Here is a 41,962-nt window from a genome sequence, read left to right as displayed (position 1 = left end):
CTTGCCGGTCCGGCGGTCGATGCCGACGATCCGGCAGGCTTCCCCGCTGCTGTAGCCCTGATCCATGAGCTGGAAGTATGCAACCCGCTCCCGGGCCAGCTTCTTTCGGCCCTGCGGCCTCCGGTCCTTCCGAATCTCGAAGTCCATCGCGACCCCTCAGCAAGGGTGTTGCGACGACCACTAGAAGGGGAGCATGCCCCCTGGAGGAAAAGTGAGCACCACGAACGAGCCGCTGGGCGCCCCGAGCCGCATGCCGATCATCTTCACCGGCGCCGTCGCCAACGCCGGCGCCGAGCGGGACGCCTTCAACCGGCCCTACAAGGTCGGCTGGGCCATCGTGAATGTCGACCAGCCGCCCTATGTCGACGGCGACGACGGACGCACGGCCTGGACCCTGAAAGCGTTCGTCAACCTGACCAAGGAGGCAACCGACCAGGTCCGCGAACTGGGCGGGCTGCGCCCGAACGAACTGATCCACATGCGCGTCGTCCAGATCTTCGCCACCGACGGCAAGCCCTACAAGACCCGTTCCGGCGAAGACCGGGAAGGCAAGGCGTCGGTGAGGTTCATCGTCGACCGCATCCACCTCCCCGGCCGCCCCGACCAGAACACCGAAACCGACACCGAGTCCGATGCCGCCATCGCCCAGGAGCGCAGGACCCTGTCGGGGATCGGCAAGAAGGGCTGACCTGAGTCTGGGCCGCGGAGTCGTCACGAGCCGCGCCCGCATCCACATTCGCTGCGTGCCGGCGGGCTGGGCGTGACCGCCCCGCCGCCTGTCACACGTCGGGTGCGGCGCCTCCAAGAATCGCCCGGAGGCGCCGACCCGATCAGAGCTGCGGTGGTCCGTCAGAGCGGCGCTCACGGCCCGGGCCGCCAGAGCGCCCTACGGCATAGCAATGCAACGGGTCCCCGAGGCATACCAACGCGCATGGCCGGCAGGCACCGCCTCTCGAAAGAGGCGGCCGGAAACGCCCACCGGCCACATGTCCCCGGCCCCGGCACGGATCAGCGAAGCTCCGTTGTCAGCCAGGAACACCCCTCATGCTAGACCCACCAGCACCCCCGCTGCTGCATCGACAGGCACGTGTAAGAGCTGGTTGTACGGCATAAGGGTCGATCACCTCCTCCGAGCAAGCTTCTCGAGGGCAGGCGGAACGGACAGATCTCCTGCATTGCCAGTTCCGGCGTGGTGAATATCCGACCCCACCCAAGCCAGCGGGGAGCACCCCCCACCGCAATGGCATCACCATGCCTCACGAGCATCTAAACGATTACCCGGCAATACCGAACAGACCCAAGGTTCTCGCGTGCCGCAGGAAACGACTTCCGACCGAGTCTTTTTGGGGGGTAACCCGGGGCGTCGAGGCAGCCCCCTTGCGGCCCTCCCCTCCGCCTCCCCCGGGACGCCGACGGCGGCCCGAGATCGGAGCGGCCTTTGGCCGCATCGTCCGCCCAGGCGGCCTTCGGCCGCACGAGGTGCGGGACGGCACCAAATGAAGTTTGCGCTCAACTTTAGGTTAGAGCATGGCCGCGGCAAAGCCGCGCCTGTCACGCTTTGGGGGCCCGGCCCCCAAACCCCCACGTGACGTCGGCTGACCGAGCTCACATCTGGGGGGCTCCCGCCCCCCAGACCCCCTGGCCCCGCGGTGCCCATCCGCGCGCCATTGTCTGTCACAGATACAGACCGTTCGCGCGGATGGGCACCGCGGACTGTGCGCCTGCTCAGCTCGCGCCAACCGCGCGCCCCCCTGATGGTCTCCGTTAACCTAACTCAACGCGCAGGCTGATCGTCGGAAACTAAGGTCAGCTCACCATTAATATCTAATCTCTTGCGTCTTTCGCCTTTTAATGTCTCAAATTACTGAAGTTGCGTAAATGCAACCTGGAGATCAATGTAGGTTCTTACAAAAAGCGTCAGCAGGGAAAGGGGCTACAATCACTGTATACTCGCAATCGGTTCCCCTAAAGCCTTGCAATTGACAGGCAAAAACCGATACGATCATCTTGTAAGGCAAAGGGGCGCAGAGGGAACCGGAAACCCTCTCCCCTGACCGGCAGAACCACAGCGAAGGAAGTGCAATGGGAACCAGCGCGACCATCGAAGGCTTCATTGCCGCAATGGAACTAAAGGAATCCCCCAACAGCGGAAAGACCTACGGACTCATTACGGTAAAGGAGGACACCGGATACGCCAAGGGTGCCGGATGGGTCAAGACCGGCGTGAACACCTATAAGATCAGGGTTCGCGGAGAGTACCGTCTGAACCAGGCTTCCCACCTTGCCAAGGGTGACCGGATCCTCGCAACACTCAGCGCAATCGAGATCCAAGCATTCATCGGCAGCGACGGCGAGGCGCGCGCCGTCATGGTCGGGAACTCCGACACCATCGCAATGATCTCGCGCAAGGCCGACCGTCCCTCCAGCCCGCGCGAACAGGCCAAGGACGCCGCCAACCAGTCACGACAGAAGATGCGCACCGAGCGCGAACAAGGCGCCGAGCCCACCGAGAAGAGCGCAACCCCGCCCGCTGTCAAGGGCGGGAAGCGACAGACGTCGAAGGACTACCGCGCCGACCAGAGCACGCGCGGCAAGCAGGCCGAAACCTTGAACCAGGCCCAGAAGGCCCAGCAGGCCCGCAACACCGCCAAGCCCCAACCGACCGACGAGACCGCGTGCAAAAAATGCGCGCAGCCCTTCCAGCGCCGCGACCTCACCAAGGCCGGTTACTGCCCCTCCTGCAAGGGGACGCGCCGCCCGGCCACCAGCACCGCCCCCAAGCCCACCGCACCCACCGAGGTAGACCAGACAGTACTCGTCAGCGCGATCTACGCCGACAGCCGAGCCTGACCACACCCGACGGCGGCCGCCACCTCGGCGGCCGCCCCTCGGTCAGGCGGGAACGGTAAGACCGGGCATCGAGCCCGGCCTTACCGGCGGCCCTCAACCCCCGCACTCCCACCCGCAACGGGACGGCCTACGGCCGTGCCTCCTTCCCGGCCTTTGGCCGGTACCGGGCCTGAACGGCCCGGTACCGGCCTCGACGGGCGCCGCTGACGCGGCCCCGGCAGCCCGGCTCACGCCGGGCCCGGCCTCCGGCCGGTCCCGGGGCAGGTCCGACAGCGTCAAGAGCGCCCTTCGGGCGTCGCTACGCGACCGGGCTTCGCCCGGCTCTTGACCCTGTCGGACCTGCCCCGGAGGTGTATCTCGAAGACAGAAAGCAACCCTGAGAAGGAAATCACGCCTGCCCTCCAGTTTTGCGCCCCAAGCATCCGGAAGGATAATCAAGCATGAGCGCCTCAGATCTCACCGAACGAATCATCCGTGCCGAACGCGCCATCGCCGCATATGCCCCAGATTTCGACGCCGGCCCAGCCGCCGTCATCGGAGCCCTACTGGACTTCGCTGCGGTCACCAGCACGACTCCAGCTGTCCTCACCCGGGCTGTCGTTGAACATGTCGCCCACACCCCATTTACCAGAATCGAGACCAGTGGCATAGATCAAGTTGAGGAAACAGACGGGACTTTCGCGGCAGACCCTCCGGCGGATTCAGAACACGAATTCGCTTATGCCCGGCTGGCCGGGGCTATCATCGGATCACTGCTGGACGAAGCCCGCCATATGTCTCGCATCAGCCCGATGGATCTACTCGGCATCGCCCACCACGCTTACGACAGTTACACGCACCCTGAGGACTAGTTCCTCTCGCAAACAAGGGCATTGCATCACCGGTACCAGCCGGCCAGTTTCACCGCTCATAATCGATCAGATCCGCCCCGAGCCGTCAACTTACAACGGCATCAAGCAACGCCCGGCGTCAGCAGGTCTGAGCAACAGCCTCGCACGAACCTGGCGACCGTCCCACCCAACGTGGCGGCGGCCGGCGTAGGCGGCGGGGGCGAGCGCCGTCACGGGCGGCCCTGCGAAGGCGGTGAACGCACCAGCCTCAGGTGGGGCCTCAACGCCGATACAGCTGACTCCTACCCGACCACGAACGAGCACAAGTTGCGGGTAGCAAGATGTAGAAGTGGTAACCACTTCCCTGGACCAACCGGGGGTTTGAGGCGCAACCTAGGACGGTGGGGCCGGGCGCGGCCAGGGTGGGGGCAACAGGACGGGCAACGCCGATGACAGCAGGGCCACCGCACGGTGGCGTACCACGAGCGCGCCTTCGTCAGCGTCCACGAAGGCAGGGCACCAGACAAGCCAAGGGGAACCCGCCGGTGCCTCGAGAGCGAATCAACCTCACACTCAGCTCCACCGAGAAGGCCGAAGTAAGCGCGACAGCGCGGGCTCGCGGACAAGCACCGACCGCGTTTGCTCTGGAAGCCGTTCTCAGCGCCGCTCGGCATACCAACTCAGTGCCGGCCGCCCTTCGACTAGAATTGCAATTGCTAATGAACCTCGCAGGCCTCGTACGGCGCGCAGGATTGGTACTCCGCGAGGCAACCTCGAACCCAGAGCGGACGGTGGGCCAGCAGGCGACCGTCAGCGCCGCCGCCGAGGAGTGCATGCGGATCGTACGAAGGGTCGATGAGACCGCAGAGACGATCCGGCGAAGAATCCCGTGACCATCCTGCGAGAACTATCCCGCGGGGACCACATCGAGGGCCTCTTGTATTACCTTTATGGCCCAGGCCGAGCCGATACGCACACCAATCCTCACTTGGTGGCAGGTTTCCGTCACCCTGTCGAACTAGAACCGCCGCTCCTGGACTCTCGGCGTGACTTCCGGCACCTGACAGGGCTCATGCGCCAACCCGTGGACGCGCAAGAACCTTATGCACCAGATTTGCCTGTTTGGCACACCGTTGTGCGGAACGCTCCCGGTGACCGGATACTGTCCGACGACGACTGGGGAGACATCGCGGCGCGCGTCATGCAAGCCTGTGGCCTCGCTCCGTACGGGGAGGAGGATCAGGGTGTGCGCTGGCTCGCCGTTAGACACGCCCCCGACCACGTTCATATCGTCGCCACTCTAGCTCGCCAAGACGGGAGGACTTTTGACCTAAATAACAGTTGGTACAGAATGCAGCGGGCCCGCCGTGAGATCGAGAAGATCTATGGCCTTCAACAGGCAGGAGCCGCCGATGGCACGGCAGTTCCTCGACCGACCCGAGTAGAGGTAGAGAAGACTAAACGGCATGGGTGGCAGGAGGTGCCCAGGGTCGCCATCAAACGCGCGGTCTCGGAGGCAGCCGCCGCGACCGCCAGCGAGAATGACTTCTTCACGAGACTGGAAGAATTCACCTCAGCCGATCTGGGGCGCATAGTCGTAAGAAAGCGCTGCAGTGCCAAGCGCCCCGGGGAAGTGACAGGCTATGCAGTCGGGATGGAGAACCATCGTGATGCCGGCGGACCAATTTTCTACAGTGGTGGGTCCCTAGCCAGCGACCTGGCACTGCCAAGTCTGCGGCGCCGCTGGGCAACAGCAGGCAGTATTCAGCCAGGGGCGGGTTCGCCCGTGAGGTTCAACCGGCAGCGGCTTCTCCTTGACGACGCTGCCGCTGTTGCCTCGGCCGCTGCCGAGGCTGTAGCAGCGGAAGCGGCCATTGGGAGCAGCGCGATCTCCGACGTTCCCTGGGCAGCCGCCGACCTGCTCCACATGACCGCACAGATTCTGAGCAGCGCCGAGTGCCGCCGGGTAGCGCACATGTTCGACCGTGCCGTCCGCGAGCCCTACCGTCGGATGCCCCGGTCGACGCCCCTAGGCAACGGGATACGGACGACCGCTCGCACATTGGCAACGGTGGAAGCGTCGGATGAGCGGCCGGCGTCCTGGGCCAATTTCCTTGCGTGCGTGTCGAAGCTCGTCGAAGCTGTGGGGGAACTACGACAACAACAGCACCGACCGGTTCAAGCCGCGGCCGCGCGGCGAGCGGCTGCCCGCCTCGCAGTGATGGTGAACCGCATGGCTCCCCAAGGCCTGCCCAGTGACGCTGAAGAGAAGCTTCCTAGCTCGGTGCGCCGCGAGCTGATAAACCTAGAGCTCAGTGGCAGCTCGCTAGGGCGGAACACGTCCCCGAGCAGGGCGGCAAGGGGCGCAAGGTTCGGCACGAGAGCCAACGCCAGACGGCGCAGCAGGTGAGCCGCCGAGAGCTACCTACCGGAGGCGAGATGGAACAGTACGAGAGCCCTTTGGACGATGCCCGGCATCTTAGCGTGCAGCAGGTTACACACATGCTGTCTTTGGCTGCCGCCGCCGGCCAGATGGCCGTCCACTCTATCCGGGAACGTCGAAGGATCGCGGCGATAGCCGAGCGAAATCTCCGCAGAAAGGAGCAAGCGCTCAGAAAGGCTGCAATCAGGGAACGACGAGAACGATGGGCGCCAGCGCTGGACAAAACTTGGTTGGCGAACGCAGGCCTACTCCAAGTAGCAGAGATATGGGGTGATGCCATGCCTGTAGCCGACGATAGCCCACTCGCTCACGAAGTCGTCCTAAAATGCGAACAGCGGCTTCGCCGAATCCATCCGCATGCGATGCAGTTCTATGACCGCTTCAGAAGCGAAGGCCTGCACCGGGCCGACGCAATGGTTCGCACCGTACCGTTCTTCGCGAGGAACGCCAATGTCCATACCGGTTACCCGGCACCGCGACGTGCCGCCGTAGCAGGAGCGCAGACAAATTCGATGCAGTGGGCACTGCAACAGTCGGGCCCCACTGCGGAAACAATAAGGCATCTTCTAGTCGAACGGCGCGGGCAAAGAATCGCCGAACGTATACTCAGGGATCAACGATTGGACCCAGCAGGCCTGCGCACCGCTCTCGCCCTTCGCACCAATCTGTCACCCGAGGCAATCGAGACCCTCATTGATCGGAACGGGGAGAGCGCGCACGCAGATGGGTCAGGCAACGTCCACCCTCTCCGGCGAATTCGATCAGACTTCCCTCACGATGCTGCATACGCTCTAGAGCATCCGGGCAGGTATAATGTGAAGCGAAGAAAGAGCCCTAGATCAGCAGACCCCAGCAGACGCTTTTCCGGGCCGGCGGGAGACTCTTTCAGAATGCCCCCCCGATAGGAGCGCAAGGATGGAAGTGACCGTCACACTGGCCTTCTGGACCTCACTCATGCTGGTCGTGGTTGTGTTCTACATCCTCCCCACCGTCGTCGCTCTTATCCGGCAAGTGGATAAGTGGGCTCTTGTTCTAGTGTGCAATCTGCTCGGAGGGGCAACCGGAGTCGGTTGGCTCGCCGCGCTGATCCTCAGCGTATCCCTTAGCTCAAGACGTGTGACCTCGTGGACGGCTCCGATTATCGGATACATGCCCGGCCAGATGGCACCCCCTGATGACGCCTACCTGGCGGCCATTGTTAGAAAGGGCGATAATCCAGCGCACCACTGGCGCGACTAAAGAGTGGAACGGGAGGTATTGCGACGGTGATTGCATGGTGACCTCCTGCGATGAAGACCCAATTCGAGGCACGTGCTGCAGTAACGCGAATTAAGCCTTCGGCGATCACGCGGAGTGCCGTGACATGCACTAGGTCTCGCTGTCAATCGCGTATCTCGCGGCTAGGACGGCAATAAACGAATAGCTCTGCTTGCGATCCTTGGAGCGCAAGTACTAGCGAACCCGATTGAAATTGGAGGCGCAAGTATATGGATGAGGTCAGGGCAGAGCTGATCCGGGCCCATCTTGACCGAGAATACGAAGGGGAGATCCTGCTCGCTGATGGGTTTGACTCAGCGATTGTAGGCGTTGCGGAGGGGTGGTTCGCGGGTAATCTGCACCGCCAGGTCGCCCTGTACGACTATGCGCGCTGTACAGAAGTTCTGATCGCTGAGGGAATGACTGAGGAAGACGCCGACGAGTTTATGGCGATGAACGTATGCGGTGCCTACGTAGGAGAAGGTACCCCCGTATTCGCCGTCTTCTTCCGGATGCCGTCCATTCAGCCCTTGGAATGACAACGATGACAGCGCCGGCCGACCGGGAGGGGGGCCGCGGAACGACCGCCGTGCCGACGGATCCCGGGAGGCGCTCAACGCCACGTGCACCAGAGCCGAACGTCCAGCACCCCCCGGGGCTGTGGGCAGACGAACTCCTTGGCGCCACTTCCCCCATGGAACCCCGGCCCCGCGTAGAGCCGGGCACCCAGGAGCGCTGAGGTGCCTGGGGAGGGATGCCCCTCAGCATCGGCCCACTCCAGAAGAGTACGACCTCATAGGCTGTTTTGCACGCTTTGAAGCGGCTAAAGTCTGTTTGAGACGTTTTGAGACAGCCGGTGACGCTGTCGTCGCCCATCAGGCGACTCGGCGGCGATGCTGGTTCTCCCAGAAGGTGCCCACGACCGCCTCCGCTAGCCCGAGCCCCGACCGAACTCAACTCCAGCGCGACTTCAGGAAACGCGGTGCTTCAGGATGATCGACCACGTCCGTCGCATCCCGGCAGAGACACTTGACCACAGCGCCTACCATCAGGACTTCGCGCACCATCTCAGCCATCTGAGCGGAGTCGTCTGGAAGCTCGAACGCTCTCAGACCTTCCGCGAGGTGAACGATCCGAGCTGGCGCGCCCTCATGGCTGGGCGATGGCACCATTCGCTCACCCTCCTTGAAGCAGAGCGTGATCTCGTCCGGGCACAGGTCCGCCGCAACACCGACCAGAGGGTGACGATCCGGCGGATCCGCATCGTCGAGGCCTCGCTGTCCCCCTATCTGCAATGGGAACTGAACGCACTCCGAATCCTTGCCGAGGAGGGCTTCGAGGTACGCGCACTCCAAGCCGAGCACGTCGCGCATCTCGAACGCGCCGGCCAGCTCCCCGAGCTGGTGATCATCGGAGACCGCGTCCTCTACGACGTGCAGTACGAAGCCGACTGGACGCCGTGCGGTGCGCGCCGGATCATCGATCCGTCGGCGATCCGAAGTGCGCGAAGCCAGATCGCGCATCTGTTCGAACTCGGGGAACCGCTCCTCGAGTTCTTCGATCGGGAAGTCGCTCCGTTGCCTGCACCTGTGCCCCCGTCCGCCGACTCGCGGCCTTCCTGGACTCTGCCCCGCAGATCACCACCAGCCGCCGACCTGGCGGAAGACGACTTCCCTTCACTCACCCAGATGCCCGCACCACCCCGGGATGACCTGCCACCGACTACTCCTGCCCACCGCCCTCGACCGCTGGAGCCACCGCCCCATCCCCCCCGTCGACGATGACAGCCCGCACCACGGAGGAGACCAACGATGAACCACCACCCCAGCGTTCCGAACGCCTCCGCCCCGCTGTCCCGCCCCGCACTCCCCCCTCTCCTGGCGAGCGCTCAGCGCACGGTAGCGCAACAGGTGCGCGAGCGCCGCGCCGTCGCAGCTGAGCGCGACCCGCACCGCCAGGATGCCCATCGAGCGCGGCTGGACGCGACCATCGAAACCAACCGTCAGGCGTGGAGCGCCGCCGTCATCGGGAAGCGGCCTGCGCGGTTCGACCTCGGTGAAGCGCTGCGCGTCTGGAGCCAGACGGTGCCGTTCGTGGACGACAGCGCCGAGGCTCATGCGCTGACCGAGCTGTGCGAGGGCCGCCTGCGCGAACTTCACCCGACGGGGATGGGGCACTACGACCTCCTGTGCGAGGCTGGGCTCCACCCCGCCGACGCCATGGCCGGCGCAGCTCCCCTATTCGACCATTCGCCGGGCATCCGCCCTGATCCGGTGGCCGGCGTCGCCGAGGCCGACGCTTTGGCCTGGGCGTGGACCCAGGACGGACCGACCCGGGAAATGATCCTCGACCTCGTCGCCGAACAGCATGGCGCCACCATGGTCCACCGTATGCAGCAGGTCGCCACGGCAGCAGACCCCTCGCCCTTCGAGGCCGCAGAACTGCGAGCGGCTCTGCGCCGCAACACCGACCTGGCAGACGAAACGATCGACCGCATCCTGGCACGCCAGAGCGCAGAGCAGAAGTCGCCACCCCGCTGGCCCAACGCCACTGCCGCCCACGCCGCCGATCCGTCCGATACCTCCCCTACCACCAGGACCCGGGCCGCTGCGCGGGCCGCAAGCGGTCGAGCCATCCCACTCCTCAGTCCCGCACGAACGGTCGCAGCCGACTTCCCACACACCGCGCTCCACGCGGTCCGGCACGTGCGCAGGTACGGGCGACGCGGTCCCGCACCGGTCACCGGTCCCGCCATGAGGAGACCGCGTGGCGAACGCGGCGTGGCTTGAGGGTGATGGTTGATCTGCCCATGCCCCGCTGGCGCGGTATGCGCTCGCCTTTACCCTCCCTGCAGCCAGCCGACGCCGGGAGTCAGTCAGGCGGCCGACGCCGCGGACCCGGCCTAGGGCCAGAGCGAGGCGGGGCGGTGCGACGTGGTGGGGCGGCGCCGCCACGGTGTTGAGGGTGCCCAGTGCTGAAGTCCGCTGCGGCGGTTCGCTGAGCCGCAGTGGAGTCCCTCGAATATGAGGGCACGAATGCCTGGGGGAAGAGATGGCGGTCTAGGTCATAGTTGGGAGGGCCATCAGAGATGACCCGCAGGATCTGCTCGCTGGCCTGGGCGGCGGGAAATTCCAAAGATCGCGCAAGGGTGCCCGCTCCCGTGCCTGACCACTGTGCCAAGCGTCGAATGAGCATTCCGGTAGCACGTGCATCTGCCCCCCTTGTCTGCCGCCCGACTACCTCGCATGCGCGCGAGAAGGCGAGTAGATCAACGAGCCGACTTTCGGCTAGCAAAGGGTCGGTTACTCTAGAACCGTGCAGGGTGAAAGGAGCGAATGGAACCGAGACTGATGGCGACTGCGGGATCTGTTGACATGCTAGCGTTCCCGGGATCTTCACTATCATGCTGGGATAAGTGTAAGGCCCGATGACGGTGCCGGCCCGCACTCCGCCGTCATGGGCGAGTGCCACACCCTGGCCGGTGGGGACGCCCTCCCAACCCGGGAGGACGGACGCCCCAAGGGACCTAAACGCGCCTGCTGTGGAAAAGACAAGCATGTCATCGTGCTCGATGAAACGATTGAAAGCCTCCTCATGCATCAATGACATTACTTGCAACACTAGATCTCTATAAGTACCTCCGCGCGCGATGTCCTTGTCCGAGGGCGCGGCCGTGGCCCTTTCGGCCCTAGGGACCATCAGGTCCGCGAACCCTCGCAAGGCGTCACTGTCAAAAGCGCGAATCTGGTCCGCCGTGTGCGAAAGAGGGGCCGAGGAGGCGTACAGCTCCGCTATCTTGACTCCCCCCTTGTATGCCTCAGATGGGCCGGCATACCCGATCTTGTCGAAAATGGCATCCAGAGCGACGAGCCGGCCGGATGCCTTGGAGAGAAAGGCCTCTGCATCTTCAGGGGCCTCACCGGTTCGGTCGTAGGTCGCGATGACATCAAGGAGTTGGGTCGCCATGCGGTTGAGCAGGTCGGTCTGGCAACCGCGCACCGCGGCGATGGTGAGGGCGATCTCGGAAAAATCGACCTCACTGGACCTCCATTGGTCTGCATGACTGTGGTGACCCCACGGCTGTCGTTCGTAACGTCTGGCGAGGCGGCCAAGCGCAGCTGCGGGATCGAGGTGGTCATCCATGAGATACATCGGCAGTTCCTCTAACTCCTGCTGGAACGAGCGAGGACTCCGGTCACGTCGGCCGGAGGTGACCGGAGTGGCATGGGCTGGTGATAGCCCGCGCGGACCAAGCGCGGACCACGGTGCCGCGTGACGTTCTTCAGAGGTTCTGTGACCTCCGCTGCCCGACTTGGTTCGGCGGAGGGACGGGCCTGCATGAGAGCGAGCCCGTTGAGAGACAGGGAAGGAAGGTGTCAGGGAAGTCGCCGGCGATGGGCTCCAGCGAGTCCCGCGCTGCTGCGCTATGTCTCTGGTCGACTTTGAACCGGTCATCGACGTCGACCGCGGACGCCGGGCGGTGCATGGGCGGTGCGGATCGCGCAGGCCTGAGACCCCCAGGCTGAGCGAGCCGCGGCTCGGCTTCAATCAAACGCAGAAGTCGGTCACAGCGGTGTTCGATTTTGACTGCCAGGCTGTGATAGAGCTCGGCGGGATCGCGGCCGCACCAGTGCGCTAGGTGGAGGGTGAGATCGTGAAGTTCTTCTTGGGTCTCCGGACGGACTGCACCATGTACCGTCCGCTGCATCTGTGCGAGAGCTGCGGTCTCGACAAGGCGGCGTTCGGCTTCCAACGCGCAGGAAACCCCACCACTCCCCAGCTCGAGACGCGGGAACGCCATGGCCGTATGCACCGAGCCGAGTGTCGGGGGCCATCCTGGCACCTTGACCCAGTAGATGGAGCTATCCGGCCTGAGAGAGGCGATCACAGTGCCGACCTCGCCGTCCCCAGCACGATTCCCCAGATGGACGGCAGCGCCGACCGCGGCTTGGCCAGAGGGCGCGCTTTGGCCCAAGACGCCGATGTCGAGCCGGCCATAGCGGCCCAGAACAGTCGCGCTGCGCGCCTGGATCCCCCACAGATCCAGGTCACCGGTCCCGGTCCCCCTGTGGCCGAGGGACAGGTGCGAGCTGAGCACCGCCAGAGCAGGGCGTCCAAGCTGCATGTGGTGTGGATCGGTTTCGTGCTCTGTGGCCAGGACCTCCGCTGTGTAGAGCATCTTGTCCAGGAAACCCCGCCGCCGGGCTTCGCTGGGGGTGCTCCGTCCTCGACGTCGTTCGAGCCGCCTGCCTTGACCTGCTCGCCTCGCGATCGATGGATCGCTTCCGGCGGTCGTTGGCCGGGCGGAGGGTGAAGGTATGTGGCCGGGTGTGTATTGGCTGACCTCTGGTGGTAGGCCGTACGGCACCAGGTCCGTCACAGCGCTTGACCAGCCATCGCGGTAGTCGGGGTCAGGCCCGGGATACTGGTTGGCTTGCATGACGGCGTGGATCACCTGGCCGAGCGCGGCCAGATCGGTGCGTTCGAGGAGACGGTCGGTGCGGAAGGCGGTGTAGGAGGTCATGTTGTCCTGCACCGCCTCGGCCAGGAGCAGCGCGGCCCGATCGATATCGGGTGGGTTCGCAAGTGCTAGCTCGCCGATGTAGCGCCACAGGTCGGCGTCGCTCACGTCGGCGGCGTCCAACTCTGCTTCGAAGTGCTTGAATCCGTGGGGCCGGGCTTGGTAGGCGTCCAGAACCCGCCGAACAGCGGTTCCGGAGCTGACGTCGCTGGTCACGGTGGCTATCTCCTCGTCGAGGGTTGGGAGCGATTGGGCTCTGCAGGGTTCCGCGTGGAGCTGGACGGTTCACGCCTCGGCAGAGGCTGGCCACGGGGCTCGCTTGACGGCCCAGCGTGGGATGAGGAGGCGCGGTCGCGGCTGGCGGCGTGGTGAATGAGGCGGGCCGGTTGCAGCGATTGGGGGAAGTCGAGGACGCCGACGGGGCCAGGGGGCGATTGGCCGGTGCCGACCGACGGGCTCTGCCGCAGTTGCTCGGCCCGCTCCCAGATCTTCGGCTCCATCTCCTGGAGGATCTGAGCGCCGGTCAGGTCGTTTCCGGCGGCGAACCAGCGAGCCAGATGGGCGCTCAGCTTGTCCAGATCGAGCCGGAGGGATAGTTCGGCATCATGCGAGAGATGCTCGGGTAGCTGGTCAAGAGGGCACTGGGCCTCCAGCACGGCCGCCACCTCGATCAGGGCGTGCTCGGCTTCCCAACGAGAGCGATATGTCGCTGCGTGCACGACGACCGGCGGGAAGGGCCAGGGCGGGCCCAACCCGGTGATGGCGAACCGTTGCGTTGTGCCGGCGTCACCATTGCGTACCTCGCACACGGCCGGGCCGTCGTCGGTGTGCACAGCTGTGACCACTGCGTGTCGGGGCATCTGCCCTTGCCGATCCTCGAGTTGGACGTCGCCGCCGATTACGAACCCAAACTGCTCGGCGGACAAGCGGGCCGCCATAGCGTTAAGACGGCGCACCAAAAGGCCGGGGTAGATCATCGCCCACGACGCCAGCGACATAGCAATCTGGAGGAAGTCCTCCTGATCACTGGAGACATCAGGCAGCGAAAAGTTCGTGTATTGCCTGGTTTGGATGCGAGTAGCGAGGCCGATCGCGACCGCTTCCGCCTCGCGTGCGTTCCGGAGCGTCAACGGGCGGGCAAGATGCCCACGGTAGGGGAATGGCGGGAAAGGCGGGGCTGATTGGAGTAGGCGGGCAGGTATCGCGGCTGGAAAAGCGTCTCCCGTGAGCCGAACAGAGTACCAGGTGTTTTCCAAATTAGGGTCGCTGTGCATCACGTCCTCGACCTCGAACCTGTGAGGACCACGGGGAGCAAAATCGGATCCCTCTAGAAGTTCGATGGGCGAGCCGATCGGGAAGCTTCGAGTGCTGCGCTCGGGCCAAGATGGGCGGATGGTGTTTGGCTCCACGGCGCGGGCGTCGTACTTCATGCGGGCAGGATGCTCGACCAATCCTTTCAGCGCTCTGGCGAGTTCCGATGCTCGTTTCCTTACCCCGTCCATTAGCGCTGCCGTACGGCGGCTATAGTGGGTCCATGACCAGTAATGAGCTGAGCCGCCGCGCCACTGCGGTTTCTGTTGTACTGGCCGTGGAACGCCGTGGGGATCCGGTGACCCGGGCTGGGAAAGTCCTGCGCGGCTAGGGCAGCGGGCAGAGCCTGGCGAGTGCTTGGCTGCTTAATTTCGGTTGTGGCTCTGAGCAGATCGAACAATGTTGCGGAGTCGACTCCGTACAGCCTGCACAGCGCTGTGACTAGTTTCATGTGCTCAGGAGCTTCCCGGAGGGGGTGCTCAGCCGTGCCGGGCTCCTGACCAGTGTTGGCGATGGCCTTACGCAGATAATTCTGCGCTTGGAACGGCGTGATCATCTCTTGGCCGCCCACGACGTTCAGTGACCAGTTCATGAGTTCAGTCGTCTCATGCTTTATCGCGATTTCGCCACCAGCATTTTCCGCCCACTTCTGGATTGCATCGACAGAGGAACGAGACCACCGTGCCAGAAGCGTCTGCAGTTGGAGTGCCTCGGACCGGAGTCTGCTGGTATAACTGGTCGGTTGCTCAAGGAGCCCGCCCCGATCGAGCATTGCCAGCCTGCTGCTGTGCCCGACAAGCCGTCTTTCTATGTCTGCGGGATGATCGAAGTAAATGCCGCCGACATTGACTGGCTCAAAAGGGACGCGCTGGAGAGCCGCAGCCGGAAAACGCTCATTCTCACCAGGAAAGCGAACCACGCACTCGGGGGCGCCTTCGCTGCGCCCCACGATGGCGATTACATACCCGCATACAGGTTCGACTGGATTGGATGGCTGGCCGCCGTGGTGGTGGAAGGGGCGGCTGACGGTATCCCCCACGCGGTACGGAACAGGCACTCGGCTTGGGGACGTGCTCCTGGAGGGATGCGCCGGACTGGGCCGCTTCTTTCCAGGTGCTGCACGTCTTCGATGAGGAAGTAGTCTCACGGGAGCTCTCCTTCGCTTTAGGGGTCGGTGGAGGCGTGCCCTCCCTGATCGGCGGTGGGCTCGCGGCTGGCCCGCAACGCCAGGTCGGTTGCCACCGCTCGAGTGAGGAGCCGGATAACCACGTCCTCGAAAACGGCTGCGGTGCCGGGGTCGGATCTGCAACAGGCGGCATGGTCGGGGCCGAGCATCAAAGGCCCGAGCTCGGTCACCCAGAAGGCCACTTCGATGCCCTCAAGGCACAGCTCGGGAACGGAGAGCAGATTCAGTCGGCCCTGCCAGCGCGTAAGCATTCGCGGGCCAGGGCGTCGTCCAGCCCACTCTGGCCGGACCAGTCGATCGGGATGCGCGGCGAACTCATCGACGATGCGCGCCAGGGAGGCCAGAGCGGACTCGGCTGAGACGAAGGGCGGTTTCATCGTGGACGTCTCGGTCCCCTGTCGGGGTTGGTGAAGGGGCTCATGGGGCGAGGGTCTGGACCCGGTTGCCTCGCCGGGCGGCCTGGGGAGGGGGCAATCACCGGTCTGGGAAAGTCGGTGGCCGCTCGCGATTCGTTGTCCTCGCCACGCTCGATGCGGTTCTGGCGTTCTTGTCGGAGGGCTGCAGCGGTCACCCTGACCTGCGCCTGTACGCTCTGAACGAGTCGAGCCGAGGCGTCGGAATGGAGAAAAAGATCCTCGGCTGATGCGTTGAAGGCGTCGAAGCATCCGCGAAGAGTGTCGTCGTTGAAGCCTCGGCTCGCCCGGCGGAGTTCCGGAAGGTTCGGCGCCAGTTGGAATGTTGCTGCCCAGAGGTCTGTGCCTTCGTTCAGTCCCTGCAGGTAATCGGTGCTGGGGCCGTAGTACTTGTTGGCATCCCAGACCTCTTGGAGGGCCACGGCTCTCGTCGCGAGCCAGTCCCGTTCCTGACTGAATTGGCGATTTGGGTCGGAGTACATGTGGGTTATGTCGTGTACCAGTCTTAGCCCTTCTGCGTCGAACAACGCGGTCGACCCGGTGAAGGTGCTGGTGGAATCGAGGTCGAAGGGATACAGGATCGTCGGAACGACAAGGCAGGAGTCCCAGTGTGATTTGTCGTAACCGTAAGGTCCGTGCGCGTAGGCCCTCAGGATGTTGTGAACCGCCTCTCCGGGATGCGGCAGATCGTGTGGAGGAAGGTCCGGTGTGTCCATATTTGCAAGTCACTTTCATTGAGCTGAGACGAGATCGGCCTTTTCTGACGTGAGTTATCTGCGCCTTCTGGTTCCTGAATTGTTTTCTGTGGGAATGCGGCGTGAAGGGACGAGTGCCGGGTCGGTGGCAACGATCACAGGGCTGGGAAAGTCCGCCTGCGCCTGCCCGCGGCTCGGCTGCCCTGTGGTGCCGCGACGGGCGGATTCGTCGCGCAGGGCCCGGAGAAGTGGGGTGTAAGGGAACGCAGTCGTACTGATGGCCGAGGTCCCTGGTGTGATGGGCGGCGGGCCTGGGTCGCGCCCATCGAGATACATTTCCGCCCTGATCTCCACACAGTCGGCGCAGCCCCGAAGCTTGTCGGTGCTGAAACCGGCGATGGTTCGCCGGATGAATTCGTCCAGAGTCTTTATCCCGCGCTGTGGCATCAGGCTGGTCAGGTCCAGGCCTTCACGCACCCCCGCCACGTAACTGGAGCGGGGAGACCGAAATCCGCTCGTAGTCCACCGTGCCCGCAGGGCTACTGCGTGAGCGGCTATCTGCTCGCGGGCAAGCACGTCTTCCGGTACAGCGGTTTTCACCGATAGAAGAAGTTGGACACCTTGGCGGTCGAGTTCTGCAGGGCTGAGGCGTGAGAGGCGAAGTTCTTCCAGGAGAAGGTGATCGGCATCGGGCTTGATGCTGGCCCAGCGCGCCGAATTGAACTCGGGAGGCAGTTCTCCGAATGGTCCGAGCATCATCCGGATGGCGGCGGCGGGATCATGCGATCCGTGCAGATGGTGAACTGTCATGGAGGTGTCGCCTACCTTCGGTCACGCGCGTGATCGGAGTCGCTTTCGTCTTCTTGGTCGCGTTTGAAGACATCCCAGTAGCCTGCTGGTGCCGGAATGCACTGAGCGACGTGGGGTTCAATGTGCTCTTGTTCTGTGCATTGATAGAAGGGGCCGCGGGGCCCCATCAGGATTGGTAGGTGGTGGTCGACGTGCTGGTACCACTCGGCGATTCCCAGCGCCGGTTCAAGGCGCAGGGTCTCCCAGGCGCGCCATAGTGCTGTGAGGCGGGACACGGCCTCAGGATGGAGCCACCATTTTCCGCACCATCGGTATTCTCCGCCGAGGGTCCGCGTGAAGACTGGGCAGAACCGTTCAAGCACCCATTCCTCAACGTTGTCGAACACAGGCCGCAGTGGCTGTTGAGCGCTGCTTGGGCCCTGGCTGGAAGGCTGCGGGGTCGTCATCTGCAGCGCCCATCCCTCCGCTTAGGTCCCATCGGTCCCCCGGCCGCTGGAAGGGGTGGGCTTCAGCAGGCTTTGCCGGGTCGTCCGGTCGCGGAACCGGGCCTGCGCTTCGGCGGTGATCGCCGCCTCGGCGCGGCGGATGCAGGAAGTGATCTCCTGTGCTCGTGGGCCGAGATACCAGGGGCGCAGCTGCATCAGCGCAGGCTTGCTGCCCGTGGCCAGCAGGAGGCCCGTTCCGGGTGGAAGCGAGCGGATGGCGGCCGGGTCGAGGATCTCGCGCCGGCTCAGCGAGATCTGCTCGCTGGCCTGGCCCTGCCCGTAGGTGACCGAGCGGAGGGCGACGTCGTGCTGGCCGACCAGGGTGCTGATGTCGCGCGCCAGTCTCGGCGAGTCGACGCCAGCGCCGATGATCTTTCGTGTGGCCGCGCCCCAGAGCGCGGCCATGCCCTGCTCACCCCAGACGGTGATGCCTTGTTCGTAGGACTGCAGGATGGTTACGGGCACGATCCCCCGCGACCCCAGGTGGCTGTACAGGGGCGGGAGGTCGCCGATCTTGCAGATATTGGCGGCTTCGTCCAAGATCACCACCAGTGGCGGGTCCAGGCGGCCGCCCATGCGCTCGGCTCGGCGTTCGCCGGCGCGCATGCAGGAGTCGGTGAGTGCGGCGATAAGCGGGGCTGCGGGGCTGTTGGATTTCGAGCAGAGGAACAGCCCTTGGCGTGTGGTGACGAAGGTGTCGGGGGTGAACTCGGCCAGGGCCTGGTCGTATCCGGGGGGTGTGACCCAGCCGAGGATCTCCTCGTCCCTGAGGGCCTTGGCCGCGGTGCGTGCGGTCTGGTAGATGCCGTCACGCGTTTCGATGGCGCCGTTCTGCGCTCCGAGAAGGCTGGATGCCATCAGGCGAAATCCTGCCTTCTGGAGTATCTCGACGGGGGTGGGGACGCCCGGCTGGTCGAGCCAGACCGCGACATCGGCCAGCGAGCGCCCGGAGGAGGCGGCGGCCAGGAACAGGGCGGTGAGCAGGTCCTGGGCGGCGGGTCCCCACAGGTCCTTCTTGCTTCCGTCATCCACCGTCAGGACGAAGTGCCCCGCTAGGCGAGAGGCATCCTCCACGGTGTCCAGGTCTCTGAGCGGGTTCCACCACCAGCGTTGCGGCTGGTAGGTGATGTGCTGGGGATCGAACAGCCAGACCGGCTCGCCCGTCGTCTGCTCGCGAAGCTCGGCTGTGGCGGCCCATAGGTCGGCCTTGTTGCTGGTGGCGATGACGGCGCCAGGTGCGCTGAGGACGAAAGGGATCGACTGGGAAGTCGTCTTCCCGCTCCGGGGCGCCATGAAGGCCACGACCGTGTCTTCCCAGGAAGCGAACAGGGCCGGCCCGACCTTGTCGTTGGGGCGCTTGAGGTCTCCCAGGACTAGGCCGACGTCGTCGTAACTCAGATGCCGGGGGTCCTGGTTCTTGAGGGAGGAGCGCAAGGTCTGGGCGCGTTGGGCCGCCTGGCGGGGCTTCAGCGAATCCAGACGTGCGCCGGCGGCGAGTGCTGCAACGGGGTCGTCTGCGCTGGGCCGGGACAGAATGAACCTGTGCCAACTCCACGCTGCTGGTGCCCCTAGGAGAGTGGCAACGAACGCCGAGCAGACCACCACGAGCCACGTTGAGGTCTGCGGCCAGGCATCTCGATGACTCCCGGTGATGATCCTGGCCAGGAATGGATTGGGAAAGTGTACGACTCGACCGTCGGTGATCGTTGCGGCGAGTTTCGCGCCGAGCCAGACGATGAAGAAGCAGAGGAGGGCGCTCCACACGCCGAGCAGCACGGCCCACCCGCCGGTCGCGCCACCGGTGGTGAAGCCGACGCGCGGTCCAAGCGCCCGAGCCATAGAGATCTCTCCTTCTGTTGACCGAAACGATGTCGTCTCTTGCGTTCCTTCTGATTACCGCCTTTGCGGGCGCTGAGTTATTTGTAAGATTGTCGGATTACATCGATTTCGTGGGGGCGGTTTGAGTCCCGGCGTGCTGGACTGCCCAAGGAAGGGAGCGTGGGCCAGACGTGGTTCCAGGAACCAGCAGTTCCGGGAAATCTTGCTGAATTTTCGCTGCAGGCGAGGTCGGTTCGCTTTCGTCGTCCACGCCTAGTGATTCCGGTTCATCGCGCGGGAGACTGTCAGGAAGCCCTCGGTTGATGTACTCATCAATCAACGGAAGGACGGCGATTCTTAGCTTTGATCGAGGAATCCCGTACCATCGAGCCAAGTTGACTTCCATTGGCTGAAATGTGTCCAAGTATCTTTGCCCTGAGATGCGTCCAGGGTGCTGATGTTGGATCGTACGGACCTGTACGACCAGTTCCTGGAGCTGCTCGGGACTCGGGACGTCTCCCAGGGGAGTTTCTACGGGGAAAAGGGAGCGAAATGCTTCGGCCTCCCAGGCTGTCACCGCTCGGGCAACCTTTTCTCTCAACTTAATCTCGACTAGCGTCGAGTGCAGATCTGAGGAGAATGCGAGTTTCGCAAGGGCCCGATCGTGGTGACGTTGGTCTTCGTCTAGCACCGGTAGGCCGCCATGCTTGAATCTTGCGATCCGAGCCGCGGTGTCGATGTACCGCAGTTCGCTGTTTCGCTGCAGCGTGGCCTCTCCGTACCATTTTGATTTAGGTACGTGCTCGAGTTGCTCTTCGCTGAAGACGCGCGTGGTGTCTCCGATAAACTGGACCAGGTATTGTGCAGGCTGGCGTGACTCGTTGATCGCGACGACTTCGCCGCGGTGGGGGAGCCGGTGCGGATCTAGAACCGGCATCGGATGCATGTCGGAGACGAGCGTTCCCACGCGGATAGGTGTTTTCGTCACTGCTCGACCTCGGTGTTGCGGTGCCGAATGGCTTGGTCGGTGTCGTAGAGGCGGCGTTCGGGACCGACGAGGGAGAGTTCGACGGGGATGCCGAGGCGTTCGCCGGTTTTGATGAGGTATTTGCCGCGTCCGGGGTGGCGGGCGCCGGGTTGCCAGGAGTCGGGAGCGGACCAGGAGGCGACCATTTCGGCCTCGGGGGTGGTCAGCGGGGTGACTTGGGTGACGCGGGCGAGTTCGCGGGGCGGCAGGCCTGCCAGCACGGTGATGGCGGAACGTTCCATGAAGCCCCGTGCCTTGGCCCGGTCTTCCCCGGTGGGCAGTGCGTCCAGGTCGGCGAGGGAGTGGGTGATCATGACCGAGGCCATGCCTTTGGCTCGGTTGAGCCGGGTGAGGCTGTCGGCGTACTCGACGAGGCCGGGCGCGCCGCGCAGCGCCCGCCATAGTTCGTCCATGACTCCGATGTAGGTGCGTCGGGGGGCGATGCCGAGTTCTGTCAGTGCGGCGGCGGCGTCGACCATGCCGAAGCCGTAGGCCCAGGTCGCGAGCATCGCGGCGGTGAGGAGGGTGTCGCCGGCGGCGCCGACTCGGGAGATGTCGACGCTGACCGCGGGTGCGTCGAGGTCCAGCGGTGTGGTGGTCTGGCTGTCGAAGACGCCGGCCAGTGATCCGGAGATGAGCAGGTCGAGGGTGAAGACCAGGTCGCTGACGCGTTGCTGGTAGTGGCCGGGATCGTGGGCGCGTGCGGCGGCGCGGAGGTCTTCTGGTCCTTCTTCGATGACTTTGAGGACGTCGACGATGGTGGGCGCGCTGTGTCCGGCGAGGCGGTCGTCGAGGAGGTCGATGGCGCGGCCCAGGACGACTTCTTCGGCGTTGCTGATGGGGCCGGTGCGGACCAGGGTGGCCAGCGCCATCATCAGGGACAGGCGGCGGGAGCGTACTTCCCAGCGCATCCGTTCGGCTGCCGGGCCGCTCATTTTGCGCAGGGCCGTGCCCAGGGGGCCCAGGTCGAGGGGGTTGATCTTGTCCATGCCGCGGCCGATTCGGATGACCTGGCCGCCGAGGTGTTCGATGAGCATGGAGTAGTCGGGTTTGGTGTCGCCGAGGATGATGGCTTTGCTGCCTGCGGCCACTGCTCCGGTGACCAGGCGTTTGACGAGGGTGGACTTGCCGGTGCCGGGCTGGCCGAGGACGAAGGTGCCGGGGTTGGTGATCAGGCCTGCACGGAGCCAGGCCAGAGGGTCCAGGCAGACGACTTCGCCCCACAGTTGGTGGCGGCCTATGGGGGTGCCGATGACGGGGGTGCCGGCGCCGGCGACGAAGGGGAACAGGCCGCAGGCCTGCGTGGTGGTGGCCTGGTACTGCGGGGCGGCGCTGATGTGCGCGGCGCGGCCGCCGCCGGGGGTCTTCCAGCCCCAGGCGGGGGCGAGGGGGGCGGCCTGAGCGAGCGTGTCGACGTCGGCTCGCGTTGCCGGTCCCCTCGTGGAGGCTGGTGCCGGGGGGCGGCGGCTGGGTAGGTAGAGGCGCGGCATGGTGGCTCCTGGTCAGTGCGGCCAGCGGCGCGCGAGCTCCGCGGGGCAGATACCGCAGGGCAGGGTCGCGGCGAACGCGGCGGCTTGGCTGTTCCACATGCGGCGCAGGCGGATCCGGGACGCCTCGGCAGAGGCTTCGGTGTCTGATACCGCTCTGGGCAGGTCGCCGTCGCTGGTAACGGTGGTGGTCACGTACAGGGCGAGGAGGACCACGCCTGCGCCCATGGCTTCTTCGGCGGCGGCTTGCTGGGCGCGGGCCTGGTCGTGGGCGTCGCGGGCGGTTTCGTCGCGGCCGGTGCGGTTGCGGTAGTGGCGGCGGAAGGTGGCGGCGTTGACTTCCGATTCCAGGACCCGGGTGGCTTCCATGGCGGGCAGGGGCCGGTACTGCATGGTGACGCGCTTGGCGAACAGGCCGGGTGAGACCAGGCGAGCCAGGACGTCGGCGTGCACGTTGGAGCGGGGGGCCTCGTGCCAGGCCCAGGTGACGCTGACGCCGCCGTCGTGGACGTAGCGGTCGTAGTGGTCTTCGGCTCCGACGGGGCCTGCGTCCATGTAGCCGATCCCGTCTGCGCTTTCCGCGTCGCTGCCGGTGGGGCCGCCTCGGTGTCGTTCCAGGAGGCGGTTGATCTCGCCGCGGGCGTGGGGATCGAACGCGGTGCGCACGAATCCGGCGATCTCGTCGGCGGTGGCGCGGCCGACGACGGTGACGCCGCAGGTCCCCAGGGCCGATTCCAGGCCTTGCAGTGCGCGCCCGACCTCGGCGGCCGCGGCGGTCAGGTCCTTGGGGGCGGCGGGTGAGGCGCTGGGGTCGAAGGTGATCGAGACGCGGGTGTCGACGTCGGCGGCGGCGTTCGGGGCGGTGAGGACGAGCTGGTGCAGGATGTCGCGGGCCTGGGGCGGGGCGTCGGGGGCCAGGCTGGAGGCGACGGCGTTGGTGAGGGTGTAGCCGGGTTCGGGGGCGGTGTCGCAGGTGACGGTGACCCAGCGGATCATGGGCATGTGCCCGAGGCCGGCCAGCCAGGATCCCCAGTTGGCGACCCACTGGTCGGTGTCGGCCCGCTCGGCGAGCCAGGTGGAGGTGGGGACGACGCGCAAAGTGGCGGTGAGCAGCCCGGTGCGGCGGTCCCAGACCAGCCCGTACCGTCCGCCCAGGCCGTCCTCGGCCGACAGTAGCGTGGTGGGGGCCAGCACGCCGGGGAGCTGGAAGGCGCGTGGATGATCGATCACCACTCCGGCGGTGTATTTGGTGTAGCCGCGTTTGGCCGCGTACCACCAGCGCGAGTGCTGCAGTGCCAGCTGGCCCAGCGGGACCCCGTGGACGCGCACCACGGTGAGAGCGCCCACGACCAGCGCGCAGGGCCCGGCGACCAGCAGGGCGTGCAGGGACACCGCGCCGCTGACGATGACCAGAACGAGCGCGCCCATCAGGGCCAGAGTGCCGCCGGTGCCCAGGCCCAGCAGGCCGATGGCGCGGCGCCGCCGCCATCCTCCGTAGGTGCGGGGCTCGGTGCGGGAGGTTGTGGACATCATGCGCTTCCGTCGGGCTCGTCGGTCATCGAGTCGGCGCCCTTCTTGGCGCTGTCCATGCCTTTGCGGACAGCGCCCGCGGCGGCGCCCGCGGCCAGGCCCGCCGGGCCGAAGGCCGCCGCAGCTGAGGAGCCGCCGAAGGAGCCGGCGGCCATGGGCCCGGAGGGCGGCATCGCCGGTCCGGGCGAGGCCCCGGTGGGGATGGTGGCGCTGCCGGCCTTGCCGGTGAGCTTGTCCCCGAACTGGTGACCGCCCGGCGCCAGAGGCTGGCCGGATGAGGGCGGGGTGGTCGGTTTGACGGCGAGCGTCACAGGCGGCTGGGAGTCGTCGCCGTCCTGTCGGCCCGGCGGCCCAGACGGTCTTGGGGCGGGGGGTGCGGAGGGTGATTGATCAGGTCTTCGCTGCATGTGGCGGGCCTGGTCGGAGGCGGACATGCCGCCGGCGCCTCCGGAGGAGGCGCGGAAGGAGCCGACGGCGACCGCGCCGCCGAGCGCGGCCGACAGCAGGCCGCCCTGTCCGGAGCTCTGGGCGACCGATCCGGTGGCCCACGTGGTGAGCTTCATCAGGACCGGCAGGGCGATGAGGCTGAGCGCCATCATGGCGTACCCGACGAAGATCGTCCGGATGTCGCTGCCCTTGCCGACCATGGTGATCGCGATCGCGTAGATCGCGGCGGCCGCGGGTTTGTAGAAGACGAACGCCAGTCCCCAGCCGGTGATCTTGGTGAACCACACGCGGGTCTTGGGGGCCAGGGTTCCGGCGGAGGCCAGGGGCAGCATGCCGGCCAGGACGATGATGGATGCTTGGCGGAACACCATCAGCAGGGCCTGAACGATCGCCATGAGCAGCCCGAAGACGCCCAGGACGTTGATCAGGCCGACCGGCGCGCCGGCCATGGCGATGGTCTCCACGAGCCGCCTGACGAAGTCCCCGTCGGCGCTGGTGCTGATGACCCATGACGACCAGGCGTCTCCGGCCTGCAGGAGCAGGGTGGGCACGATGACGCCGATCGCTCCGGTCGCGGCGATGGTGACCAGGCCCTGCCCGACGTCGGTGAGTGAGTTGGCCTTGCCGGTGATCGCCATCTTCCCGCCGGCGACGATGACGGCCATGACGGCGACGGCGGTGGCGATCGGCATCATCCATCCCTGAATGGTGTAGACGGCCGCCTCGTCTTGCAGGTCGGGTGAGGGGACCTGCACCCACCAGGTGAAGGTCCCGGTGATGACCCACCCGATCGCCTCTTGGATGGAGTGCGCCAGGGCCTCCAGGGCGCCGTTCCCGACGGCGTTGGCGGTGCCGGTGATCGGGTTGGGCACGGTGCGTTTGACCGCGCAGACCGGTGAAAGGAGCGCGACACACTCGGCCATGGTCAACTCCCTGCGCTGGGGGTGGGGCCGCCTGGGGCGGTGAACAGGGTGAACTGGCGCGTCGTGGCCACGGGGGCGGCCGCGCGGCCCCAGTCCCCGGCGGCGGGGGCCAGCAGACGCCAGTCGTTGCCGCGCCACAGGACGCTGACGCTGGTGGCGGCTCTGATGGTGCTGCCCGGTGAAGTGCCGGGTCCTGCGGTCAGCAGGTCCAGGTCGGCTTGGTCGGGGGTGTAGCGGTGCCAGCGGAATCCCTCTTGGACCGCGTAGACGGGGCCGAGGGGTGCGCCGGCGGCTGTGCCGGTCTGGGTGCGCCGCTGCTCGTAGGATTCCCGGACGCCGGTTAGCAGGAGCCGTGCGTCGGCGCCGACGACCTGCCGGGTGATGGTGGGCTCGTAGATCCGCGGCCCCCATTGGGCGTTGGCTCTGATCGCGATGTGCAGGGCTGCCAGCAGCGCTCCGGTGGGGGTGCGAGCGAACCCGGCGGCGAGTCCGTCGTCGTGGCGGGAGGGGCCGTCGGTGGGCGAGGTGGGCAGCAGCAGGCCGTTGAACCGGATCCACTGCAGAGGCGCCAGCGGCACCGTCGGGATTCCCGCGGGTGTGGTGGGGGCGATGACGCGCGGATGTACTCGAGCCGGGGCCGGTGGGCGGGCCGGTGAACGGAGGCGAACGTGGGCGATGGCCGCCACGGTGAGGACGACCGCGGCCAGCGCGGCCGCGATGAGTGCCCGTCGTCGGCGCGGGCGGCTCAGCCAGCTGGTCCGCGCAGCCATCAGGTGGTCCCGTAGACGATGGTGATGAGGCCGGCGGCCACGCTGGCCAGGCTGAGCCCGCCCAGGACCCAGGGGATGCCCGAGGCGCCGTCGGCGGCGAGGTTGGCACGGTTGCGTTGTCCGATCGTCATCTTGCCCGCGCACATCAGCAGGCCGGCCATTCCGCACACCAGTACGCCCCACTTGCCCCAGCCGATGAGCATCTCGACGGGGGCCTGCAGGTTGGGCGGTGCCGCAGGAGGGGCGTCGGGGACGTCGACTCCCCCGCCGCCGCCGTTGGGCGGCGGGGCGGTGGGATCCCACAGTGCGGCGGTGATGCGGCGCGGCGCGAGCGGAAGGAGGTGGAGCACCGCTGCGTGCTCGACCAGGTATTGGAGGGGTGCCGACATCACCGGTGTCCTTGCTGAGGGGTGGGGGTTGGGGCGGACTGCGGGGTGGGCTGCGGGGCGGGTTGGGCGGGGGCGAGCTGGCGGAGGGCGGTGAGGGAGCGCGCGGCCGCGCGGGGCAGGTGGACCTTGGCGGGCTGGTCGACCAGGCGCAGCGCCGGGATGAACGGCATGCGCAGCAGCCCGCTGGCCAGGTGGGGTTCCAGGAGCCGGAACCGGGCGGTGGCTTCGGGGGGTTCGGGCCCGGCGCCGTCGGAGACCACGATCAGTGCTGTGACCGGGTAGCCCGAGTGCAGGAGCGTGCGGGTCGCTGCCGTGGCTAGTGCGGCGGAGGGGACGTTGCCGCGGGCGAGCAGGATCAGGGGACGTCCGGCTAGGCCCATGACGGTGCGGCCGGTGCGCAGATGTTGGCGCGGCAGCGCGCCGAAGTCCCAGACCTTGTGGTTTTCCAGGAGGGCGACCACGGTGCTCACCCCGGCTCCCCCGTGCGCGCCGAGCAGGACGAGTTCGTCGGCCGGCGGCCGGTACAGCGGTCCGGGCCGTTCCGGGGGCGGCGCCGGAGGCGAGTGCGGCGGCCCGGGGAGCTGTCTGGCCGCGGGGAGGAGTTGCACCGCACGGTTCTCCACTCATCCATGGCTGACGGGGGGAGATCACGGTAGACACACTTGCCGCAGATGCGCAAGATGGCTAAAACAAGCTTTAGCGCATTCTAAAATGTTAGAAACAGGCTCTGGAGGGTGAATGAGCGACGCAGCGCGACTGGTCGGGCGAGGCGGCGGCCACCCCTGTCCCGGGGGCCCGGGCCGGGGGCGAATCGTCCATGCCGACCTTGCGGAACCCGCACACCGGCGCTGGATGCACGTGCATCCGCATGCTCGGAGCTGCGCCACGACCGCACGCTCCCGGCCGCGGCGCCGTGAGGCGACGACGGCACCCTCGCCGGATCAGGCGTCCAGGGCGGTACCGGATCGAGCACCGGAGCCGGCCGCCGCCCGCACCGCGATGTGGACGGCGAGCCCGAGCCCGGTCGAGCCGCCGTCGGCAGCCGGGCCCCAGCGGCATCCGCTCCGCCCGGACCTGTCGCCCACACACACCGGATGAGCGCCGAATGAGCACCGGATGAGCGCCGCGCGCGCTCTGATGCTGGCGGGGGCGGGCTGCCTGGCGGTCGTGACGGCAGCGCAGTTGCTGGTGGCCGTGCTCGGCGGACCGGCCGAAGCCGGATGCGCCCCCGCAGCCACGGGAACCAAGAGCGCACCGAGCAGCCCGGGCGCCTCCAGAGCGGCCGCCGCCATCCCCACCAACTACCTGCGGTTGTACCAGAGCACCGGCCCGCGCTACGGCATCGCCTGGCCGGTGCTGGCGGGGATCGGCAAGGTGGAGACCGACCACGGACACTCCACCCTGCCGGGGGTGCACTCGGGCCAGAACTTCGCGGGCGCAGGCGGCCCCATGCAGTTCCTCCAAGCCACCTGGGACTCCTTCGGCGTCGACGGTGACGGCGACGGCGTCAAGGACCGCTACAACCCCGCCGACGCCATCCCGGGGGCGGCCAACTACCTCAAGCACAACCACGCCGACCAGGGCGGCGACCGGCTGCGCTCGGCGATCTACCAGTACAACCACTCCTGGGACTACGTCGAGCTGGTCCTGAGCTGGGCCAAGCGCTACGCCTCCGGCGCCTTCACCTTCGGCGACGGCAACACCACCGGCCAGTGCGCCCCCGGCGGCCAGGCCTCCGGTCCCCTCGGGCGCCGCATCGTCACCTACGCCACCAGACAGATCGGCCTGCCCTACCAATGGGCCGGCGGCGACCGCAGCGGCCCCACCGTCGGCACCAACTCCCGCGGCGACGGCAAATCGGGATTCGACTGCTCCGGCCTGGCCCTGTACGCGGTCTACCAGGCCACCGGCGGCCGCCTGGAAATCCCGCACAACACCACCGCGCAGTGGAACCTCCCCAAACTCGCGCCCGTCGCCGACAAGAAGGACCTGAGGCCCGGCGACCTGATCTACTTCGGGTCCGACCTGCACCACATGGCCATCTACATCGGCGACGGCAAGTTCGTGCACGCGCCCCAGACCGGCGACTACGTCAAGATCAGCCCCATGAGCAGCCGCTCGGACTACGCCGGGGCCCGGCGCGTGCCCGCTCGCTACGACCAACCTCAGCGGACGGCCCAGGATGAACCCAGCACGCCTTCTCGGTAAGGCCATGACCGCCATCACAGTCCTCACCCTGTCGGCGTGCGCTTGGACGGCCTCACCCACGACGGGCTCCGCACCGCCAGGAAGCCCCCCGTCCGGGGAGCCGTCTCCCGCGGCCTCTCCGGGCCAGGCCCCCACCGCGCCCACCATGCCTCCCGCGCAGGAAATGGACGAGATGGACGCCACCGCGGTCTCCGTCATCGTCGTTCGCACCATCTGGGCCGTGGACGCCATGCGCGACACCGGGCAGCGCGACGCCTACCTTCGGGCCCGGCCCTACCTCACCCAGCCCTGCCTCGCGCGCCTGCAGACTGAACCCGTCGCAGGGATCCCCACGCTTTGGCGTGATCACCGGGCCTACGCCCAGGTGCGCCTCACCCGCCAGGCCCCAGAACTCGGCGCCGGTCCCGACAGCCCTGTGCTGGCCCATCGCCAGTTCCACGTCACGGTCACCCCGACCGGGCGGGACGGATGGAAGGGCATTCCCATCCGAGCGATCACCTTCACCACCCTCACCCGTCCGACCTCCGCAGCCCCGTGGCGGATCGCTACCATCGCCACGGCCTGACAGCGCCGCACCCGTAAGGCGCCTCAGCCTTTCGGAGCCCATCTGCCCCCACGCGCCGCGCCCCACCGCCGCGCCCGTGCCCATCACATCGTGCCCATCACGCCATGTCCGTTTCGCCGGGCCCTGGTCACCGTCCCCCGCACCGCACCGCCCGGGCGACCCGCCGACCAGCCCCCGCTCGCCCTGCGCGCGAAGCACCCGATCGTCCTGTCAGGGCATCCGCCACGGCCGCGATGCCCCGCGCATCAGCACGGCCCAGGTTCCTGCCGCTGCTTGATACGAAAACGAACACGCCCTCCGCGCCCGCGACCCCGATGACTTCTCCGCCCGCGACCAGCTTCCCGGGCCGTTTCCCGTCCCCCGACCCGAGATCAAGCCTGCCGCCGACCAGTTCAACTCCGCGTTCCTCGAGCGCAAGCGCGAGTCCGAGCAGCAGGCGTCGCCGGCACCGCTCATCACCGATGCAAAACCTTCGGGCCTCGGCCCGCCGCTGGATACGTCGGAGCACGTACCGTCCGATCCCCGAGACGGTGAACTCGATGAAGCCGATAGCGCTGTCTGGCGAACTCATGAATATCCCCCTGGGGTGGACCTGGCTCTCGGTCTTTCGTGAGGGTTGCGGCCGCGACTCATTCGTGGACTTCAAGTCGGCTCCAGGCTGCAGGGCCTTCGCCGCACACCGCAGTTCGCGGCGCCGCGAACTTCCCCGACTAGTTTCCCGGCATGACTGATCGCCGAGGCGTCACCGGCCCGCAGCTGCTCGCCACCGACCGGGCGCGTTGGCGGCAGGCGCCCTAGGCGCTGAAAGAATCCCGCGTCTGGCAGGCTCCGGTGCACATCACCTCAGCCGCTGCCACCTGCCCTGTGCCCGATTGTGAGAATTCCACTCCTGCATCCCATCGTTTTTCAGATTGAACTGAGCGAACATCGAAGATGTTAAAGGAACGCATGTCATCGGCTGTGTCATCTATGGGATCCGGCCAAGGCGAAGAAGGCGACATGTGTAGCTCCGAAGATGAGCGCCGCCTATGCGATCGAATTTTCTCGCGAAGACTGTTCGGCTGACATGCCCTGGGACAAGCCTCTCTTTTATAGTGTCCCCGGCAATCCCCGCGTGGTCCACGTGGGCAGGTGGCTGTAGAGGTTCTCGACTCACCGACCTTTTCCTCCACCCGCCGCCACTGGGCCACGACAGGCCGGAAATATGGAGACAGCAATGGCCGCACCGACACTGACCGTCGGCGACAGACAGCAGACAGGGCTCACCGGCAGGACCGCGTTCGACCTCGGCACGCCCGACCATGCCATCGACGCCTCGACCTCGCCGGACCAGGAACGAGCCGGCTCGGTGTGCGCTCTCAGATCCAGCACGACGGCGGCGACGTGGCCGCCGGTCGACGCCCGACTGCGGGTGGTCCCCAACGTGGCGACAGCGCGGCTGCGAGAGACCGTCAGCGAGCCGACCGACTACCTACCGGACCTCGCCGGGTGATCGCCGCGGTCCACAGCGCGGCGGCCACAGCCGCCAGCAGCGCCTTGGTGGTGCTCGGCGACAGCTTCGCCCACGGAGAAGGAGACCCTGCTCCTGACGGCGGTTGGTTCGGATGGGCCGGGCGCCTGGCCGCCTTCTTGGACATCCGGCGCGCTGACCTGCACAACATCAGCGCGCGGGGCGCGACACCGCGGGACGTCGTCCTCCATCAACTCCCCCGCATCAGGGACCTAAAGCCCAGCATCGTGGCAGTCGGGTGCGGGATCGACGCCGCCCTAACGGGGTTTCGGCTGGAGGATATCGCGTGCGATCTGGCATCGGTGTTCCAGTGGGCGCAGAACGCAGTAGCGGTGACGGTGGCCGTTCCCGTCCCCCTACCGCCGTTACTCCAGAGCCCGCAGACGCCGCACCTGCCAAGGAGCGAGATCCCCAAGCGCGTCGACGCGGTGAACCTGGTACTGCAGCACCAGGCCAGCGGGTGCCAGGCGATAACCCCCACCAGGACACGGGCCAGAACGTCGACGACCCCGACCTTTGGTGCTCCGACGGCCTCCAGCTGAACCCAGAGGTCACACGGTCATCGCCGAGATCCTCGCGGACCTCATCAGCGCCCACCTCAGCGCAGCCGATCACCCTCCCGACGACGAGCAGGTGCCTTGATGACACCTCCCCGCGCCTTCCGAGCGGCGGTGCAGGTCAAGGACCCCGCCACCACCGGTGGTGCGCTGAACCCCGGCATCAAGGTCCGCCGCGCGGTGATGGTGAACCCTGTTCGATGGCGCGCCGCCGCCCCACGCTCCGCCCTCCGCTGGGACTGCCTGTGGTCCTTACTGCCCGCGGACATCGAAGCCACCCCACCCGATCCGCCGTTTCGGCACGTCACCGAAAACCAACTCAAGGGCACAGACCACGTCATGAGTCGGCCAGGCGCTCGCCCGCGCCATCTACGACGTACTTCCCGGCCACGTCCCCACATCATCGACGAACGGACAACGTCATGAGCGAATCGCCCCTCGGCAGAGCCGATTTCCGAGCCGCGGTGGAATCAGCCGACCTGCCAGCGATCACCCACACCCTGCAGCGTGACGTCAGGTTCGACAGCACCGTCACGCGCCGCCCGTATCACGGGCTGGCCCAAGTCACGCCTGTGCTGCAGATCCTGATGGACGGCCTGGAGGATTTCCGCTACACCGACGAGCTTCAGGCCGACGCCGCCGTTCAGGCGCTGGTCTTCACCTCGTGGGTGGGGGGCGCCATGGTGCAGGGGGTGGATTTGATCCGGTTCGGTGAATCCGGGCTCGTGTCGGGGCTGACGGTGCTGCTCCAGCCGCTGGAGGCCGTGATGGCGCTGGCGCAGACCATCGAGCGGGACACCGGCCACACTCTCGCCCCGCCCTTCCCTGCCGAAGCCTCCCCGCGGACGGCGTCGTGAACGAGCTCAGCCTGCGTCACGCGCGGTTCCTGCGCGACCGCAACCCGGCGACGCCGTGCCTGACGATCGACCTGGACGTCGTCGCAGCCCGTTACCACGCTCTGCGTGCCGTCCTGCCGCAGGCAGCGCAGATCCACTACGCGGTGAAGGCCAACCCCCATCCTGCGATCATCGCGACGCTGGTCGCGCTCGGCGCGCACTTCGACGCCGCGAGTCCCGCGGAGATCGCCTTGTGCCTGGACCAGGGCGCTCCCCCAGAGACGGTCTCCTACGGCAACACCGTCAAACGCACCGGCGACATCACCTACGCCCACGAGCGCGGAATCGATCTGTACGCGTTCGATGCCGAGGCCGAGCTCCGCAAGATCGCCGCCGCCGCTCCCGGCGCCGGCGTCTACTGCCGCCTGCTCGTCGACGGCGACGATTCCGCCCTGTGGCCGCTGAGTAACAAGTTCGGCTGCACCGACGCGATGGCGATCGAGTTGCTCACCCTGGCCGCCGATCTCGGCCTGCGCCCGCTGGGAGTGTCGTGGCACGTGGGTTCGCAGCAGCAGGATCCCTCCCGCTGGGAGAACCCCATCAGCCGCGCCGCCGCGGTGTTCGAGGAACTCAGCGCCCGCGGTCTCTCCCCGTCGCTGATCAACCTGGGCGGCGGGTTCCCCGCGGACTACAGCCGCCACGTCCCCGGCATCCACCAGTACGGCAAGGTGATCAACACCGCCTTGGCCGAAGCGTTCGGTGGCCGGAACCAGCACCAGATCATGGCCGAGCCCGGCCGGTACCTCGTCGCCGACGCGGGCGTGCTGCGGTCCCGGGTGGTGCTGGTGTCCACCAAGGGCACCGCCGACGGCCGCCGCTGGATCTATCTCGACGTCGGCCGGTTCAGCGGCCTGGCCGAGACCGAGGGGGAGGCGATCGTGTATCCGCTCGCCACCGCCTACGACGACACCGAGCACATCGGTCCCGCAGTCCTGGCCGGCCCTACGTGCGACAGCGTGGACGTCCTGTACGAGCGCACCCGCCGCCACCTGCCCATGCAACTGAGCGAAGGCGATTATGTCGACTTCTTGTGCGCCGGCGCCTACACCGCCCCCTACACCAGCCAGTTCAACGGGTTCGCGCCGCTGAGGTGCCACAGCTTTAAGGACGCCGAATGAGCAGCCCGTCCGCCCCCTCTTCCCGCCCCTCCCTCGGAGAAGCCATGCCCCTCACCCGGTACGGTGTCCGCCACCCCGATCTGCCGCATGTCATCGAACTGGCCCGAGCCGACGGTGAGGCCGTGGCGACCCACTGGCCGGACGCCGAGCTGGTGGCCCGCTCGGCAACTCGTCGGCGGGGCATCACCGGGACCCGGACCGTGTGGGGGCCCTGGACGTCGGTCGCCGACCGCCGCCCAGGTCTCGCTGCGGCCGCCGCGTTGCGGTCCGCGCGCCCGGCGCCCTCGTCCGGATCACTGGCGCCCCTGCTCGACTGACCTCGCGACGGAGGCGCGCAGATTATGCGTGATAACTGTTCGGCGGTGAGCGATGTCCAGCTCGCCCGCGTTTATCAGGCCCGAGCTCGTGGCACCTACTGGCGGACGCAAGCCCATTGTCGTCTGCCGATCTCGGTGGGCCAGGCCTACCATGAGGCCGACAAACTGGACGCGACGATCGACTGGGTCAATCGCCACGCAGGCCAGCCCTTCCAGCGCTGCACGGTCGTGGTGGCCGACACGCTGCATCGGCACAATCACCGCGGCGCAGACGCCCGGGGCCGGGCGCGCGAGGCCGGGGATTCCTGGCTGGCCCGCAACCGGCATTTGCTGGCGGGCCTGGTCATCCCCTATCGCATCGTGCGCTGGGACGCGCTGCTGCAGCATTCGAGCTTCCCGGCCCTGCACGCCCAGATACAACACCTCGCAGAAGCGGGCGGCGACTTCGCGAAGGCCCTGCGCAGGGCGACTGACGCATGGCTGGCCCGCCAACACAACCCACCCGGACCCGACGAGCAGATGTTTGTACGCCGGTATCTGCTGGAGGAGATCGCCGCGATCGCGGTCATGGAGCAAATAGGCCCTGCAGCGCTCTGTTACCCCGGCGGAATCAAACTCTTTGAAACCGCCCGCACTGCCGCGTTCAAACACCTCACACAATCGATGTCCTGGGTGACGCCGACACTTGCCGACTTCGAGATGACCGAACTGCACATCAGGCGACGAAGCTGAGCACGCTCCCCTAGTTCGCCACACCTGCGGCACCACGGCGGTCTCACCGTCGGCAGCATGAATCGCATGTCCCGTCGCATTCACTCGCCCGATGAAACCGCGAAAGGTTGTCCCGTGTCCGGAATCAATCTCGCATATGTCGAGCTGAACGTCGCCGACTCTTGGACCGTGGTGGGCTACTACACTCGCGGCTTGCAATTCGACCAGATCGCGGTCGCCGACGGTCCCAACCGGCGATCGACGCTCCTGCGCAGCAACGCCGCCCAGATCGTCATCACCACCCCCACCGCCGCCCACGGCGAGGTCGCCGACTACCTCGCCCGGCACGGCGACGGCGTCGCCGACATCGCCCTCACGGTCGCCGACCTCGACGACGCAGTGACCCGCGCCGAGGCGGCCGGGCTGGAGCAGCTGGAGCCCATCCACCAGGCCCCCGACGGCAGCTGGATCGCCCGGGTCTCGGGGGTGGGATCGGTCCGGCACACGCTCATCCGCGCGGCCTCCGACCTCCCCCGGCGCCTGCCGCCGCGGGCCCGCTGGACCTACGAGCACACCGACGGTCAGACCGCCATCCCCCTGCCCGCTTCCCACCACGTCGAGCTGGCCCGGCCGCAGGCCATCGACCACCTGGCGTGGTGCCTGCCGCAAGGCGAACTGGAGACCGCGGTGGCCCGATACCGAGACGCGTTCGGCCTGAAGATCGCCAGCAGTGACCAGATCGTGACGGGAACCAGCGTGGCCAACACCTACGTGCTGACCAGCGGCGGGACGCGGGAGGTCACCTGGGTGATGGCCGAACGCGACGGCACCGCCCAGCCCGGCCCCGGCGGCCACATCGACGAGTTCGTCGCCGCACACGGCGCCGCCGGCGTGCAGCACATCGCGCTGCGCACCAACGACATCCTCACCGCGCTCCGCGAGGACTCCCGCGGCGGCGTGGACTTCCTCCCCGCACCCCCCGCCGACTACACCCGCCTCCCCGAGCGGGTTAAGCGCCTGCCGCAGATGCGCGCCCGGATGCAGGACCTCCTCGCCGCCGGCATCCTGGTCGACCACGACAACGAGGGCGGCGACGGGCTGCTGGCCCAGGTCTTCACCCACTCCCCCCACCAGCGCGGAGCGCTCTTCTACGCACTCATCCAGCGCGAAGGGGCCGTAGGGTTCAGCACCCGAATCGCCCGCGCCCTGTTCGAAGTGCACAAGAGCGCGGGCCATGCGCCGGCACGTCGACCGGCAACTGAACAACCAACACGACGCGATCCCATGGACCTGTAGCCCTTGGCCGACTTGTGAGACTCCTCGCGCACACGGCAGTAGCCCGCCGGAGCGTGGAACTTCGGCTCCAGCGGGCGCAGTAGGCGAACCGCCCCGATCGTCGACCAGGCGGTGTGCCACCGCTGACGGCTGAGGCCCTTCAAGCTCATGGGTGTTCTCACCGCGGCCCCGGAAATCGCACACCGCGACGTGGGCAGCGTCGTCATGCCCACGACACCCGCCGGCTAGTACGCCCCCCTCATCCCGATCGTCATCCACACCGCCAGTGCCCACCTCGCGCTGCAGCAGCTACTGGGCGACGGCCCGTCCCCGGCCATCAAAGCCCCGGCGGCCGCGAACGCGGGAGACAGAATCACCTCAAGGTGAGCGCGCACGCCATCAGGGGGCGGGGCTCCTCTCGAACGATCTCCACTGCCCTCGACGCCGGAGACGCCCCCCGCTGGTGTCCATCCCCAACGGCCGAGTGGCGCCCGACAGCGGTGGCCTTCGGCGTCTGCGACGATCGGCTGAGCATGTCGCTGAGCACGATTATCAGCACCCTGACTGACCGATCACAGCGGTACGCGATGCCGCACGAACCTGGGCGGCCGGGTCGGTGCCCGCGCCAGCTCATGCCTATCCCGCCGCCCCTGTTGTTCACGCCGCTCGAGTCTCCGGTGACGCTGCCTGTCGTGCTAGTGCACTAGTCGTCCTCGGGAGGGATCTCGGCCTGGTCACGGTCCCAATCGGGCAAACGCGGGCGCGGCGAGCTGGCTCGGGGCGCGGTGGTCCCGGGTGAGGTGGTGCGTGGTGACGGAGACGGGCTGCCGGATGGGGGTGCCTTGCCCGGCTCGTCGGCCCCGCAGGCGCCGACGAGGGTGAGCGCGACCATCAGGACGGCGGCCGCGGCCGCCGAACGAGCTTTCACACGTGATCCTTCCGAGAGGCGGTCCAGCAGGGGTGCGAAGACCGGTAGGTGCGGGGAAGCCGCGCCGGTGGGTGCGCGGTCTGGTGTCAGCGGGCGTACTTGCTGAGCCCCGCCGGAAGACCCGATTCGCTGCCTGCGGCGGGGACGGCGGGGCAGGCGATGATGGCCGACATGTCCAGCGGCAGCGGCCGTTCGCCAGCGACGAGGAACCCGGCCTCTTCCAGCAGGTGCCGGTACTGGCCGCGGGTACGTTCCCTCCCACCGAGGTTGTTGACCAGCATGTGCAGGTCCCACCACGCGGCGAGCGAGGGGTCGGTGGGGTCTTCGGCGAGCGGGCGCTCGATGATCAGCAGAGAGCTGTCGTCGGCGGCGGCCTGGCGGACGGCGCGCAGGATGGCGGCGCAGGTTCGGTCGTCCCAGTCGTGCAAGACTCGGCTGAGGATGTACACATCAGCGCTGGCGGGCAGGTCGCCGCTGGCGGTGAAGTCGCCGGGGAACATTTGGACCCGGTCCAGGTGCCCGCGGCCGCCCAGGTTGACGCGTGCGGCCGCGATGACCGCCGGCTGCTCCAGCAGCATCCCCCGGGCGTGTGGATAGGCGTCCAGGAGGTGGGCGAGCAGTTCGCCGTTGCCGCCGCCGATGTCGGCGATGGTGCGGGCGGCGGACAGGTCGACGGCGCGGGCCACGTCGCGGACGCAGCCCGCGCCCTCGGCCATGGCGCGGTTGAAGATGTCGCGGTCGCGCGGGTGGGTCCGCAGGTAGTCCCACGGCGCCTGTCCGTACGCGGCCTCGAAGGCGTTCTCTCCGCTCTGGATGGACTCGGCCAGTGCCCCGAAACTTGCGTAAAACGGGCCTCCGTAGAGCATGGCGATGTGGCGCATGGATCCCGGGGCAGTGCGCGACAGGCGGCGGCCGAGGTCGGTCAGCCGCCAGGTCCGCCCCCTCGGCGCGATCACGCTGACCCGCGGGTGACTCAGCACGCGCAGCAGCCTGTGCAGCTCATCGGGCGCGGCGCCGGTCCGCTCGGCCAGTTGGTCACTGGTGAGGGGCACGATGCGCAAGTGGTCGGGGAGGTCCAGCACGACCATGGCGCGCAACGCCTGGGTCACCCACGCGCCGGTGAGCAACTGCAGGAGCCGCCTCCCTTCTGCGTCGTCTCCGGCGCCGTCTGGAGTGCTGGGCCCCGCGGTGCCGACGGCCCCGGGACCTTCGGCGGAGTCGGAGGACTGGCCGTGGCGCTCGGGATTTGCTGCGGCAGGCGGCTCGGCGATGCCCAGGTCCGGGCTGTCCTCCGCGCCGCTGCTGCCGGCGCCGCGCCGCGCTGCGACCGAGCCGAGCAGGTGACGCCGAAGTGTTTCGGCGTGCTGCCCTGCGGTGATGATCTCCAGCCGGCGGGGCCAGCCCATCGGGGTGCGGCCCGGCGCGCGGAAGTACAGCACGGTGACGCCATCGGGTCCGTGGGCGGGGTTGTAGCCTCCCCCGTCCGGCTGCGGTCCGCCTGGGCGGCCGAGGGCGCGGCGGAGATCTTCCAGCCGATGGCCGCTCGGCCGGGTGAGTCGCACGGCGGTGTGGTACTCGTGCTGGCCCAGGCGCTCCTGGCGGACGGCGGCCGCGCCGAGCGCGTCATCGGGTACGCAGAACACCTCGATGCCGGCCTCCCCGCCGAGCGTGTCATCGCGATCGGAGCGCGCGTGGATGATCCGCACGTCTAGGTGCCCACCCGCCACCTGCTCGGGGGGGATGCTGTAGCGGTCCGCGAGCCGGTCGCGCACCACGCGGCTGGGGATCGGCTCCTGCGGATGGAGCCCCTGCTGCCGCAGGAGACCGGTCACGGCGTCCAGATCAGTGCAGAAGACCAGTACAGCGGCGTGATCGAGCGCGCAGCTTCCGGTGATGGCCTCGATCATCTCGCGGGGAGCGTTCGGGGGGAGCGCATCGGCGACGGCGCGGGCGATACCGCAGGACCGCGCGTACTCACCGACCCTGCGGAGCTCCCGCTCGTCCTCCACCGCGATCCGCGCCCGGCGGGCTGAAGTCTCGCTGATGCCGGTCTCCATGCTTCACCCCATGTTCAATGAATGGCGGGGCCAACCATAAATCACCGCATGTCACACGCAGTGTCAGCAGACATGTCCTCATTCAGAAAGATCGGGTCCATTGAGATTGATGCACAATCAAAAGCGAGCCGCCGAACTCTGCAGCGCCCGCGGGATATCTCCGCGAATCAATGACGAGGCCCTGCGGAGAGAGCAGACGAGTGTTCGCCATGAAATGGCGCGCAGCATGCCGTGCTGGTCCTGTGGCTTGAACGGGCCGCCAGTAAGAGGTAGCCGCGCCGAGCTGGCTGCTCCTCGGATCACCCCTCGAAGCGCCCGTGACCGGACCCGCCTGGGCCGTGGTAGCCGCCCGGCGGCTTCGACCATGACCCCGCCTCTGGCCTGGACATTGGCCCGGTGTCATCCGACTGATCTACGCCGGGTGGCGGGGCCGCGGCCTGGCTCACTTGCCGGGCCCGGTGACGTCCCGCCGGGCACGTCGTCGCCCCTTGCCTGACCCCGTACACACACATCTACGGTGGGCTTCGCCGGCTCGCCAGAGATCAACGAGCTGGACACGTTCCTCGATCTCGTAGGCACAAAGGGCGCATGTTCATCGTCCGGTGATGACCGATCGCTGGCGAGACGGGAGTCGTGCCGGTGTGCCGGCGGAGACAGAGCCGGGCAGGAGCGGTCAGCTCACGTTGCGCAGGGGTCGCCCTGCTTGTTGGGGCATGCAGCGAGCCGCTCGGCATACTCGGCGACCTTCGTCTCGAACACGTCCTCCGTGGGAATGACCGTCCAGGCGTACCCGTTCACACCGAAGGTCTGGTCGAAGTTCAGGATGGGACGCTGGGTCGAGAGGGTGCCGGTAATCGGGCCGTGATCGCCCAGGCCGTCGAGCTGGATCGTTCTACCCGAGCCGCGTCCGCCGACGGCGATCTTGGATCGGACCTGGTTGCCGGCGCTGTCGAAATGCACCAGCGTGAGGGTCCCGGTCACCTGCCCGGTCACGGGACGGAACGTGACGTGCAGCAGGGCGTGCTGCTCATCATGTGTGAGCATGGCGACGACCTCGCGATCGGGAACGGGCGCCTGTTCCCCTGCGCCGCGACGGTCGTCGCCGCTACCCTCCCCCGCTGCCAGGGCGATGCCGACCAACAACGCGACGGCGAGCACCGCCACCGCGGCGCCCCAGACAGCCAGCACGACTCGCTGGCGGTTCACGTTCGCGCTGTTCATTGCAAGACCCTCCCAGTTGAGGTGCGAGGAGCCCCGGCGTCGGCTACCACGATCCCGGGTGAGCGCAGGCGCCGGCTCCAGGCAGCGAGGTTGAGGTGTTCAGTCGCCGACGAATTCGCAGGCGCTGTAGCCGAACTCTTTGCGGCAGAAGTCGTACTTGTGGTCGTACTTCGCCACCTCGGCCTTGAACTCCGCTGGAGACTGGATGACCGTTCACTCCGTCTTCGGCACGCCGGTGAGTTCGTTGTCGAGGGTGAGGCGGGCGCCGTCCTCGGAGAGGGTGGCCGTGATGTCGCCCCCGGAGGTGCGCCGCAGGCCGCTGAGGGTGAACGTGGAGTTCGGGACCTGGACCGAGCCGTTGAAGGGCTGGGGCAGCTCCGGGAGCTTGGTGCCGTCGTCGGCCCAGGTGACCTGGGTGTAGTGCCCGGTCAGCTGGTTTCCCTGGCCGGGGTAGACCCGGAAGTCCAGCATGCCGAACTTGCCGGGCTGCCAGGCCCACGCGTAGTAGTCCTTGTACTGCGGCTTGGCCGGGGCCGTCGGGCGGGGCCCACCGGTATCGCGCTCACTGCCAGTGCACGCTGTCAGGACGGTGCTGGCCAACATCGCGCCAAAGAGCGCTGTGACTGCGGCGGGTCGGCAACGCCGGACGAGCCCGCGCTTCGACTTCGTGTCACCCATGGGCGATTCCTTTATCGTCGGGCGGTGAATCGGGTTGGCTGGGCCAGCCGCGACCAACACTCGCCTTCCTCACCATAAATTAGGCGATGTCATATAACTTGTCACGCGGCGTGTCCTCTAGAAGAAACTTTTTCTGAGGCAAGTCGTGCGGGGAGTTATAAGTGTGGCAGATGGTCGGAGTTACATCATCTGCGCACTGCGGCCCAGCATCACCGGACGGCCGCGGCAGCCGCGCTGCGTAAGGAAGGTTGCAGCCACCGACGCTCGCGCATTTACCGAACTCTCGAGCCGCCCCTTTCAAAACGTACGGAAGCGCTCACATGCAAGGAACGCCCGAAATCACAGTCGCGCCCGAGCGGTTTCCGTGTTCGAGATGAAGTCTCGAAAGACCGGGAGGGGACAACCTGGGTGACATGTCGCGTGACAATTATATCTCTAGGGTGAGAGGTGGTTTAAAGTCCGACGCCACTCGCGAAGAGAGGGCGTTCTCATTCGGGAGGATCGCACCGTGTCCAGGGGGCCTGGCTTGGCATATGTGGAGCTTAATGTTGCCAACGACGAGACCGTTGTCGACTACTTCACGCGCCGCCTCATGTTCGACCAGGTTGCGGTCGCCCATAAACGGGCGACTCGATCAACTCTGCTGCGCAGCAACAGCGCCCAGGTCATCGTCACCACGCCAACCAGTGGAGACGGCCCAGTCGTCGACTTCCTCGCCCGCCACGGCGACGGGGTCGCGGACATCGCCCTGCACCACACCGATGTTCACGCACTGGTGGCCCGAGCACACCGTTCCGGGCTGAAGGTGCTCGCACCGGTTCGGATCCTGGCACCAGAGCGGGTCATAACCGCGCGGATCGCAGGAGCCGGATCGGTGACTCACACCCTCATCGACTCTTCCACGCACCTCCTGCGGCGACTGCCACCGGGGTTCCCGTGGCAGGCCGACCAACTCACCCTTCCGGGTCCGGCCACTCCGCGTGCAGCGCTGGCCCGGCCGCAGTCGATCGATCATCTGACCTGGTACCTGCCCGCCGACGCCCTCGAACGGGCCACCGCGCACTACAAAGAAGCCTTCGAGATGAGCATCACCACCAGCTGCATCACCGCCGGCGCAGGCGTAGCTCACAGCAACGCCCTGTCGTCCTCAGGCCTGGTCTTCGTGCTGACTGCTCCTGACGCACGACACCCCGACCACGTGGGGCAGATCAACGAGTTCCTGACCACGCACAACTCGGCCGGGGTGCACCACGTCGCCCTGCGGACCGGCGACATCGTCACGGCTGCCCGGCTGCTCAAGCACACCGGAGCCACGCTCCTGCATGCCCCCATCGACTACTACGAGCACATTCCCGCGTCAGTGTCCGCTTGCCGCTCCGTTCGGGCCCGGGTGCCCGAACTTCTCGCCCTCGGGATTCTCGTGGACTATGACGAGCACGGCCTGCTTTACCAGATCCTTGGATCCTCGCCTCTTCAGCGCGGCGCGCTGCACTATGAACTCATTCAGCGTGAGGGGGCCGCAGGATTCGGACGACGCAGCGCACGTGCGCTGCTCCAGATGTGACCGACACCCCGCTCCGCAGCGGTCTGGGAAAGGATCCGGCCAACACGAATTCAGCTCCCCCTTCGGATCGCGTGAAGCCCCCCGGCTTCACGCGGTCAGCTGGGGGCGGTAGCGCCAAAGATGACAAGTGGCCCCAATAGACGCCCCCCCGGGGAACCAGAAGTT

General features: G+C 67.0%; 37 protein-coding genes. 17 read left to right on the top strand and 20 right to left on the bottom strand.

Annotated features, from left to right (window positions below; all coding sequences use genetic code 11):
- The first annotated feature begins 211 nt into the window (after nt 1–211).
- The 7 genes from AB0C84_RS40485 (at nt 212) to AB0C84_RS40455 (ending at nt 10,169) form a co-directional block, all read left to right on the top strand.
- Nucleotides 212–688: a hypothetical protein gene (locus tag AB0C84_RS40485; RefSeq protein ID WP_361076749.1), complete on the top strand. Its 477-nt coding sequence runs from the start codon at nt 212–214 to the stop codon at nt 686–688.
- A gap of 1,394 nt (nt 689–2,082) precedes the next feature.
- Nucleotides 2,083–2,850 carry a hypothetical protein gene (locus tag AB0C84_RS40480; protein ID WP_361076746.1) on the top strand — a complete coding sequence of 256 codons (768 nt, stop codon included), beginning with the start codon at nt 2,083–2,085 and terminating at the stop codon, nt 2,848–2,850.
- Nucleotides 2,851–3,290: 440 nt separating this feature from the next.
- Nucleotides 3,291–3,701: a hypothetical protein gene (locus tag AB0C84_RS40475; RefSeq protein WP_361076743.1), complete on the top strand. Its 411-nt coding sequence runs from the start codon at nt 3,291–3,293 to the stop codon at nt 3,699–3,701.
- Between the two features lie 3,337 nt (nt 3,702–7,038).
- Complete coding sequence (locus tag AB0C84_RS40470; protein ID WP_361076740.1) at nt 7,039–7,362, top strand: superinfection immunity protein; 324 nt, start codon at nt 7,039–7,041, stop codon at nt 7,360–7,362.
- A 248-nt stretch (nt 7,363–7,610) separates the two neighbouring features.
- Complete coding sequence (locus AB0C84_RS40465; protein ID WP_361076737.1) at nt 7,611–7,919, top strand: hypothetical protein; 309 nt, start codon at nt 7,611–7,613, stop codon at nt 7,917–7,919.
- 453 nt (nt 7,920–8,372) lie between these two features.
- A complete protein-coding gene (locus tag AB0C84_RS40460) occupies nt 8,373–9,164 on the top strand; it encodes a DUF6879 family protein (RefSeq protein WP_361076734.1) in 792 nt (263 codons plus the stop codon).
- A 27-nt stretch (nt 9,165–9,191) separates the two neighbouring features.
- Nucleotides 9,192–10,169: a hypothetical protein gene (locus tag AB0C84_RS40455; protein WP_361076731.1), complete on the top strand. Its 978-nt coding sequence runs from the start codon at nt 9,192–9,194 to the stop codon at nt 10,167–10,169.
- 1,493 nt (nt 10,170–11,662) lie between these two features.
- On the opposite strand, the gene AB0C84_RS40450 is transcribed toward AB0C84_RS40455, so the two are convergent.
- From AB0C84_RS40450 to AB0C84_RS40375, 16 genes are all read right to left on the bottom strand, one after another.
- Nucleotides 11,663–13,117 (bottom strand): hypothetical protein, encoded by a 1,455-nt coding sequence (locus AB0C84_RS40450; RefSeq protein ID WP_361076728.1) that lies wholly within the window; start codon nt 13,115–13,117, stop codon nt 11,663–11,665.
- A gap of 5 nt (nt 13,118–13,122) precedes the next feature.
- Nucleotides 13,123–14,331 carry a hypothetical protein gene (locus AB0C84_RS40445; protein ID WP_361076726.1) on the bottom strand — a complete coding sequence of 403 codons (1,209 nt, stop codon included), beginning with the start codon at nt 14,329–14,331 and terminating at the stop codon, nt 13,123–13,125.
- A 71-nt stretch (nt 14,332–14,402) separates the two neighbouring features.
- Nucleotides 14,403–15,161 (bottom strand): hypothetical protein, encoded by a 759-nt coding sequence (locus tag AB0C84_RS40440; RefSeq protein WP_361076723.1) that lies wholly within the window; start codon nt 15,159–15,161, stop codon nt 14,403–14,405.
- 215 nt (nt 15,162–15,376) lie between these two features.
- Complete coding sequence (locus tag AB0C84_RS40435) at nt 15,377–15,775, bottom strand: hypothetical protein (protein WP_361076720.1); 399 nt, start codon at nt 15,773–15,775, stop codon at nt 15,377–15,379.
- On the bottom strand, nt 15,772–16,527 hold the full coding sequence (locus AB0C84_RS40430; RefSeq protein WP_361076717.1) for a hypothetical protein: 756 nt from the start codon (nt 16,525–16,527) through the stop codon (nt 15,772–15,774). The genes AB0C84_RS40435 and AB0C84_RS40430 overlap by 4 nt, the downstream gene beginning before the upstream one ends.
- 54 nt (nt 16,528–16,581) lie before the next feature.
- Nucleotides 16,582–17,316 carry a hypothetical protein gene (locus AB0C84_RS40425; RefSeq protein ID WP_361076714.1) on the bottom strand — a complete coding sequence of 245 codons (735 nt, stop codon included), beginning with the start codon at nt 17,314–17,316 and terminating at the stop codon, nt 16,582–16,584.
- Nucleotides 17,317–17,327: 11 nt separating this feature from the next.
- Nucleotides 17,328–17,762, bottom strand: a complete 435-nt coding sequence (locus AB0C84_RS40420) for a DUF4913 domain-containing protein (RefSeq protein WP_361076711.1) — start codon at nt 17,760–17,762, stop codon at nt 17,328–17,330.
- A gap of 21 nt (nt 17,763–17,783) precedes the next feature.
- On the bottom strand, nt 17,784–19,640 hold the full coding sequence (locus AB0C84_RS40415; protein ID WP_361076708.1) for a TraM recognition domain-containing protein: 1,857 nt from the start codon (nt 19,638–19,640) through the stop codon (nt 17,784–17,786).
- A 97-nt stretch (nt 19,641–19,737) separates the two neighbouring features.
- A complete protein-coding gene (locus tag AB0C84_RS40410) occupies nt 19,738–20,607 on the bottom strand; it encodes a hypothetical protein (RefSeq protein ID WP_361076705.1) in 870 nt (289 codons plus the stop codon).
- Nucleotides 20,604–22,136: a hypothetical protein gene (locus AB0C84_RS40405; RefSeq protein ID WP_361076701.1), complete on the bottom strand. Its 1,533-nt coding sequence runs from the start codon at nt 22,134–22,136 to the stop codon at nt 20,604–20,606. The genes AB0C84_RS40410 and AB0C84_RS40405 overlap by 4 nt, the downstream gene beginning before the upstream one ends.
- Nucleotides 22,137–22,148: 12 nt before the next feature.
- Nucleotides 22,149–23,666: an SCO6880 family protein gene (locus tag AB0C84_RS40400; RefSeq protein WP_361076698.1), complete on the bottom strand. Its 1,518-nt coding sequence runs from the start codon at nt 23,664–23,666 to the stop codon at nt 22,149–22,151.
- Entirely contained in the window at nt 23,663–25,033 is a 1,371-nt protein-coding gene (locus AB0C84_RS40395) for a hypothetical protein (protein WP_361076695.1), read from the bottom strand. The genes AB0C84_RS40400 and AB0C84_RS40395 overlap by 4 nt, the downstream gene beginning before the upstream one ends.
- Before the next feature lie 2 nt (nt 25,034–25,035).
- Nucleotides 25,036–25,803, bottom strand: a complete 768-nt coding sequence (locus AB0C84_RS40390) for a hypothetical protein (protein ID WP_361076692.1) — start codon at nt 25,801–25,803, stop codon at nt 25,036–25,038.
- Nucleotides 25,803–26,192, bottom strand: a complete 390-nt coding sequence (locus tag AB0C84_RS40385; protein WP_361076689.1) for a hypothetical protein — start codon at nt 26,190–26,192, stop codon at nt 25,803–25,805. The genes AB0C84_RS40390 and AB0C84_RS40385 overlap by 1 nt, the downstream gene beginning before the upstream one ends.
- Nucleotides 26,192–26,800 carry a hypothetical protein gene (locus AB0C84_RS40380; protein ID WP_361076686.1) on the bottom strand — a complete coding sequence of 203 codons (609 nt, stop codon included), beginning with the start codon at nt 26,798–26,800 and terminating at the stop codon, nt 26,192–26,194. The genes AB0C84_RS40385 and AB0C84_RS40380 overlap by 1 nt, the downstream gene beginning before the upstream one ends.
- Nucleotides 26,801–27,133: 333 nt before the next feature.
- Nucleotides 27,134–27,277 (bottom strand): hypothetical protein, encoded by a 144-nt coding sequence (locus tag AB0C84_RS40375; protein WP_361076684.1) that lies wholly within the window; start codon nt 27,275–27,277, stop codon nt 27,134–27,136.
- 31 nt (nt 27,278–27,308) lie between these two features.
- On the opposite strand from AB0C84_RS40375, the gene AB0C84_RS40370 reads away from it, so the two are divergent.
- The 9 genes from AB0C84_RS40370 (at nt 27,309) to AB0C84_RS40330 (ending at nt 35,370) form a co-directional block, all read left to right on the top strand.
- Nucleotides 27,309–28,400 (top strand): NlpC/P60 family protein, encoded by a 1,092-nt coding sequence (locus tag AB0C84_RS40370; protein WP_361076681.1) that lies wholly within the window; start codon nt 27,309–27,311, stop codon nt 28,398–28,400.
- A 163-nt stretch (nt 28,401–28,563) separates the two neighbouring features.
- The gene (locus AB0C84_RS40365; RefSeq protein WP_361076678.1) at nt 28,564–28,965 is read left to right on the top strand and encodes a hypothetical protein; all 402 of its coding nucleotides are present in this window, start codon (nt 28,564–28,566) and stop codon (nt 28,963–28,965) included.
- Between the two features lie 1,216 nt (nt 28,966–30,181).
- Nucleotides 30,182–30,457 (top strand): hypothetical protein, encoded by a 276-nt coding sequence (locus tag AB0C84_RS40360; RefSeq protein ID WP_361076754.1) that lies wholly within the window; start codon nt 30,182–30,184, stop codon nt 30,455–30,457.
- Nucleotides 30,349–31,017 (top strand): GDSL-type esterase/lipase family protein, encoded by a 669-nt coding sequence (locus tag AB0C84_RS40355; protein WP_361076752.1) that lies wholly within the window; start codon nt 30,349–30,351, stop codon nt 31,015–31,017. The genes AB0C84_RS40360 and AB0C84_RS40355 overlap by 109 nt, the downstream gene beginning before the upstream one ends.
- A 437-nt stretch (nt 31,018–31,454) precedes the next feature.
- The gene (locus tag AB0C84_RS40350; protein ID WP_361076675.1) at nt 31,455–31,889 is read left to right on the top strand and encodes a nuclear transport factor 2 family protein; all 435 of its coding nucleotides are present in this window, start codon (nt 31,455–31,457) and stop codon (nt 31,887–31,889) included.
- Nucleotides 31,886–33,046: a type III PLP-dependent enzyme gene (locus AB0C84_RS40345; protein ID WP_361076672.1), complete on the top strand. Its 1,161-nt coding sequence runs from the start codon at nt 31,886–31,888 to the stop codon at nt 33,044–33,046. Before AB0C84_RS40350 ends, AB0C84_RS40345 begins: the two co-directional genes overlap by 4 nt.
- Nucleotides 33,043–33,363, top strand: a complete 321-nt coding sequence (locus tag AB0C84_RS40340; protein WP_361076669.1) for a hypothetical protein — start codon at nt 33,043–33,045, stop codon at nt 33,361–33,363. Before AB0C84_RS40345 ends, AB0C84_RS40340 begins: the two co-directional genes overlap by 4 nt.
- Nucleotides 33,364–33,408: 45 nt before the next feature.
- The gene (locus tag AB0C84_RS40335) at nt 33,409–34,095 is read left to right on the top strand and encodes a tRNA-dependent cyclodipeptide synthase (RefSeq protein ID WP_361076666.1); all 687 of its coding nucleotides are present in this window, start codon (nt 33,409–33,411) and stop codon (nt 34,093–34,095) included.
- Between the two features lie 114 nt (nt 34,096–34,209).
- Nucleotides 34,210–35,370: a VOC family protein gene (locus AB0C84_RS40330; RefSeq protein WP_361076663.1), complete on the top strand. Its 1,161-nt coding sequence runs from the start codon at nt 34,210–34,212 to the stop codon at nt 35,368–35,370.
- A 682-nt stretch (nt 35,371–36,052) separates the two neighbouring features.
- Here the strand turns inward: AB0C84_RS40330 and AB0C84_RS40325 are convergent.
- From AB0C84_RS40325 to AB0C84_RS40310, 4 genes are all read right to left on the bottom strand, one after another.
- A complete protein-coding gene (locus AB0C84_RS40325) occupies nt 36,053–36,277 on the bottom strand; it encodes a hypothetical protein (RefSeq protein ID WP_361076661.1) in 225 nt (74 codons plus the stop codon).
- 86 nt (nt 36,278–36,363) lie between these two features.
- Nucleotides 36,364–38,334, bottom strand: coding sequence for a methyltransferase (locus AB0C84_RS40320; RefSeq protein ID WP_361076658.1), 1,971 nt, complete (start codon nt 38,332–38,334; stop codon nt 36,364–36,366).
- A 678-nt stretch (nt 38,335–39,012) separates the two neighbouring features.
- On the bottom strand, nt 39,013–39,555 hold the full coding sequence (locus AB0C84_RS40315) for a hypothetical protein (RefSeq protein WP_361076656.1): 543 nt from the start codon (nt 39,553–39,555) through the stop codon (nt 39,013–39,015).
- 213 nt (nt 39,556–39,768) lie between these two features.
- The gene (locus AB0C84_RS40310; RefSeq protein WP_361076653.1) at nt 39,769–40,158 is read right to left on the bottom strand and encodes a hypothetical protein; all 390 of its coding nucleotides are present in this window, start codon (nt 40,156–40,158) and stop codon (nt 39,769–39,771) included.
- Between the two features lie 601 nt (nt 40,159–40,759).
- On the opposite strand from AB0C84_RS40310, the gene AB0C84_RS40305 reads away from it, so the two are divergent.
- Nucleotides 40,760–41,797, top strand: a complete 1,038-nt coding sequence (locus tag AB0C84_RS40305; protein ID WP_361076650.1) for a VOC family protein — start codon at nt 40,760–40,762, stop codon at nt 41,795–41,797.
- Nucleotides 41,798–41,962 lie beyond the last annotated feature (165 nt).

Source organism: Actinomadura sp. NPDC048955, assembly GCF_040649435.1.
GTDB classification, from domain to species: domain Bacteria; phylum Actinomycetota; class Actinomycetes; order Streptosporangiales; family Streptosporangiaceae; genus Spirillospora; species Spirillospora luteofluorescens.
The sequence above is the reverse complement of the archived record's forward strand: the minus strand, read 5'-3'. Positions and strand labels throughout refer to the sequence as shown.

Coding starts and splice junctions, on each gene's coding strand:
- AB0C84_RS40315 (WP_361076656.1), bottom strand. CDS start 39,555: ATGAACAGCGCGAACGTGAACCGCCAGCGAGTCGTGCTGGCTGTCTGG.
- AB0C84_RS40310 (WP_361076653.1), bottom strand. CDS start 40,158: ATGTTGGCCAGCACCGTCCTGACAGCGTGCACTGGCAGTGAGCGCGAT.
- AB0C84_RS40435 (WP_361076720.1), bottom strand. CDS start 15,775: ATGAAACCGCCCTTCGTCTCAGCCGAGTCCGCTCTGGCCTCCCTGGCG.
- AB0C84_RS40430 (WP_361076717.1), bottom strand. CDS start 16,527: ATGGACACACCGGACCTTCCTCCACACGATCTGCCGCATCCCGGAGAG.
- AB0C84_RS40465 (WP_361076737.1), top strand. CDS start 7,611: ATGGATGAGGTCAGGGCAGAGCTGATCCGGGCCCATCTTGACCGAGAA.
- AB0C84_RS40455 (WP_361076731.1), top strand. CDS start 9,192: ATGAACCACCACCCCAGCGTTCCGAACGCCTCCGCCCCGCTGTCCCGC.
- AB0C84_RS40445 (WP_361076726.1), bottom strand. CDS start 14,331: ATGAAGTACGACGCCCGCGCCGTGGAGCCAAACACCATCCGCCCATCT.
- AB0C84_RS40320 (WP_361076658.1), bottom strand. CDS start 38,334: ATGGAGACCGGCATCAGCGAGACTTCAGCCCGCCGGGCGCGGATCGCG.
- AB0C84_RS40370 (WP_361076681.1), top strand. CDS start 27,309: ATGAGCGCCGCGCGCGCTCTGATGCTGGCGGGGGCGGGCTGCCTGGCG.
- AB0C84_RS40405 (WP_361076701.1), bottom strand. CDS start 22,136: ATGCCGCGCCTCTACCTACCCAGCCGCCGCCCCCCGGCACCAGCCTCC.
- AB0C84_RS40360 (WP_361076754.1), top strand. CDS start 30,182: ATGGCCGCACCGACACTGACCGTCGGCGACAGACAGCAGACAGGGCTC.
- AB0C84_RS40340 (WP_361076669.1), top strand. CDS start 33,043: ATGAGCAGCCCGTCCGCCCCCTCTTCCCGCCCCTCCCTCGGAGAAGCC.
- AB0C84_RS40415 (WP_361076708.1), bottom strand. CDS start 19,640: ATGGCTCGGGCGCTTGGACCGCGCGTCGGCTTCACCACCGGTGGCGCG.
- AB0C84_RS40350 (WP_361076675.1), top strand. CDS start 31,455: ATGAGCGAATCGCCCCTCGGCAGAGCCGATTTCCGAGCCGCGGTGGAA.
- AB0C84_RS40420 (WP_361076711.1), bottom strand. CDS start 17,762: ATGACGACCCCGCAGCCTTCCAGCCAGGGCCCAAGCAGCGCTCAACAG.
- AB0C84_RS40385 (WP_361076689.1), bottom strand. CDS start 26,192: ATGTCGGCACCCCTCCAATACCTGGTCGAGCACGCAGCGGTGCTCCAC.
- AB0C84_RS40475 (WP_361076743.1), top strand. CDS start 3,291: ATGAGCGCCTCAGATCTCACCGAACGAATCATCCGTGCCGAACGCGCC.
- AB0C84_RS40470 (WP_361076740.1), top strand. CDS start 7,039: ATGGAAGTGACCGTCACACTGGCCTTCTGGACCTCACTCATGCTGGTC.
- AB0C84_RS40480 (WP_361076746.1), top strand. CDS start 2,083: ATGGGAACCAGCGCGACCATCGAAGGCTTCATTGCCGCAATGGAACTA.
- AB0C84_RS40365 (WP_361076678.1), top strand. CDS start 28,564: ATGGACGAGATGGACGCCACCGCGGTCTCCGTCATCGTCGTTCGCACC.
- AB0C84_RS40395 (WP_361076695.1), bottom strand. CDS start 25,033: ATGGCCGAGTGTGTCGCGCTCCTTTCACCGGTCTGCGCGGTCAAACGC.
- AB0C84_RS40460 (WP_361076734.1), top strand. CDS start 8,373: ATGATCGACCACGTCCGTCGCATCCCGGCAGAGACACTTGACCACAGC.
- AB0C84_RS40390 (WP_361076692.1), bottom strand. CDS start 25,803: ATGGCTGCGCGGACCAGCTGGCTGAGCCGCCCGCGCCGACGACGGGCA.
- AB0C84_RS40425 (WP_361076714.1), bottom strand. CDS start 17,316: ATGACAGTTCACCATCTGCACGGATCGCATGATCCCGCCGCCGCCATC.
- AB0C84_RS40400 (WP_361076698.1), bottom strand. CDS start 23,666: ATGATGTCCACAACCTCCCGCACCGAGCCCCGCACCTACGGAGGATGG.